At 71.4% G+C, this 46,311-nt stretch carries 42 protein-coding genes and 1 pseudogene; 37 read left to right on the forward strand and 6 right to left on the reverse strand.

Annotated features, from left to right (window positions below):
- The first annotated feature begins 127 nt into the window (after positions 1–127).
- The 6 genes and pseudogenes from ACIQG9_RS28705 to ACIQG9_RS28730 all read left to right on the forward strand — a co-directional run bounded on the left by ACIQG9_RS28705 (position 128) and on the right by ACIQG9_RS28730 (position 4,873).
- Complete coding sequence (locus ACIQG9_RS28705) at positions 128–1,330, forward strand: MFS transporter (RefSeq protein ID WP_400408242.1); 1,203 nt, start codon at positions 128–130, stop codon at positions 1,328–1,330.
- 509 nt (positions 1,331–1,839) lie between these two features.
- Positions 1,840–2,118, forward strand: coding sequence for a hypothetical protein (locus ACIQG9_RS28710; RefSeq protein ID WP_400408243.1), 279 nt, complete (start codon positions 1,840–1,842; stop codon positions 2,116–2,118).
- A 57-nt stretch (positions 2,119–2,175) separates the two neighbouring features.
- Positions 2,176–3,270 (forward strand): DUF4037 domain-containing protein, encoded by a 1,095-nt coding sequence (locus ACIQG9_RS28715; protein WP_400408245.1) that lies wholly within the window; start codon positions 2,176–2,178, stop codon positions 3,268–3,270.
- Between the two features lie 129 nt (positions 3,271–3,399).
- On the forward strand, positions 3,400–3,774 hold the full coding sequence (locus ACIQG9_RS28720; protein ID WP_400408247.1) for a cupin domain-containing protein: 375 nt from the start codon (positions 3,400–3,402) through the stop codon (positions 3,772–3,774).
- Positions 3,775–3,905: 131 nt separating this feature from the next.
- Positions 3,906–4,336 (forward strand): annotated as a pseudogene (locus tag ACIQG9_RS28725) (VOC family protein).
- A gap of 39 nt (positions 4,337–4,375) precedes the next feature.
- On the forward strand, positions 4,376–4,873 hold the full coding sequence (locus ACIQG9_RS28730) for an N-acetyltransferase (RefSeq protein WP_400408249.1): 498 nt from the start codon (positions 4,376–4,378) through the stop codon (positions 4,871–4,873).
- Between the two features lie 54 nt (positions 4,874–4,927).
- Here the strand turns inward: ACIQG9_RS28730 and ACIQG9_RS28735 are convergent, their stop codons facing one another.
- Positions 4,928–5,236, reverse strand: coding sequence for a hypothetical protein (locus ACIQG9_RS28735; RefSeq protein WP_400408250.1), 309 nt, complete (start codon positions 5,234–5,236; stop codon positions 4,928–4,930).
- 284 nt (positions 5,237–5,520) lie between these two features.
- On the opposite strand from ACIQG9_RS28735, the gene ACIQG9_RS28740 reads away from it, so the two are divergent.
- The 4 genes from ACIQG9_RS28740 (at position 5,521) to ACIQG9_RS28755 (ending at position 9,957) form a co-directional block, all read left to right on the forward strand.
- Positions 5,521–5,670: a hypothetical protein gene (locus tag ACIQG9_RS28740; protein WP_400408252.1), complete on the forward strand. Its 150-nt coding sequence runs from the start codon at positions 5,521–5,523 to the stop codon at positions 5,668–5,670.
- 336 nt (positions 5,671–6,006) lie between these two features.
- Complete coding sequence (locus tag ACIQG9_RS28745; protein WP_400408253.1) at positions 6,007–7,668, forward strand: carbamoyltransferase; 1,662 nt, start codon at positions 6,007–6,009, stop codon at positions 7,666–7,668.
- Between the two features lie 26 nt (positions 7,669–7,694).
- Positions 7,695–8,744: an aldo/keto reductase gene (locus ACIQG9_RS28750; protein ID WP_400408255.1), complete on the forward strand. Its 1,050-nt coding sequence runs from the start codon at positions 7,695–7,697 to the stop codon at positions 8,742–8,744.
- 373 nt (positions 8,745–9,117) lie between these two features.
- Positions 9,118–9,957 (forward strand): class I SAM-dependent methyltransferase, encoded by an 840-nt coding sequence (locus tag ACIQG9_RS28755; protein ID WP_400408257.1) that lies wholly within the window; start codon positions 9,118–9,120, stop codon positions 9,955–9,957.
- Positions 9,958–10,016: 59 nt separating this feature from the next.
- Here the strand turns inward: ACIQG9_RS28755 and ACIQG9_RS28760 are convergent, their stop codons facing one another.
- On the reverse strand, positions 10,017–10,895 hold the full coding sequence (locus tag ACIQG9_RS28760) for a metallophosphoesterase family protein (RefSeq protein ID WP_400408258.1): 879 nt from the start codon (positions 10,893–10,895) through the stop codon (positions 10,017–10,019).
- A 232-nt stretch (positions 10,896–11,127) separates the two neighbouring features.
- Here ACIQG9_RS28760 and ACIQG9_RS28765 point away from each other — a divergent pair, with 232 nt between their 5' ends.
- The 13 genes from ACIQG9_RS28765 (at position 11,128) to ACIQG9_RS28825 (ending at position 25,191) form a co-directional block, all read left to right on the forward strand.
- Entirely contained in the window at positions 11,128–11,934 is an 807-nt protein-coding gene (locus ACIQG9_RS28765; protein WP_400408260.1) for a phytanoyl-CoA dioxygenase family protein, read from the forward strand.
- A 409-nt stretch (positions 11,935–12,343) separates the two neighbouring features.
- Entirely contained in the window at positions 12,344–13,984 is a 1,641-nt protein-coding gene (locus ACIQG9_RS28770; RefSeq protein WP_400408262.1) for a B12-binding domain-containing radical SAM protein, read from the forward strand.
- Complete coding sequence (locus ACIQG9_RS28775; RefSeq protein ID WP_400408264.1) at positions 13,981–14,667, forward strand: hypothetical protein; 687 nt, start codon at positions 13,981–13,983, stop codon at positions 14,665–14,667. Before ACIQG9_RS28770 ends, ACIQG9_RS28775 begins: the two co-directional genes overlap by 4 nt.
- 5 nt (positions 14,668–14,672) lie before the next feature.
- Entirely contained in the window at positions 14,673–15,746 is a 1,074-nt protein-coding gene (locus ACIQG9_RS28780; protein WP_400408265.1) for a hypothetical protein, read from the forward strand.
- Complete coding sequence (locus tag ACIQG9_RS28785) at positions 15,743–16,900, forward strand: enolase C-terminal domain-like protein (protein WP_400408266.1); 1,158 nt, start codon at positions 15,743–15,745, stop codon at positions 16,898–16,900. Before ACIQG9_RS28780 ends, ACIQG9_RS28785 begins: the two co-directional genes overlap by 4 nt.
- Positions 16,893–17,930 (forward strand): HAD family hydrolase, encoded by a 1,038-nt coding sequence (locus ACIQG9_RS28790; protein ID WP_400408268.1) that lies wholly within the window; start codon positions 16,893–16,895, stop codon positions 17,928–17,930. The genes ACIQG9_RS28785 and ACIQG9_RS28790 overlap by 8 nt, the downstream gene beginning before the upstream one ends.
- On the forward strand, positions 17,927–18,772 hold the full coding sequence (locus tag ACIQG9_RS28795) for a class I SAM-dependent methyltransferase (protein ID WP_400408269.1): 846 nt from the start codon (positions 17,927–17,929) through the stop codon (positions 18,770–18,772). The genes ACIQG9_RS28790 and ACIQG9_RS28795 overlap by 4 nt, the downstream gene beginning before the upstream one ends.
- The gene (locus ACIQG9_RS28800) at positions 18,769–20,796 is read left to right on the forward strand and encodes a hypothetical protein (RefSeq protein WP_400408270.1); all 2,028 of its coding nucleotides are present in this window, start codon (positions 18,769–18,771) and stop codon (positions 20,794–20,796) included. The genes ACIQG9_RS28795 and ACIQG9_RS28800 overlap by 4 nt, the downstream gene beginning before the upstream one ends.
- A complete protein-coding gene (locus ACIQG9_RS28805) occupies positions 20,793–21,722 on the forward strand; it encodes a TIGR03621 family F420-dependent LLM class oxidoreductase (RefSeq protein ID WP_400408272.1) in 930 nt (309 codons plus the stop codon). Before ACIQG9_RS28800 ends, ACIQG9_RS28805 begins: the two co-directional genes overlap by 4 nt.
- Before the next feature lie 28 nt (positions 21,723–21,750).
- Positions 21,751–22,497, forward strand: a complete 747-nt coding sequence (locus tag ACIQG9_RS28810) for a phytanoyl-CoA dioxygenase family protein (RefSeq protein ID WP_400408273.1) — start codon at positions 21,751–21,753, stop codon at positions 22,495–22,497.
- A 52-nt stretch (positions 22,498–22,549) separates the two neighbouring features.
- Entirely contained in the window at positions 22,550–23,500 is a 951-nt protein-coding gene (locus tag ACIQG9_RS28815) for an SDR family NAD(P)-dependent oxidoreductase (protein WP_400408274.1), read from the forward strand.
- Positions 23,501–23,551: 51 nt separating this feature from the next.
- Positions 23,552–24,424, forward strand: a complete 873-nt coding sequence (locus ACIQG9_RS28820; RefSeq protein ID WP_400408275.1) for a phytanoyl-CoA dioxygenase family protein — start codon at positions 23,552–23,554, stop codon at positions 24,422–24,424.
- Complete coding sequence (locus ACIQG9_RS28825) at positions 24,421–25,191, forward strand: class I SAM-dependent methyltransferase (protein ID WP_400408276.1); 771 nt, start codon at positions 24,421–24,423, stop codon at positions 25,189–25,191. Before ACIQG9_RS28820 ends, ACIQG9_RS28825 begins: the two co-directional genes overlap by 4 nt.
- A 4-nt stretch (positions 25,192–25,195) precedes the next feature.
- On the opposite strand, the gene ACIQG9_RS28830 is transcribed toward ACIQG9_RS28825, so the two are convergent.
- On the reverse strand, positions 25,196–25,855 hold the full coding sequence (locus ACIQG9_RS28830) for an L-threonylcarbamoyladenylate synthase (RefSeq protein WP_400408278.1): 660 nt from the start codon (positions 25,853–25,855) through the stop codon (positions 25,196–25,198).
- A complete protein-coding gene (locus tag ACIQG9_RS28835) occupies positions 25,855–26,739 on the reverse strand; it encodes a PHP domain-containing protein (RefSeq protein ID WP_400408280.1) in 885 nt (294 codons plus the stop codon). Before ACIQG9_RS28835 ends, ACIQG9_RS28830 begins: the two co-directional genes overlap by 1 nt.
- A 312-nt stretch (positions 26,740–27,051) precedes the next feature.
- Here ACIQG9_RS28835 and ACIQG9_RS28840 point away from each other — a divergent pair, with 312 nt between their 5' ends.
- The 7 genes from ACIQG9_RS28840 to ACIQG9_RS28870 all read left to right on the forward strand — a co-directional run bounded on the left by ACIQG9_RS28840 (position 27,052) and on the right by ACIQG9_RS28870 (position 36,481).
- On the forward strand, positions 27,052–28,977 hold the full coding sequence (locus tag ACIQG9_RS28840) for an ABC transporter ATP-binding protein (RefSeq protein WP_400408281.1): 1,926 nt from the start codon (positions 27,052–27,054) through the stop codon (positions 28,975–28,977).
- Positions 28,974–30,758, forward strand: a complete 1,785-nt coding sequence (locus ACIQG9_RS28845; RefSeq protein ID WP_400408282.1) for an ABC transporter ATP-binding protein — start codon at positions 28,974–28,976, stop codon at positions 30,756–30,758. Before ACIQG9_RS28840 ends, ACIQG9_RS28845 begins: the two co-directional genes overlap by 4 nt.
- 252 nt (positions 30,759–31,010) lie before the next feature.
- A complete protein-coding gene (locus tag ACIQG9_RS28850; RefSeq protein WP_400408284.1) occupies positions 31,011–31,964 on the forward strand; it encodes a carbohydrate ABC transporter permease in 954 nt (317 codons plus the stop codon).
- Positions 31,961–32,818 carry a carbohydrate ABC transporter permease gene (locus ACIQG9_RS28855; protein WP_400408285.1) on the forward strand — a complete coding sequence of 286 codons (858 nt, stop codon included), beginning with the start codon at positions 31,961–31,963 and terminating at the stop codon, positions 32,816–32,818. The genes ACIQG9_RS28850 and ACIQG9_RS28855 overlap by 4 nt, the downstream gene beginning before the upstream one ends.
- Positions 32,819–32,838: 20 nt before the next feature.
- On the forward strand, positions 32,839–34,119 hold the full coding sequence (locus tag ACIQG9_RS28860) for an ABC transporter substrate-binding protein (RefSeq protein WP_400408286.1): 1,281 nt from the start codon (positions 32,839–32,841) through the stop codon (positions 34,117–34,119).
- Between the two features lie 41 nt (positions 34,120–34,160).
- Positions 34,161–35,342, forward strand: coding sequence for a hypothetical protein (locus tag ACIQG9_RS28865; RefSeq protein WP_400408288.1), 1,182 nt, complete (start codon positions 34,161–34,163; stop codon positions 35,340–35,342).
- Positions 35,339–36,481: a glycosyltransferase gene (locus tag ACIQG9_RS28870; protein ID WP_400408290.1), complete on the forward strand. Its 1,143-nt coding sequence runs from the start codon at positions 35,339–35,341 to the stop codon at positions 36,479–36,481. The genes ACIQG9_RS28865 and ACIQG9_RS28870 overlap by 4 nt, the downstream gene beginning before the upstream one ends.
- Before the next feature lie 23 nt (positions 36,482–36,504).
- On the opposite strand, the gene ACIQG9_RS28875 is transcribed toward ACIQG9_RS28870, so the two are convergent.
- Positions 36,505–37,401 (reverse strand): TIGR03621 family F420-dependent LLM class oxidoreductase, encoded by an 897-nt coding sequence (locus ACIQG9_RS28875; protein ID WP_400408291.1) that lies wholly within the window; start codon positions 37,399–37,401, stop codon positions 36,505–36,507.
- 28 nt (positions 37,402–37,429) lie between these two features.
- On the reverse strand, positions 37,430–38,347 hold the full coding sequence (locus ACIQG9_RS28880) for a phytanoyl-CoA dioxygenase family protein (protein WP_400408292.1): 918 nt from the start codon (positions 38,345–38,347) through the stop codon (positions 37,430–37,432).
- A 429-nt stretch (positions 38,348–38,776) separates the two neighbouring features.
- Between ACIQG9_RS28880 and ACIQG9_RS28885 the strand changes: the two genes are divergently transcribed.
- The 7 genes from ACIQG9_RS28885 (at position 38,777) to ACIQG9_RS28915 (ending at position 46,184) form a co-directional block, all read left to right on the forward strand.
- Positions 38,777–39,067 (forward strand): hypothetical protein, encoded by a 291-nt coding sequence (locus ACIQG9_RS28885; RefSeq protein ID WP_400408294.1) that lies wholly within the window; start codon positions 38,777–38,779, stop codon positions 39,065–39,067.
- 219 nt (positions 39,068–39,286) lie between these two features.
- Positions 39,287–39,421, forward strand: a complete 135-nt coding sequence (locus tag ACIQG9_RS28890) for a hypothetical protein (protein WP_400408296.1) — start codon at positions 39,287–39,289, stop codon at positions 39,419–39,421.
- Positions 39,422–40,348: 927 nt separating this feature from the next.
- The gene (locus ACIQG9_RS28895) at positions 40,349–41,713 is read left to right on the forward strand and encodes an MATE family efflux transporter (protein WP_400408297.1); all 1,365 of its coding nucleotides are present in this window, start codon (positions 40,349–40,351) and stop codon (positions 41,711–41,713) included.
- Positions 41,710–42,819: a glycosyltransferase gene (locus ACIQG9_RS28900; RefSeq protein WP_400408299.1), complete on the forward strand. Its 1,110-nt coding sequence runs from the start codon at positions 41,710–41,712 to the stop codon at positions 42,817–42,819. Before ACIQG9_RS28895 ends, ACIQG9_RS28900 begins: the two co-directional genes overlap by 4 nt.
- 101 nt (positions 42,820–42,920) lie before the next feature.
- Positions 42,921–44,240 carry a DegT/DnrJ/EryC1/StrS family aminotransferase gene (locus tag ACIQG9_RS28905; protein ID WP_400408301.1) on the forward strand — a complete coding sequence of 440 codons (1,320 nt, stop codon included), beginning with the start codon at positions 42,921–42,923 and terminating at the stop codon, positions 44,238–44,240.
- Positions 44,215–45,069: an HAD-IIB family hydrolase gene (locus ACIQG9_RS28910; protein WP_400408303.1), complete on the forward strand. Its 855-nt coding sequence runs from the start codon at positions 44,215–44,217 to the stop codon at positions 45,067–45,069. The genes ACIQG9_RS28905 and ACIQG9_RS28910 overlap by 26 nt, the downstream gene beginning before the upstream one ends.
- Positions 45,070–45,146: 77 nt before the next feature.
- Positions 45,147–46,184, forward strand: a complete 1,038-nt coding sequence (locus tag ACIQG9_RS28915; RefSeq protein WP_400408305.1) for a Gfo/Idh/MocA family protein — start codon at positions 45,147–45,149, stop codon at positions 46,182–46,184.
- Positions 46,185–46,311: the final 127 nt, after the last annotated feature.

Genomic DNA, 46,311 nt, shown 5'->3' on the forward strand with positions numbered 1-46,311 from the left:
ATCCGTCAACTCATCCAACGCGCCCGCACGCTCTACCGCTGGGACACCCGACCCACTACCCGCAGGCTCAGATAACACCTATTGCCGGTCTCTCTTATGGATGGAGGAGTGAATTACCGTCCCTCAGGTGACCGCGTATCGACAGGTGCTCGCCGTGCCCGGGATGGCACCGCTGCTGGGCGTTTCGCTGCTCGCCCGCACCGCGATAACGGCCGACGTGATGGCCCTGACGCTGTACGTCGTGTTGGGCCTGGAGTTGAGCTATGCGGCGGCGGGCGGCGTCGCGGCGGCCCTGACCGCCGGCGTCGCGTGGGGCGGGCCGCTGCTCGGTCGCATGATCGACTCGCGTGGCCTGCGCAGCGTGCTGCTGGTGACCGTCGTGGCGCAGGTGGTGTTCTGGCTGAGCGTGCCGATCCTGCCGTACTCGATCCTGCTGGTCGCCAGCTTCGTGGCGGGTCTGCTGATGGTGCCGGTCCAGGCGGTCAGCAGGCAGGCGATCGCCGCGATGACGACGGCGGAGCAGCGCCGGGCCGCGTTCGCGCTGGAGTCGGTGCAGGGCGAGTTGTCGTACATCGTGGGGCCGGCGGTGGTGATCCTGGGCGCGGCGACGGTGTCCCCCGAGGTGGTGGCATGGGGGGTTGGTGCCGCGATCCTGGCCGGGGGCGTCGGCATCGCCCTGGTCAACCCGCCGATGCGTGCCGAGGACGAGGCGGGTGCCACGGCGGAACGACCCCCACGCAGGCAGTGGCTGAGCGCGAAGATGATCGCCGCGCTGACGATGGGGTTCGGGACGACGACGCTGCTCGGCGGCGTCGACCTCGCCATCGTCGCCACGCTGCGCGACGTGGGTCAGGTGTCCTGGGCCGCCGTGGTCGTCGTGGTGTTCGGTGGGTCGTCCGTCGTCGGCGGACTGATCTACGGCGCGCTGACCCGGCCGTTGCCCACCTGGCTGCTGCTCGGCCTGCTCGGGCTGGCGACGATTCCCGCCGGGCTCGCCGACGACTGGCCGTGGCTCTGCGTGGCCGTCGTCGGTAGCGGGCTCCTCACCGCGCCGACCCTCGGGACGGTGGCCGACGCGGTGAGCCGGCTGGCGCCGCCCGGCGTGCGGGGCGAGGTCATAGGTCTGCAATCGTCGGCGCAGAGCGCTGGTTTCGCGCTCGGATCCCCGCTCGTCGGCGTGGTGATCGACCTCTCCGTGCCGGCGGGCGGCTTCGCGGCGGCCGGGCTTGCCGGCCTCGCCGCCGCGCTGACCGGATACCTGCTGTCCCGCCGCTCGCCCGCGCGGACGGCGGTGCCCTACCGCCATGGTCCGGCTGATCTCAGATATTGATCCGGCGCCCACCTGACGCTCACCGGCCAACCTCCGTGGTCGAGCCAGGACGGTAGACCATCAGCAAGACGACGATCGCCCACAGCGGGGTGAACACGCCCGTCAGCATCCCGAGTCGGCGCGCGGCGCGGGATGCGCGCGGCGACAACCCTTCCCGGTTCGTCGGGCGCGGCGAGGGCGAGACGCGCGAAGCGGGAACATGCTCGCGGCGATCGTCGCCGCCCGCTGTTCTCGCAGCCCTGCGGGCCGCGGACAACTCCTCGGTGGCACACCGGGCGCGTACGGGAGGGTTTTCCGTCCGCAGCCGAGACAGGCCGGCGCGTAGCTGGGGGACTGGTGGAGGGACGAGTGACGGTCGGCTCTGGCCCGACGACACGGCCGCGACGCGCGTACATGGCGAGCAGCATGAGGGCGGCCAGCGTCAGCAGCCCGCCCGCGAGTGCCAGCGGGCGTGCCCCGAGGTGGGCAGGTAGGCGCCGCCGCGCAGGGATCCGCCGGCGCACCTCGACATGCGGCAGCAACGCTGGCCCGCCACCGCCAATCCGCACCTGTTCCGCACCGAACACACCGGCCGCCGCACCGAGGAATGCAGCAAACGCTGGATCTGGCTGACCATCGGCCCCGACCTGTCGATCGCCGCTATCCGCGAAGACCGAATCCTCGACGAGGCCCACGCCACCGGCGGCGATGTCCGCCGCCTGGCCGACCTGTTCGGCCTGAGCATCCAGGCCGGCACCCGCTACACCAGCGTCTTGGGCCACCCGGACCTCACCAACGATCGGGCTTGACCCGAAACAGCGGAAATCCGTCGCCGACGACCGGCCCGCGCTGCGAGGATGCCGAGCGTGCCCGTGAACTTCATCTCCGGCATCGAACTGTCCCGCCGGCTTTACGACGACGCGGTCCAGCCCCTGCTGTCGCGTTACCTTCCCGACCTCACCTACAGCGCGGCGTTGATCGGCGCCGGGTCCGAGGTCCTCGGGTTCGACACGCAGCGGTCCACCGACCACGACTGGGGTCCCCGGCTGCAACTGTTCCTCACCGCCGACGACCTCGCCCGCCACGGCACCGGGATCGACGACCTGCTCAGCGAGCGGCTGCCCGCCACGATCGCCGGCTATCCCACCAGCCTGGTCCCCACCGAGCACGGCACCCGACACCTGCGGCACACCACCGGACGCGTCCAGCACGGCATCGTGATCGCCGAACCCGACGACTGGCTGACCGCCCACCTCGGCTTCAACCCGCTGACCAACATCAACACCCGAGACTGGCTGGCCACCCCAACCCAAGCACTGGCCGAGATCACCGCCGGCACCGTGCACCACGACGGACTCGGTGTCCTGCACACGGCGCGACAAAATCTGGCCTGGTATCCCAACGACGTGTGGCGCTACGTGCTGGCCTGCCAATGGCAGCGCATCAGCCAGGAGGAACCCTTCGTCGGCCGCTGCGGCGAAGTCGGCGACGAACTCGGCTCGGCGGTCGTGGCCGCCCGCATGGTCCGCGACCTCATCCGGCTGCGCCTGCTGATCAACCGGACCTACCCGCCCTACAGCAAATGGCTCGGCACCGCCTTCGCCCGCCTGCCCGACAGCGACCAGCTCACCGCCACGTTGACCGCCGCGCTGACCGCCGACAACTGGCACGACCGCGAGAATCACCTCGTGAACGCCTACGAGACGGTTGCCGCCCTGCACAACGACCTCTGCCTCACCGCGCCGGTCAATCCGCGTGTCCGGTCCTTCCACGACCGGCCCTTCCGGGTGCTGCACGCGGAACGCTTCACCCAGGCGCTGATCCTCAGCATCGCCGACCCCGCCCTGCGCGGGCTGCCACTGACCGGCGCCATCGACCAGTTCGTCGACAACACCGACGCACTCGGCCACCGAACCCGAAGCCGCGCGATCGCCGCCGCCCTCTATCCGCACGACCAATAGCTGCCGCAGGCCGCCGGGGGATCGGGCTACGGCATCCGTGCCCCCTAATCGTCTGCGGCTACCTATTCTCGACGGGGATGCACCAGTCCGAGTTGTGGCCGTCGGCCCGACGGCGTACAGGAGGCCGTCATGAGCACCACGGACCGACCCGAGGGCATCAGCCCCACTGCGGTCGAGTCAGCGCCAGGGTTGTGGCGGATCGATCTGCAACGGCACGACCTCAGCATTCCCGGGCGGGAGGTCATTCAGACTCGGGTGGAGTTCACGCCGGATTCGCCACCGTTCAAGCATTTCCACCCCGGCGAGGAAATCATCTGCGTTCTGCAGGGAACGCTGGAATATCGGCTTGAGGGGCAGCCGCCCATGGTGTGCAATCCGGGCGACGCGCTTACCGTCCCCTACGGTGTGCATCACCAGGCACGCAATGTTGGCGAGGGTGTCGCTGTCGAACTGGCGACGTACGTCGTCGAGAAGGGGAAACCACTTCTCACCAAGGTGGAGTGAGTGGCTTGATCAACACCGCATCGTTGTGGGACCGGCACGCCGGGCAGAGGGCACACCATGACGAGTGAACGGGTCAAGTCTGTCGGTGGTACGGGGAACGGCGGCAACAGCACGACCCATAAGGTGAACGGATGTCGGTAAAGCAGGCCCACATCACCTTCGACTGCGCCGATCCCGAGCGCGTCGGTCGTTTCTGGTGCGAGGTGTTGGGGTACGTTTCGCCGCCGACACCGGAGGGGTTCGCCACCTGGGACGATTACCTCCGCGCGCAGCCGTCCGAGGAGCGTTCTTCGTGGTTCGGGTGCAGTGACCCCTCCGGTCTGGGCCCGCGACTGTTCTTCCAGCGGGTGCCCGAGGGCAAGGTCGTCATGAACCGGGTGCATCTCGACGTGCGGGTCGGCACCGGGCTCGTGGGCGACGAGCGCCTGGCCGCCCTTGAGGCCGAGTGCGCGCGGCTGCTCCCGCTCGGTGCGGTACGCGGGCAACTGTTGCTCGCCGACGGTGAGAACGAGTCGTGCCTCAACATGCAGGACGTCGAGGCAACGAGTTCTGCCTCGACTGAGTGGGGGGAATCCGCCGGGCGGCGGTAGCCTCGGCCCTTATGACCTGGCTGCCTGATGATTTCGTCCACCCCCTGCACGTGCCGGTGCCCGACACCGGGCTTCATCTGCGGCCGATTCGCGAGGCGGACACCCCGCTCGACTACCCCGCCGTGATGGGCTCCCGAGAGCGCCTGTGGGAGATTTTCGGGCCGGCCTGGGCATGGCCCAGCGAGACGATGACCTACGAAGAGGACCGCGTCGACCTGCTGCGGCACGAGAATGAGATAGCCGCGCACCAGTCGTTCAACTACGCGTTGCTGGACGAGGGGGAGACGGCGATCCTCGGCTGCGTCTACATCGACCCGCCGGAGCGCACCGGATCCGACGGCGAGGTCTCCTGGTGGGTGGTGGACGACCTGGTCGGCAGCGCGGTGGAGGCTGCGGTCGACGCGCTGGTGCCGCAGTGGATAGCCGCGGACTGGCCGTTCCAACAGCCCCGCTACCTGGGCCGCGATATCGCCTGGCAGGACTGGCTCGCGTTGCCGCGCGTCTCCTGAGGGGCGGCCGAACGTGGCAGGGGCCAGGCGGCTCGCCTGGCCCCCACGCTCGGGCTACCTCAGCCCAGGTACTTCTCCCACAGACCAGTGATGGCCAGGGTGAGGCCCGGGTCCTGCATGTTGACGAAGAGCACCTTGCCGTCCTCGCTGAAGGTCGGTCTGGTTCTTGTAGTTGTGGAACCAGACCATGCCGTCGTGCGGCGCCGCGTCCGCCGGCAGGTCACCCTCGTCCCAGGCGGACGAGTTGACCACGTACACGCCCTCGTCGGTGCCCCACACGCCCTCGAACTTGCGCCCGCGGGTGACCTGGACGTCGGCGAACTGCTCGCGTACCGACGTGGTGCGCGCGTCGCGGTCCGGCACCTCGATCCACCGGACCGGGAAGGGCCGGCCCAGCTGGGCGGAGGAGCACTGCCATCCGGCGGGAGATCGCGGCCCTGGACGACGGGGGCCGTCGTCGTGGGCCACTCGGTGGGCGGGACGATCCTCGTGCACGCTCGCCGAACGGCCACCGGAGCGAGCGCTCGGGGCGATCGTGCTGCTCGCCGCCCCGTTCGTCGGCGCCGGGGGCTGGACCGGCGACGAGTTCGAGTTGCCGCACGACCTCGGCGCGAGACTGCCGCACGGCGTATCGGTGCAGGTGTTCCATGGGCTTCAAGACGACACGGCGCCACCGTCCCACGCCGACCGGTACGCCGAGGGTCATTCCGCAGGCGCACCTGCACCGGCTGCCCGGGCGCGATCACCAGCTGAACGATGATCTGAGCGAGGTGGCAAAGGTGATCCGGCGCGACTAGTCCAGTAGGCAGAGATCAGCTGAGCGGGATGACGGCGGTCAGACCCAATCCAAGTTGGGTATAGGTTCGTGTCAATCCTCGGAACCACGCTCCATGATCAGCGTCGGGCGGCGGAACCGCTCCGATTCGCCGCCGGGAGTCATCGCCGCGAAGCACCGATTCACGTCGAGGCCGATCGATGCATATGATGAACGGACGTCGATGGAATCCGGTCGGCGGTCGAGGGGGTGGACATGCCGCCCTGATTGGACCAGGCTTGCGATCGGTTGGTCGTCCTCGGAAACACTGACGCGCGGCGCGACTGAAGCGCCGCTCACCGGACACGGGGGTGTCTCCTTGATAGTTCTCGGTCTTGCCGGAGGTCTCGGCCACGACGCGTCGGCGGCGCTGGTGGTCGACGGGCTGCTCGTCGCGCTCGCCGAGGAGGAACGGTTCGTCCGCACCCGGCACGCGCCCGATCAACTGCCGGTGGAGGCGACCGCGTACTGCCTGGCCGAGGCCGGTATCAGCATGTCCGACGTCGACGTCCTGGCCACCAGTTGGCTCACCGCCGACTTGGCCGACGTGCAGTCCGACATGCAGAACGACCTGCTCGCCCATCCGTACTTCGCCGGCAGCCGGCGACCGCGTTGGGAACAGGTGATGCATCCAGTCGCGCACGCCTGCGCCGCGTACCACACCTCGGGGTTCGACGAGGCCACGATCATCAGTACGGACGGCGTGGGCGACGGCATCGCGACGCTCGTCGGTCACGCCCGCGACGGCGTCATCGAGATCAAGCGCTCTTTTCCGATCAGCGAATCGTTCGGCATGTTCTACCTGGGTGTGACGACCTATCTGGGCTTCCGCTTCGGCCAGGAGGGCAAGGTCATGGGGCTCGCCTCGTACGGGGAACCGGACGAGGGTTGGATGCCGTTCGACCTGCACGACGACGGCGGGTACGACAGTGGCCTGGGCTCGCTCGGCGCGGACCGGCCGAACTACGGTCCCCCGCTGGTGCGCGCGTGGGCGGCCCGGGTGGAGGAGCGGTTCGGCCCGCGGCGGCCCCGTCGATACACCTACGAGCGGCGGACCGCACGGCTGGGAGTCGACGTCGATACCGACCAGCACCAGCAGCACGTCGCGGCCTCCGGGCAGCGCGTGCTGGAACGGGCGCTCCTGCACGTGGTGGAGAACGCGGTGCGCGAGACCGGGTGCCGCGACGTGGTCGTCGCCGGCGGCGTCGGGCTGAACTGCACGGCCAACGGCGCCATCTGGCGCTCCGGGCTGGTGGACCGGCTCGCCGTCTTCCCGGCCAGTGGGGACGCCGGTACCAGCGCCGGCGCGGCACTGGCCGTCGCCGCCGCGGCCGGGGAGCGCCCCCGGGGCGCGCTGCCGACGGCGGGGTTGGGTCCCGGGTTCGGCGACGACGAGATCCGCGGCGTTCTGCGCGCGTACGGGGTGCCGTTCACCAGCGAGGACGACATCGCCGGCACGGTGGCCGACCTGCTGGTCGAAGGCCGGATGGTCGGCTGGTTCCAGGGCCGGGCCGAGTTCGGGCCGCGGGCGCTCGGCCAGCGGTCCATCCTCGCCTCGCCGCTGGACCGGTCGATGCACCATCGGGTCAACGCCATGAAGAACCGGGAGCAGTGGCGGCCGCTGGCCCCGAGCCTGACCCCGGCCGCCGCCGAGAAGTACCTGATCGAGCCAGGGCCGTCCCGGTGGATGCTGACGGCCTGTCAGGTGCGGGACGAGATGCGCACCGAGATACCCGCCGTCGTCCACGTCGACGGATCGTGCCGGCCGCAGATCGTCGACGACGGCGCCCCTTCGGAATACCGGCGGATGCTCGGCCGACTCGCCGAGCGCGGTCACCCGGCGGTCGTGCTGAACACGTCGTTCAACCTCGCCGGGGAGCCGATCGTGCACTCGCCGCAGGACGCGTTGCGCTCGTTCTTCGGCTCCAGCATGGACGTGCTGGCGATCGGTTCGGCGTTGGTCCGGAAGCCGGGCTCGTGAGATACCGCATGCTGGGTGAAACCGGCATGGAGGTGTCCGTGCTCACCTTCGGGGCGATGCTGCTCGGCCGGCCCGGCGGCCTCGACCACAAGGAGAGCGTCGCCCTGGTGCATGCCGCGCTCGATGCCGGCATCAACCTCGTCGACACCGCCGACGAGTACGGCGGCGGCGAGAGCGAGACCATCGTCGGCAAGGCGCTGGCCGGGCGGCGCGACGACGTCATCCTGGCGACCAAGGGACACTATGCGATCGAGCACGGCGCCGGACATCCGAACCCGCCGCCGAACACCTGGGGCAACAGCCGCCGGCACATCGTCAGCGCGTGTGAGGCGAGCCTGCGCCGGTTGGGTACGGACTGGATCGACCTCTACCAGATCCACTACCCGGACGACCGGACCAGCCTCGAGGAGACATTGGCCACGCTGACCGATCTGGTCCGGGCCGGCAAGATCCGCGCGTTCGGCGCCTCGAACTTCCCGGCGCACATGGTCGTGGAGGCCCAGTGGGTCGCCGAACGTCGGGCGCTGTACCGCTTCCAGGTCGAGCAGTTCCCGTATTCGATCTTCGTCCGGTGGACCGAGCGCAGCCTGCTGCCGATGCTGCGCCGGCACCGCCTCGGCGGGCTCGCCTACAGCCCGCTCGACGGCGGCTGGCTGACCGGGGTCTACCGGGCCGGCCAAGAGCCGCGCCGCGCGGGTCAGGCGCTCCGCATTCCGCGCCGCTTCGACCGGAGACTGCCGCACGTCCGGCGTAAGGCCGAGCTGGTGGAGGACCTGCTGCAGTTGGCGGCCGAGCTCGACACCACGCTGGTCCGGCTGGCTGTCCGGTGGTGTCTCGAGCACCCCGCGGTGACCTCCGCCGTGCTCGGCGCCCGCACCGAGCAGCACCTGCGGGAGACTCTCGGCGCGGAGGAACTGCACCTGCCCCTGGCGGTCCTCGACCGCCTCGACGAACTGGTCCCGCCGGGCACCAGCGTCTACACCGAGGAGTCGCGCTGGCGGACCCCCTATCTGGAGGCCGCGAACCGGCGTACCGGTGGCAGCGGTCATCCGGCCGACCGGCGCGGCGGGGCGTGACCCCGGCGTCACCGGCCGGCGCGGCATGTGCGCCGCGACTGCCCGGGGGTCGGGCCGTGCGTCGCGGGTCGCCGGCGGCTCCGGCACGCGGTTCCGGCCCGACCTGGTCGCCGCGCCGGTGACCAGCGACGGTACGCCGACCGGCCGGTGGGCGACCCCGGGTCGCCCCTACGCCAGACGGCAGCGCGGGCCACCCACGTGGGGGAGCGCCCTCGGCGTCACCGAGACGCGGTCGGCGAACGACTCCACTATGGATCAATCGACCAGTGGCGATGGGGAAAGATGGGGTGGGTCGGCGGCCGGTCCGCTGCGGCGGAGTGCGGTAGGGTCCCGATGGCCCGGACAATCAGCCCAAATAACCCAAGGAGCGCCGATGTTGGAAGGCTGGCAGTGGGACCAGACGCTGTTCCGCGGTAGTGCCGCCTACTACGACCAAGGTCGGCTGCCCTACGCGCCCGGGTACGCGGCGCGGTTGGCCGGCGATCTCGGCCAACACGGCCAGGGTCGCCTGCTGGACGTCGGATGCGGGCCCGGCACGGTGGCGCTGGCGCTGGCGCCCTACTTCGCCGAGGTCGTCGGCGTTGACCCGGACCCGGACATGCTCGCCGAGGCGGGCCGACGCGCGCAGCGTCTGGTGGTGGGCAACGCCCGCTGGGCACAGGCCCGCGCGGAGGACCTCCCGGCAGGGCTCGGCGTCTTCGGCGTGGTGCTCTTCGCGCAGTCGTTCCACTGGACCGACCGCGAGCGGGTCGCGGCGACCGCGTTCGAGATGCTGGAGCCCGGTGGCTTCTTCGTGCACGTGAGCGACCTCAAGGAGCCGCCGGCGGACCCGGTCCCGTTGCCGCACCCGGCGCCGCCGTTCCCGCGGATCGCGGCGCTGGTGCGGGCCTACCTAGGTGAGGTCCGCCGCGCCGGTCAGGGCGTGCTGCGGCACGGCACCCCGGGCGGGGAGCGCGCGATCATCGAGGCCGCCGGCTTTCCGGCGGGCCAGCGCTTGGTCGTGCCCTCCGGCGCGGTCGTCGAACGCACCGAGGATGACGTCGTCGCCTGGGTCTTCTCCCGGTCCGACTCGGCACCCCACCTTTTCGCCGAGCGCTTGGACGATTTCGAGCGGGAGCTGCGGGCGCTGCTGCGCGAGGTGTCGCCCGGGGGTCTCTTCGCCGAGCAGCTGCCGGACACCGAGATCTGGCACTGGCAGAAGCCGTATGGCTGAGCCGGCCGCCTGACCGGCCCCGGGGGAGGTTCCGGCGGCGGTCTGGCCGGGGCCGGCGCTTACCCGTCCCGGCGCATCGCGGCCGTTATCTCGCCGCGGACGAGCCTGGATTCCGGGAACCCGCCCACCTCGACCTCCTCCAGCCCCGGCGTGGTCTGGAAGGTGGCCTTGACCTGGTCCCCGGTCACCTCGAACAGCACGACGCCGAGTTGCTCCAGCCCGGCGGGCAGCTTCTCGGTCTCCTCCCGGTGCACGAGGAACGCGGTCGACGGCCCCCAGAGTTCGAACCGCTCGCCGTACCAGACCTTGCGGTAGCGGTGGACGTCACCGGTGGAGACGCCGAGCACCTGGGCCGCATCGAGTGCGGCGAGGATGCGGTCGCGATCGGCCGGGTCGATGGCGCCCTGTCGGCCGTCGCTGCCGCAGTAGCCGGTCCAGAACGACTTGTGCAGGAACAGCAGGACCGGACGGTCCTCGACCGCCGGTGCGACCTCGGCCAGCCAGCGCCACTGCCGCTCCTCGTCGGGCAGGCCGGTGCCGAAGATCTGACTGTTGAGTCCGATGAGGCCCACCTCGCCGAACCAGTGCAGCCACGGGGCCGGGCCGAAGTGGCGATGATATCGGGCCACGCGCTCGGCCGTCGCGGTCCACCAGGTCCGCTCGTAGGGCTCGCCCACGTCGTGATTGCCGGGTATGAAGAGCATCGGCGCGTGGATCAGACGGAACAGCTCCTTCGCGGCGAGATAGTCCTCCTCCGCGTCCGGATTCGACAGCACCAAATCGCCGGCGTGGATCACGAGATCCGGCCGCAGCGTCTCGTTCACGAAGCGGGCGAGGGTCCGGAAGTTTCGGCGCAGCGGACCGTCCCAGCGAGACAGGTGCGTGTCCGAAATCTGCACGAGACGCAGTGGCGTGCCGCCGTCGGCGGATGTTGTCATGGCTCTCCTCGACGATCCCGGCGGGCAGCCCGGTATGCGATGCTAATCGATATTACGGTGAACTTCAACTGACGGATGCCGATGCCGTCGCGCTTCCTGTTGATCATAGGTGTCATTAGAATAGGATGTCGCGTGTGCCGCCGTGAGTGAGCTCTCCGGGTGCATTCGGCGGATGGGGCGCGCAAATGACGCGGTTATCGTGAATGACGACCCTGCTGCGAAGGAATCGCTCATGCCCGACGTCGTCGACCTGGACCTGCTCCGCCGGCGGTATCACGATGACGGGTTCTGCGTGACGCCGTCGGTCATCGCGTCGGGCCTGCTCGACGAGGCTAACGAGGCCGCCGAGGCGGTCGCCGCCGGCCGCACCGACACCGGCCTGGCCCCCAAGCTGCGCGAGCGCGAGCGGGGCGACGGGCCGCAGCGCCTCGTCAAGATCGCCGAACCGCACAACTGCAGCCACGCATTGCGTCGCCTGGTCGCGCACCCGCCGGTCTGGGAGCTGGCCGCCGCGGTGACCGGCGCCCGAGCGTTGCAGGTCTGGGCGGTGGACCTCTTCATCAAGCGCCCCACCGACGAAGCGCCGACCGGCAACATCGGCTGGCACCAGGACGGACCGTTCGCCCCGTACTGGCACGGCGACATCTTCACCGTGTGGGTCGCGCTGTCCGCGGTGTCGGCCGATGCCTCGCCGTTGCGCTACGTCCCCGGCTCCCAGCAGCTCGGCCCGCTGGGCCGCGCGGACCTGTTCCAGACCGACCTGGACCCCGCACGGACCGGGCTGCCGCTGCCCGACGGCTTCCGCTGGAGCGAGGTGACCGCCGAGGTGCCGGCCGGCGGCCTCGCCCTGCACCACCGGGACATGCTGCACGCGAGCGGGCCGAACCGCTCCGACGGGCCCCGTCGGTCGCTGGCGATCCGGGTGCGGACGGAGCGGTGCGTGCTGGATCGGGAGGCGGTCGCCGCCCGCCGCGCGCATCTCGACGACCCGGTCCTGGCGCCCGTGGTCCACGGCGACGCGCGGCTGCTCGAAAAGTGAGACAGCAGTTTTCTTGGTAACGCCGCAATCTTGATGTAATTGACGATCTTCACTCGCTACCCTTGACATCTGTCCTCGTCACCGGGTTTGCTATTGGTGCGGGAGCCGCTGGACTGAAGCGCCGGCGGGCATCACGAACGCGGGGGAGTGAGCTGAATTGCGACGAGGGATCCGGTGATCCGGTTACCCATCTCGAATACCTGACCTGCGCCTGGCGGATCTTTGTGTCCGAGGCGTGCACGCCAACGACGAGGCGCGGCGCGGTGCTTCGGTGGAAGCGGCCCTGGACCGGTGAAATCGCGGTCTCGCGACCACCTGGTCCGCATTCTCGTCGAGGCCAATTTCCGAGCACGAACGCCGGCGCTTGTCCGCGTGGACGGCGAGCCGAGAACCGACGAGGTGGTGAGCTTTGACGACACCGACGCGACGCGCGACGACCACCAAGTCCGTCCTGGTCCTCTCCGGTGAGGGCCCGTACTTCAAGAACAGCTCGTACTACCACCGCACCATGTTCGACCGGCACGCCACCCACCCGCTGGCGGTCGAGTACCCCCAGCACCCCCTCGGCGGCCTGCGCTTGTCCGACCTGCGCCACCACGACGGCGGGCGATGGACCCCGCTGCTGCGGCCCAAGCGCGGCGCCGTGCCGCACCTGACGTCCTACACGCTGGAGTCGATCCTGCTGGCCGCGGAACGGCCGTTCGAGATCTTCGACCTGCTGGACGTCTGGGAGCCCGGATGCGAACCCGCCGGCCGACACGACGTGGTGTTCCTGTCGACCACCTTCATCTGCGACCGGCGGACCCTGGCGCGGGCGCTGGACTGGGTCCGGGACCGCTGCGGCGGCGCGCTGGTGGTGCTCGGCGGGCAGTACAGCAACCTCAAGTACGACCGGATCATGCGGATGCACCCGGACGTGGACATGATCGTCCGTGGGGACGGCGAGGACGCCATCCCGCTGCTGCTCGCCGCGCTCGACGGGCACGGCGAGTTGGACCAGGTGCCGAACCTGGTGCTTCGCACCGGCCCGGAGACCTACCGGCAGACCCCGTTCCACTACATCGACCTGGAGTCGTACCCCTCACCCGGGTTCGGCCGACTGCAACGCCCGGTCGTGCCCTACGAGTCGATGCGCGGGTGCCCGTTCTCCTGTCGCTTCTGCTCCTTCCCGATGGCGTCGCCCAAGTGGCGGTACAAGTCGGCCGACAAGATCGCCGCCGACTGGGCCCGCTACCACGATCTCAACGGCGCCGGGCACATCCGGGCCATGGACTCCACGTTCACCGTCCCGCCCCGACGGATGCGGGAGCTGCTCGACCTGCTCCCCGCGGTGGACGTGACCTGGGAGGCGTACACCCGGGCCAACGTCATCACCGGTCGCGACACGGTCGAGCGCCTCGCCGGGGCGCACTGCGCCACGCTGTCGATCGGCTTCGAGTCGATGAGCCCGAAGTCGCTGGACCTGATGCACAAGCAGGTCCGGGCCGAGCACAACCGGCGGGCGCACGAGGCGCTCTCCGACGGGCCGGTCCGATACCGGTGCTCCTTCATGGTCGGCTACCCGGGGGAGGCCCCGGAGGACTACGAGCTGACGCACGAGTTCCTGGCCGGTGAGTACACCGGGCACTTCATGCTGTCCGTCTTCTCCATGACCGACGAGACCATGCCGGTCTGGCAGGACGCGGAGCGCCTCGGGATCACCATCGACGACTTCGAGGACCCGGACTCCGGCTGGACCCACGTGGGCATGGACCACACCACCGCCCGGAAGCTGCACCGGCGGACGCTGGACGAGGTGCGGATGCGCAACGACCGAGCCGTGCTGCTGCTGTGGCAGACGGACTACCACACCCCGTTGATCCCGGGGCGGTCGGTGAAGGAAAACCTCTGGGCCGAGAAGCTCGTCGAGCGTCTCGGGATGCTGCCGGTGGACGTCCCGGACCCGAGGGCCCGTGTCGACGCCGCGGCCCCGCTCCTCGACGCGCTGGAACGCCTCGGCGTGCGGGCAACCAATCACTCGCCGGACGGACGGTCAGGAGAGATGACGTGACGAACTCGGCCTATCGGACCACCTATCTCCGCGCCGGGGAGACCCCCGACGACGCCGACCGGGACGTGCTCTACTGCGATCCGCTGACCTCGCTCATCGCGTACCCCTCGTTCGAGCAGTACCTCATCCGGATGCTGCCGGTCCTCGCCGCCGGGGAGATGCACATCGCCATCGGTGACGTGGACGGGCTGCGTGACTACGTCATGGAGCGGCGCTCGGTCGACCCGTACAGCTTCGGTCACCTCGCCGGCAACGCGTGCATGCGGACGGTCGGCGCGCTGACCAGCGAGTGGGCGGCGCTGGAGCTGCGCGACGTCGATTTCCACATTTGCGGCACGTTCGGTGGTGACGAGGTCATCGTCGCCGCGGCCGGGCTCAGCCACGAGGCGTTCGCGCAGAAGATCCGCAGCCTGTGCCACGACCTGAAGGTGTCCTCCCCGAGGCCGTGCAGCTTCGCGCTGGCCACCCTGGAGAGCTGCACCCTCGAACCGCAACACGCCAGGAGCGCCTACCGCATCCTGGTGTCGGCCGTCGACGCGCGGTTGTTCTCCATCAAGGAGGACGCCCGGCTCTCCGGCGCCCACCTCGAAGGGACCGTGGCCGACCTCGGCGTCGTCCCACTCGGCGAGACGTCCGGCCAGAACGACATCGAACACCCGGCCCAGATCGGAGGCGGATGGTGACCAGCATGCAGGCGCGACCGGCGGTGGAACAGCTCCGGGACCTGGCCGAGAAGTTCGACGTGCCGCTCCTGGACGTCGTACTCATCGCCGCGAACGCGGAGGGCGCCCGGCCGCTGCGGGACTACCCCCGGGCGCGGATGCAGCTCAGGCCGGTCGGCTCGGACGAGGTCTGGCAGATCATCCTGCCCTTCGACAACGAGCAGTCCCGGTTCGAGGTCGCCGACGGCGCGCTGCGGTTCCAGGGCGAACCGGTCGCCGACGTCGTGGCCCTGGAGAACGACGACGTCGTCCTGACCTACCTGCGCGCCGGTGGCCGGTCCATCACGCTCAACACCCACTCCCGGTCGCGCTGCACCGGCTGCATGTTCTGCCCCAACGTGATCGAGGACGCCTCCGACGACACGCTGACCTCGGACGGCCAACTCGCCGAGCTGCTGGAGTGGTTGCAGGCCGACAACGGCTGGCCGGACCTCAGCCACGCTGAGGTCATCACCGTATGCAGTGGCTGTTTCCACTATCCAGGGATGGCCATCGAGCACATGGCGGCGCTGCGCCGGGCCGCCGACCGGTACGGCTTCAAGGGCCGACTGCACCTGCTCTCGTCGGTGCTGCGCGACCGGGACGACCTGGTGCGGTTGCGCGAGGAGTGTGGCCCGTTCCACCTGACGCTGACGCTGGAGTGCTTCGAGCGCCGGACGCTGCTGCTGAAGGACACCAAGGCCTCGCTCACCCTGGAGCGGTCGGCCGAGATCATGGACGACTGCCGGGAGTTGGACATCACCGCCGACTTCACCTACGTCGCCGGGCTGGACTCCTACGACAAGGCGCTGAGCGGCCTGTCCTACCTCGCGCCGCACGTCGGCACGTTCCCCCGGATCCAGGTCTACCAGGCCCATAACGACTACATGCGGCGGGCTCGGCACCGCGAGGCCGAGAACCTCGGCTACTACCTGCGGCTGCGCGCCGACCTGGAGAAGGTGTTCGCCCCGACCGGGCTCGCGCCGCGCTCCTGGGAGAACTACCGGCCCCTGTGGTACTCGCGGTTCGCCGGCCGGCCCGTCGCGGGACCCCGGGTGTGAGTCCGGCACCCGACCTCGTCGCCACCGACGCCCCTCGGTCCACGCCGGAGCTGGCCGCCGTCGCGGTGGCCCGGGTGGCGTTGCGGGAGCTGGACCTGCCGGCGCCGGCCGCCGCCGTGCACCACCGCGCGGTCCGCACCGACGTGCGCACCGACCGGGTACGCGGCTGGCTGGTCGGCGTCGGCGACGGCACCCGCTGGGGCTGGTGGGGGCCGGTCGACACGGCGGCCGCCCGGCAGGTGCCCGGCCTGGTGGAGGCGGCGCTGCCGCGGCTGCCGGCCGAGGTGGACCCGGTCGGGTTCGGTCGGCTGGTGCGCCGCGCGACCCGCCACGCCCACACCGGCCTGCTGGCCGTCGCCGTCGGCGCGATCGAACTGGCGCTGTGGGACCTGGCGGCCAAGCGGGTCGGAGAACCGGTGTGGCGGTTGCTCGCCCCGGAGGCGGCGGTCGACCGGGTGCCGGCGTACGCCACCTGTTTCGGCGTACGCGGCGGCCCGGCACGGATCGCGTCGGTGATGGACGCGGTGGCCGGGACGTACCCGGTGCAGAAGTGGGACCCGCTCGTGCTCGGTCCGGAGCTGATCGACGTCACCACCGCCTTCGTGCGGCGGCACGGGCCGGGACGGCTCGCCGTCGACTTCCACGGCCGGTGGCATCCGGACCGGGTCCGGGTCGCCTGCGAGCCGCTGGCCGGCGCGCTGGCCTGGGTGGAGGAGCCGTACCACCCCGACGAGGTCGACCGCGCCCGGCCGGGCGAGTTCGGCGTCCCGCATGCCGCCGGCGAGCACTGCTACGGCGCGGCGGACGTGACGCAGTTGCGCGCCGGCGCGGTGGACGTCTGGCAGCCGGACGCCGTGTTCTGCGGCGGCCTGACGAGCATGCTGTCGATCGCGCACGCGGCGCGGCGGTCCGGCGCCCGGTTTGCGCCGCACGGCGGTGGGCTGCTGCCGGCCCTGCACCTGGCCGCCGCCGGCGCGCCGATGGACGTCACCGAGCTGCACCTGGTGCTGGAGCCACGCCGCGCCGCCCACCTCGCGGCGTCCTCGGCGTGGACGGCGCCGGAGACCCCGCAGGGCGGCCTCCCGGTGCCGACCGCCCCGGGGTGGGGCGGTGACCTGCACCCGGACCTCGGAGGGGATCCCGCTGATGCCTGACCAGCCGCCCGTGCTCATCGTGGACGCCGGGGGAACCCTCGTCACCCGGACCCGTCCCGGCCTGGCCGGACGCGTGCTGCACGCGCTGCGGGCCGCGGGTGACGACCGTCCCGGGGCCCTGCTGCGGGCCGCAGTGCTGACCGCGGTCGACGTGGACACCTGCCTGCGGCATCTCGACCCGCTCCCGCCGCCGGCCCGCGCGGCGGTCCTCGCCGAGCTGACCGGCGACCCTGGCGACGCCGTCGTCCTGCCCGGTGCCGAGGACCTGCTGGGAACGGCCGCCGACCTCGGCTGGCGGGTGGTTGTCGCGACAAACGCGGGTCCGGGCACCCCCGCCCTGCCGGACGACCTCGACCGGCACGTCGACACCACCGTCGAGTCGCGCCGCTGCGGCCTGGTCAAGGACGACCCGCGGTTCTGGCAGACACTGCTGGCCGAGCAGGACGTGGACCCCCGTACCGCGCTGGTCGTGGGCGACGACCCGGTGGCCGACCGACGGGTGCCCGAGGCAGCCGGATTGCAGTCCCGGCTGGTCGGCGGGGACGGCACGGCGACCACGGAGCTGGTCGCCCAGCTACGCGCCGCCGGCTCCCGCCCCGACGGGGCCGGCGCGGTGGTAGCCGGCCGGCGCGAGCGCTGGGCCGGCCGCGACGTGACCGTCGCGCCGCACCTGGCCGGGCTGGTCGTGCGCGTCACCCGGGCCCGGGTGCGTCTCACCACCGGCGGCACGGGCGGCGCCGCCTTCGTGGTCCGCCGCCGGGCGCTGCCCCCGGCGGTGGTGGCCGCCGGGGGCGCGCTGCCCGAGTTCGCCTGGCTGCACCTGCCCCGCGACCGCCGCCCCTACCAGGCGCCGGCCGACCTCAAGGCGCTGCTCGACGCGGAGGGACTGAGTCTGGAGGTGCTGCCGCCGTCGGACCGCAGACACGCCTTGGCGATGATCCGGGAAGCCCGTTCCCGCGCGGCCGTGTCCGCGAGAATGGCCGACCTGGTTCTCTTCCTCAGGGATCGCGGGAAAGGCGGAGCGGAATGAGTCGACCCGAAGGCACCACCTACGACCAGGACCTGTTCGCGGGCGCGGCGGCGTACTACGCGAGATACCGGCCGCCCTACCCGACCGAGGCCGTCGACCATCTGGTCGACGCCTTCCGGCTGGCCGCCGGCCCGCCGGTGCTCGATCTCGGGTGCGGCACCGGACAGCTGGCCGTGCCGCTGGCCCGTGCCGGCTGCCGGGTCTGGGCCGTCGACCCGGACCGGGAGATGATCGACGAGGGCGTCCGTACGGCGCCGGCGGATCTCGCCGACCACGTGCGGTGGGTCGTGGCCCGGGCCGAGGACCTCGTCGCGGACGACCTGCCGGCGATGCGTCTGTGCACTATGGGGGCCTCGTTCCACTGGATGGCCCGCGAAAGCGTGCTGGCCTTCCTCGACCGGGTCGTCGAGCCCGACGGCGGCGTCGCGCTGGTGTCCGGTTCGGCGAGCATCTGGTCCCGGGACGGCGCGTTGCAGGGGGACTGGGTGCCGGTCGCGCGGGACGTGATCGTCGAGTTCCTCGGGCCGCGACGGCGGGCCGGCGGCGGCACCTACGACCACCCGCCCCGCACGCACGAGCAGGTACTGGCGGATTCGGCGTTCCACCGGGTGGAGCGCCGACGCTTCACCACCACCCGGCTGCTCACCGTCGACGACGTGATCGGGCAGCAGCTGTCGACGTCGTACGCGTCGCCGAAGCTGCTCGGTGACCGGCTGCCGGACTTCCGGCGGGAGCTGGCGCGGCGACTGCGGGAGGTCGCCCCGGAAGGGGAGTTCCCCACCGTCGAGCACACCGACGTGATCGTCGCGCGTCGCGGCGACCGGACGGGCGGAACCGGATGACCGCCGCCCCCGGCGTCTCCGCCGGGCAGGTCCGCGCGTCGGACCTGCCCGCCGGCAGCACGGCGACCGACTACTGGCGGGCCGCCTGCCTGCTGGCGTTCAGCCACGCCGCCGGCCTGAGCTGGCCGCCGCCCGGCGAGCCGCAGCGCGCCCGCGCGGTCGGCCACTGGGGCTGCAACCCCGGCGTCGCGTGGGCGGCCGGGCACCTCGCCCAGGAATGCGACGACGACGGGTTCCTGCTGGTCGTCGGTACCGGGCACGCCGGCAGCTTCACCTTCGCGCACCGGGTGCTGCGCGCGGGCGGCGCCGCGGCCGACGTCAGCGCCGCCATCCGGCGCTACGGCGCACCCGGCGGCGACCCCTCGGAGTTCCTCGCCGAGCCGCGGGTGCCGTACGTCGGGGGGGAACTGGGCCCGGCGCTGGGCGTGGGGCAGGGCATCGCGGCGGCGCGTCCGGGCCTGCGCGTCGCCGTGGTCGTCGGCGACGGCGAGTGCGAGACCCCGGCGGCGCTGGCCGCGTTCGCCCACCACGACGCGCTGCCGCCCGCCGACGGGTCCTGCTGCCTGCCGGTGGTCAACGTCAACGGGGCCCGGATGGGCTCGCCCGCCCGGTTCTCGCCCGAGCGGCTGCGCGGGCTGCTCGAAGGCATGGGCTACGCGGTGCTGTGCAGCGGCGCTCGCGGTGAGGACGCCGCGCGGGCCGCGCGTCGCGCCTGGGACATGGCGGCGGCGGGGGAGCCGGTCGTCTGGCTGAGCGTGACCGAGAAGGGCTGGCCGGCCCCGGCCGAGCTGGGCGGCAGGCCGTTCCACGGTCACTACGCGCACAAGCCGGCCGGGCTGGACCTCGCGTCCTCCGCGCTGCGCGCCGACCTGCGGGCCTGGCTGTCGGCGCTGAACGACCCGCCGGTGGTCGACCCGCACGGCGACGTGCCGGCCCACGTCCGCCGGCTGGCCACCCGAATCCGCACGGAGTTGGGCGACGGCGGGGTAACCGTGCCGGCGGGTACACCGCCACCCGACGCCCCGGCGTCCACCGCGCCGATGCCGGCGGTCGACCGGGTGCTGGCCCGGCGCGCGGTGCGGGTCATGTCCCCCGACGAGGGATCGTCCAACCGGCTCGACCGTTGCCTCGCCGCCGGGCTGGTCACCGAGGTGCTCGCCGAGGAACTCTGCTCCGCCTGGGCCTGGGGGTCGGTGGAGGCGGGCCGGCCCACGGCCGTGGTCACCTACGAGGCGTTCGCACCGTTGATCGCCACCCAGCTCACCCAGTACCTCAAGCTGCTCACCGCCCGGCCGCCCGCCGGTCGGCCGCCCCTGGCCGTGGTGCTGACCAGCCTCGGCTGGGGCAACGCGCCGACGCACCAGAACACCGACCTCGCCGGGACGCTGCTGGCCCGCGCCGATGACTGCCCGGTCCGGATCGCCTTCCCGATCGGAGCCCGGTCCGCCGCGGCCCGGCTCGACGAACTGCTCGACACCCGCGACGCCGTCGCCGCGATCGTCTGCTCCAAGCAGCCGCTGCTCGACCCGCCCGACCCGGGCGGTCCGGCGGTCGGGATCCGACTGCCCGGTGCCGGGATCGACGACGCCATCGTCCTCGCGGTGGGCGACGTGGCGGTGACCGAGGCCCTTGCCGCCGCCGCGCTGGCCGCGCCGCACGGCGTACGCATCGGTGTGGTGGCGCTGGTCGAGCCCGGACGGCTCGACGCCGCGACGCTGGCCGTGCTGCGGCGGGCCTGCGCGCCCCCGCGCCCCGTCGTCTGCGTGTCCTGGGTGGCTACGCACCACCTCGCCGCGCAGTACGGGGCCGTGCGAGCGGAACCGACCGAGTGGCTGGGCTACCGCGAGCGGTGGGGCGCGACCCCGTGGGACACGTTGGCGGCCAACCGGCTGACCCGCTGGTCGCTGCTCGCCGCGCTGGGCCGGGCCGGCTGCCCGCTGCCGGCGCCGCTGCTGCGGCCCGCCGGGGTGCCACCGGGCCTGCCGCTTCCGGCGGACCTGTCCTACGAGGTGAGGCGGCTATGACACCAGTGACACACCCGTTCCGGTTCGGCGTGCTCACCAAGGGCGCCCCGACGCGCGCGGCCTGGCACGACCTGCTGGCCCGGGTCGAGGGCGGCGGTTTCGACGCGCTCCACGTCCCGCTGCACACGACCCCGCAGTTCGCGCCGTTCGTGGCCCTCGCCGACGCGGCGGCGCGCACCACGCTGAGGCTGGCCACCCTGGTGCACAACAATGACCTGCAGCACCCGGCGTTGCTCGCCCGGGACGCGACGACGCTCGCCCTGCTCTCCGACGGCCGGTTCGAGCTGGGCGTCGGCGCCGGCTGGATGGAACGCGACTATCGGCAGCTCGGCATCCCGATGGATCCCGGACGGCTGCGGGTCGACCGCCTCGCCGAGGCCGTCGAGATCCTGCGCGGCTGCTGGGCCGAGGGGCCGTACACCTTCCACGGCAAGCACTACACGGTCACCGACCTGCAGGGCCTCGACGGGCCGCGGGTGCCGCTGCTCGTCGGCGCCGGCGGTGACCGGATGCTGCGGCTGGCCGCCCGCATCGCCGACATCGTCAGCTTCTCCCGCAGCATCTCGGCCGGCGCCGCGCCCCGGCAGATCGCCGAGGACGCCTCGCTGGAGTCGACCGAGCGCAAGGCCGCCGTCGTACGCGCGCACCTCGGCGACCGCGCCGCCGACGTCGAGCTGCACATCCTGGTCGTCAAGGCCGGTGTCGGCGACGACGCGCGGCGGCAACTCGACGAACACGTCGTCGCCACCGGGGTCAGCGCCACCACCGCCCGGCAGACCCCGGAACACCTGCTCGGCCGGGACGCGCAGGAGCTGGCGGACCTGCTGCGCGAGCGCCGTGAGCGTACCGGGATCAACTACCACGTCTTCCGGGACGTGCACCTGGACGTCGTCCGCCCGGTTGTCGAACAGCTCGCCGGCCGGTGAACAGCGGATCTCACAACGGAGGTTGACCATGACGACGCAGCAGGAGCAGAGCATCCAGCGCGCCGACGTCCACGACGTCCCGGCGATCCTGAACGTGCTGGAGAAGGACGGCGTGGTGCTGGTGCCCGGCTACCTCGACGCCGAGGCGGTCGCCGCGGCCGCGCGCGAGTGCCACGAGCTGTTCGAGCGGACCCCGGCCTGGGCGCACCACGAGGAATACTCCCTCGGCCAGTCGGTCCGGATGGAACGTGCCGACCTCGACCCCTCGGCGTTTCCGGTGCTCAGCGACGCGTTCGGCCGGCCGGAGCTGGAGGCGGTCACCCGCGGCTTCTTCGGCGCGGGATACATCTTCAGCCGGACCGTCTACGCGATCCTCGACGTCGTCGGTAGCAGCACCAAGGTCCAGCAGCTGCACTACGACAAGATGCGGCACCTGAAGTCGTTCGTCTACCTCAGCGACGTCGGACCGGCCAACGGCCCGTTCCACTGCGTGCCCGGTTCACACCTGCTGACCCGGGAACTGCAGCGGGCGAACCGTGAGCGCAACGTCGTGCCCAGCGACGACGACGCGCGGGTGCTGCCGGCCGAGCTGCACGACCAACGGGTGGCCGTGCTCGGCGACGCCGGGACGCTGATCCTCTTCGACAGCGACATCGTCCACCACGCCGGCATCGTGACCGAGGGTCATCGGCTCGCGGCGCGCAGCCTGAGCTTCGGCGCCTACCGCGCGCAGACCTGGTACCGCGCCGACGGCACGGTCCAGAACCCGGCGTAGTCGGGGTGCCCCGTCCGGTGATCCCCTCCAGGAAAGGTCCAGGTGAAGACGGATGAATTTGACGCCGCTGTCCGTACCGATCGATCTCGCGGGACGGGTCGTCCTGATCACCGGTGGCGCCGGTGACATCGGCAGCGCCGCCGCCGTGCAGGCCGCGCGCTGTGGCGCGACGGTGATTGTCGCCGACAACGGCACGACTGTAGACGGCGTCGGCCAGGACTCGGCTGTGGCCGGCGACGTGGCGAAACGGCTCGCGGCCGAGGCGGGGGAGCGCGGCAGCGTGGAAGGCCGCTTCTGCGACGTCACCGACGCCGACCAGGTCGAGGCGTTGATCGACGAGTTGTTCGGCACGCACGGCAACGTCGACGCCGTGATCGCGGCCGCCGGCACGCTGCGCACCAGCCCGGTCTGGGACACCACGATCGACGACTGGCGCAACGTGCTGGAATCCCACGCCACCCACACCTACCTCGTCGCGGCGGCGGCCTGCCGCCGGTGGCGGGCCAACTGTGCCCGGCGGGACGGCTCGCCCAGCGCCCTGGTCACCTTCACGGCCGCGACCGGGCTCGTCGGCCGGCCGGACCTGGGCGTCACCCACGCCGCGGCCAAGGGCGCCGTCGCCGCCATGACGCTGGAGCTGGCGCACGAGATGTACCCGTACGGCGTGACCGTCAACGCGGTCAACGCGGCGAACGTCCGGGGTCGGATGGCGCGCCACGTCGGCGCCAGCACCACCGAGTCCCACGACGCCGGCGACGCCAGCTCGCCGCGACACGCCGCGACGCTGTCGACCTACCTCGCCTCCGCCGACGCCGGCTGGGTCACCGGGCAGGTGTTCCGGGTCATGGGCGGGCTGATCGGCCGGTACCGCCCGTGGGACCTGGCCGAGTCGATCGAGCACCCGGACTTCTGGACGCTGGAGGAGACCCGCTTCGGGCTCCGCCGGTTGTTCGGCGTCTACCCGGAGTACAAGGCACTGCAAGGGCCGCACCGGGAGTTCTGACCGGGTGCGGCCGGACCGACGCCAGAGACGACGACATCCCAGGGGATCGCCATGAGCATTCGACACGCCGAGGAGGCCGGTACGGCGGCGCGGCCGGCCGGTACGGACGTCCCGGGCATCCGTGAGGTCACCCAGGACGAGATCACCCGGTTCTGGGAGAACGGCTGGATCCGCCTGCCTAGACTGATCGACCCGGGGCTGGTGAACTTCCTGTTGGAACGGGCCCAGCGGCTCATGGGGCCGAACGGGGACGCGAACGAGGAGCGCCTCGGCTTCGACTTCGAGACCTCGCCCGCGTCGCAGTCGTTCCGCAGCCCGTCCGAGGTGGACGAGCTGTTCCAGCAGGTGGTGCACTCCCGTCAGCTCGGGCGGAACGCGGCGCTGCTGCTCGGACGGGACCACGCGCAACGGTTCTTCGACGACATCCTGCTGGTCAAGCTGCCGCTGAGCCAGCGGGAGGACCGAGGCCAGGCGCTCGGCTGGCATCAGGACAAGAACCCCACCGACCGGTCGTGGATCTACTTCTGGATCCCGCTCGACCACGTGACGCCGGAGCAGGGCGCGGTGCGTTACCTGAGCGGGTCGCACAAGCTCGGGCCGTTGTGGCGTGGCGGCGCGTGCGTCGACCTCGACGAGGCGTACCGGCTCGCGCCGCGGCTGCGGTCGTGCGAGATGTCCGACGAGTTGTCGTTCGAGCCCGGTGACGTGATGGCCCACTGCAGTTGGGTGGTCCACGGCACCGACGCCAACGTCGGCGACCGGGCCCGGTGGGTGTACCGGCCGTCGTTCCTGCCCGCCGACGCGGTCTACATGGGCGTTCCGTCCCCGACGATCGCCGAACGCGGAATCCACCCGTTCGACGTGCTCGACCACCCCGACTTCCCGGTCGTCTACCAGCCCGCGCCGGCCGGCGGCGCCGGGTGACCGACCGGGCGCGGCTCGACGAGATCACCGACGGCAACCGGCGTACCTGGGACACCTGGAGCGACGGTTACCAACGCAAGCACGGCGACCTGCTGCGCTCGGCCGCCGAGGCGTGGGGGCTGTGGCGCCGTCCCGAGCGGGAGTTGCGGGTGCTGGACGCGGTCGCCGGGCGCGACGTGCTGGAGCTGGGCTGCGGGGCCGCGCACTGGGCGCGGTCCCTGGCCCGGCGCGGCGCCCGCGCGGTCGCCCTGGACATCTCCCTGGCCCAGCTCCGTCACGCCGGCCGGCATGGCGGTGACGACCCGGAGCGCCGGCCGGCGCTCGTGCAGGCCGACGCGCACCGGCTGCCGTTCGGGTCCGCCTCGTTCGACGTCGCCCTCTCCGACTACGGCGGGGTGTCGTGGGCCGACCCGTATCGCACCGTGCCGGAACTGGCCCGGGTACTGCGCCCGGGCGGTCAGCTCGCCTTCTGCACCAACTCGCCGTTCTTCGCCATGTGCTGGGACGAGGAGCGCCGCACCCTCACCGCCGAGCTGCGCCGGGCGTACTTCGGCCTGCACACCCGGCGGGTGTCCCCGGACGCCGTCGATTTCGTGCTCGGCTACGGCGAGTGGGTACGACTGCTGGGCGTGCACGGGTTCGTCGTCGAACGGCTCGTCGAGGAGCCGCCCGCCGAGGGCGCCCACACGACGTTCGGCGACCGGCCGGCGGAGTGGACGAGCCGGTGGCCCATCGACGCCATCTGGAGCGTCCGCAAGCGGGGCTGAGGCGTCAGGGCTCGCCCAAGGCCGCCTCGACCGCCCGCGGGTGCACCGCGCCGACCCGCACGACGGTGGGCTCCGCCGCGCAGTCGACCACCGTCAGGCCGACGCCGAGCGGGCACACACCGCCGTCGACCAGCAGCTCGACCGGCGCGTCGTACGCCTCGGCGAACGCCTGGACGGCCGCCGGGCTCAGCGCCGGTGCCCGTCGCTGCGGCGTCCGCCCGTCGCTGCGGCTGACCACCGAGGTGGCGGGCGGGTTCCGGGTACGGGCGGCGAGGTCCCCGAGGAGCCCGGGGTCCCGGGTAACCATCGCGGCGCCCTCGCCCAGCCATGGGTGTCGCCGGCCGTCCTCCGGGTTCCGCCACGGCAGGAGCAGGGCCAGGTCGCCGGGCCAGAGCCGCTCGGCGAGCCGCGCGGCGGCGGGCGAGAACGTGAACCGGGCCGCGACCGCCGCGGTCGACGGCATGACCAGCGCCAGCGGCTTGCCGGCCGGGCGGCCCTTGGCGTCGAAGATGCGCCGGCACGCGACCGGGTCGGTGGAGTCGGCGCAGAGCATGTACCAGCGGCGGGTCGGCAGCGCGACGACGCTCCCCGCGTCGAGCGCGGCGGCGCACGCGTCCAGCGCGGCTGCCGCGTCGCTGCCCGGCAGCACCCGGATCGCGGGCATCAGCGGCGGGTCCACAGGTCGTCGGGACGCTGGCCGGGCGCGAACCCGGCCGTCGCGGCGAGCGCCGCGGCGTCGGCGAAGCCGCGGGCGACCTGCTCCGGGCGGTGCGCGTCGCTGCCGAACGTGATGGTCTCGCCGCCCTCGTCGCGCCACCACCGTAGGATGTCGAGGCTGAGTGGGACGCGCGAGTTCAGCTCGAGCGCCTTGCCCTTCGCGGCCAGCACGGTCAGGACCGCCCGGTAGTCGTCCTCGAAGTCGCCCACCCGGTGGGCCGGGTGCCCCTGCGGCCAGAACCGCGCGGCGTAGTCGATGTGGGCAAGCACGTGGAACTGGTCGAAGTCGCGGACGAGGTCACCCACCTCGGCGAGGTAGCGGCGGACGACCTCGTGCGGGCTGCCGACCTCCAACGCGCCGTCCACAGTGCGCACGTCCGGCCCCACGGGCAGGGTGTGCACGGAGGCCAGGACACGCGCGAAGTCGCCGCCGCCGAGCAGGTCGGCGGCCTGCCGGCGGTGGCGGTGCGGCTCGCCCAGCTCCACCCCCGACAGTATGCGCAGGCGCGGGAACATCTCCCGGCAGTAGGCGATGGTGCGCAGGTAGCGCGACACGTCCAGCGGCGGGGGCGTGAGCACCTGGTCCTGGATGAAGCCGCGTTTCCACTCCGGCGACGACACCGCGTCGGCGATCCGCCGTGGGGTGAAGTCGGCGTGGTCGGTGAACGCGATCGACGGGAGCCCCAGTTGGGCCGCCCGACGGCAGGCGGCCTCCATCGACGAGTAGGGCGCGTCCCACGAGCACTCGCTGTGCACGTGGTCGTCGGCGGGCGGCGGCGCGCCGTTCGCGGTCCCGGCGGGCGCGGGCGAGTCCTCGTCCGGAGTCGTCATGCGGCCGGCTTCCGCACCGACGTCGAGCCGATGGCCGGGGCGTACCGGCGGTGCGCGTGGCCCGGGCCATCCGCGGGGCCAAGGACGATCATGCTTCCCCCCTGATTCGGCTGCCGGCACGACCACGTCCAAGCTTGGTCCAGAGCGGATGATGTGTCCACCCCTGGTCGCCTGCGGAATTTATTGGTAATGCACTGCGAAATCGGATCGTCGTCTCGAATGGTGGTCATTGCCGGACGTGAGCCCGCACATTTGACACACCAATCGAGTGTCGTCAAAGATTGAGGCGTGCGCGCACTCAGAGGGGGCTAAGTGAGCGATGCCGACGCCACCCGGGTGGCCGTGCCTTCCGCCATTCTGGCCGCAATCCGGCGACGCGAACAGCAGCGACGCCGGGCTGCGGGCCAGCTGATCCTGCTCGCCCGCCAGGCCGGCGCCGGGCTCGTCGGCGGCACGCTCGCGTTGCACGTTCTGTCCGGCCTGACGCCGGTGGCGCTCATGACCGGTATCGGACTCGCTCTCCAACGCCTCGCCGCGGGTGGCGATCTCGACGCCGCCGCCCCCTGGCTCGGCCTCGCGCTCGGCGCGTTCCTCCTGCAGCAGAGCCTGGCGCCGGTGCAACTGCTGGCGTCGAAGGAGATCGCCCGGCGGATCGACCACTACTGCCTGACCCGCTTCCTGACCTTCGCCATGCTGGACACGCCGTTGGCGGTGATGGAGCGCTCCGACGTCGCCGACCGGCTCAGCATGGTCGACGAGATCTTCGAGCAGTGGACCTTCACGCCCGGCGCCGCGACCGAGGGCGGCCTCGCGCTCACCGCGCGATACACGCAGCTCGCCGGCGCGGTCACCGTGCTGGCCGTCACCGCCGGGCCCTGGCCGGCCGTGATCGCCTGCCTGGTGGCGTTGGTGATCCGCCGCGGCCGGTCCGAGGCGTTCTTCCACTGGGGTCGGCTCAACCGCCGCTTCACGCCGCTTCACCGGCGGGCCGGTTACGTGCGCCAGTTGGCCACCGGCACCCACGCCGCGAAGGACATCCGTACCCTCGGGCTCGTCGAGTGGATCGAGGCGCGTTACGCCCGCGAGGCGGGCGACCTGCACCGCCAGTTGTGGTACTGGCGACGCCGCCTCTACGGACTGCCGTTCGTGGCCTACACCGTGCTGGCCGTCGTCGGCGCGGCGGTGGCGCTGCTGCTGGTGACCCGCGCCGGCGAGGGCGCGCCGGACCCCGCCACGGTCGGCGCGACCGCGATGGCGGTGCAGGCGCTGGCGTTGTGCGTGCGCTTCGGCATCGTCTTCCAGGAGTCGGACATCAAGATGGTCTTCGGCCGCGGCGCGTGGGAGGCGCTGCTGGAGGTCGACGAGATCGCCGGGCGGGCCACCGGGGCCGCCCACCCGCGACCGTCGACCCGCGTGGTGGCCCCCCGGGGCGGCCCGGTCCGCGAGGGCGTCCGGTTCACCGGCGTCCGGTTCGGCTACCGCCCGGACGCCCCCGCGATCGACGGGCTCGATCTCGACCTGCCGGTCGGGGCGTCCACGGCCGTGGTGGGGGTCAACGGCGCGGGCAAGACCACGCTGGTGAAGCTGCTGGCCGGCCTCTACCGCCCGGACGCCGGCTCGATCCGCGTCGACGGCGTCGACCTGCGGGACCTCGACGCTGCCTCGTGGGCCCGGTCGGTCGCGGTGACGTTCCAGGACTTCATCCGCTACGAGACGAGCCTGCGCGACAACGTCGCGATGAGCGCGATCGAGCACCGCGCGGACGACGCCGGCATCCTCGCCGACTTGGACCGGGTGGGTCTCGGTGACCTGGCCGCGTGCCTGCCGGCCGGGCTGGAGACCCCGCTGACCCGGGCGCTGCCGGACGGCCACGAGCTCTCCGGCGGCCAGTGGCAGCGCCTTGCCCTGGCGCGGTCGCTGTTCGCCGTGCGGCACGGCGCCTCGGTGCTGGTGCTCGACGAGCCGACCGCGCAGCTCGACGCGCGCGGCGAGGCGGAGTTCTACGACCGCTTCCTCGACCTCACCCGGGGCGTCACCAGCGTCGTCATCTCACACCGGTTCTCCTCGGTGCGCCGCGCCGACCGCATACTGGTGCTCGACCGGGGCCGGGTGATCGAGGCGGGCCGGCACGACGACCTGGTCGCCGAGGGCGGCACGTACGCCCGCATGTTCGACGTGCAGGCCCGACGCTTCGAGCACGCCGCGCCCGACGGCGGGCGAGAGGAGCCGTCCCGGTGAGCGAGGCCCTGTTCTGTCTGCGTCATCTCTTCGTGCTGGGCTGGCGGCTGGACCGGCGGCGGCTCGCCGCCGGCGCCGGCATGCTGATGCTGGCGGCCCTCGCCACCCCGGTCGTCGCGGTGAGCCTCGGCGGCCTGGTCGACGCGGTGGCGGCGGATCGGCCGGAGGCGGCGGTGCGGTGGTCGGTCGTGGCGGCGGTGGCCCTCGGCCTCGAGTTGACCCTGGACAACTTTGCCCACATCTACTACTTCGAACTCTCCGAGCTCACCGACGAGCAGCTCAACCGTGACCTGATCCGCCTGGTCAACGGCAGTGTCCGGATGGACCACCGGGTCGACCCGGCCTTCGCCGACCGGATCGACCTGCTCCGCCAGGACGTACTGCAGATGCGGATGACGGTGCAGTCCGGGCTGCAACTCGCCGCGATCGCCGCACAGGTCGCGTTCACCGCGCTGCTGCTCGCCACGCTGTCGCCGGCGCTGCTGTCGCTGTCGCTCGTCGCGATCGTGCCGGTCCTGCTCGGTCGCTGGGCCGAGCAGGTGTTGCAGGCTACCCGGGAGCGGCTGTCGCCAACCACCCGGTCCATCCGGCACCTGCGGCTGCTCGCCACGAACCCGGCGAGCCACAAGGAGATCCAGATCGCCGGCAGCGCCCCCTACTTCGTCGCCCGGCAGGACCGCCTCCTCGACGCCTACGGCTCGGCGATGCGCCGGGCCCAGGTGCGGCACGCGGCGCTCGTGGCCGCCGGCCAGGTCGTCTTCGCCCTGGTCTACGTCGGCTCCGTGCTCTGGGTCTACACGCTGGCCCGCCGCGGCGAGGCCAGCATCGGCGACGTGGTGCTGGTCGTCTCGCTGGCCACCCAGGTCGGCGCCCAGATGGCCAGCGGGTTGGACCTGCTGGGCGTGGTGCACCGGTCGGCGGCGGGGCTGCGCCGGTTCCTGGAGTTGCGCCGGCAGACCAGCGAGGAGGCCGGTCCGGCGCCCGCCCGGCTGGTGCCGGACACCGTCGGCGACGGCATCCGGCTGGAGTCGCTCGGCTTCACCTACCCCGGGGCGGCGACCGAGACGCTGCGCGGTATCGACCTGCACCTGCCGGCGGGTCGCTCGGTTGCCCTTGTCGGCGAGAACGGCGCCGGCAAGAGCACGCTCATCGCCCTGTTGCTGGGCCTCTACGCACCGACCCGGGGCCGGATGCTCGTCGACGGTGTCGACGTCGCGGGTGTCGACCCGCGCCGGTGGCGGGACCGGGTCGCCGTGCTGTTCCAGGATTTCGCCAAGGTCGAGCTGTCCGTCCAGGACAGCGTCGGCATCGGTCACCTGCCGGACGTGGAGTCGCGCGAGGCGGTGCGGACGGCGGTCGACCGGGCCGACGCGAGCGGGATCGTCGACCGGGTCGGCGGGCCCGAGGCGCTGCTGGGCACGGCGTACGGCGACGGACAGGACCTCTCCGGTGGTCAGTGGCAGCGGATCGGCCTCGCCCGGACCCTGATGCGGACCCGGCCGATGCTGCTCGCGCTGGACGAGCCCGCAGCCGCGTTGGACGCCGAAGCCGAGCAACGCCTGGTCGACGCCTACCAGGAGGTCGCGAAGCAGGTGGCGCTTACCGTCGGCGGGGTGACGCTGTTCGTCACCCACCGGCTGTCCACCGTCCGGCTGGCGGACCTCGTCGTCGTGCTGAAGGACGGTCGGGTGGTCGAGCAGGGTTCGCACGACACGCTCGTCGCTCAAGGTGGCCGGTACGCCGAGCTGTACGCCAGTCAGGCCCGCGCCTATGCCCGTTGATTTTTTTCATTCAATGTAGTCTAAGCTGCGCAATTGTCGCCGCGTGTCCGGCGGTGCGCGTCGCCGGGTGTGATTCGGGTCCCCCGGATCGCCGGTGCGGTGATAGTGTTGCCATCGATGATGATCGCGTGACGACGGTCCGCCGAAACGGCAGCCATCGCGTCGCGGGGAGCTTGGGTAATTCACCAGCGACATTGTCAATCGCACATCCGAAACACCTGCGGTGCTTGTTCATGCGTGACGGGGGGCGTCATGACGAAGCTCGACGTGCGGGTTCGGCCGCTGCCGCCGCGCGTGCCGGGTGACCGCAGGCCGGTCTCCCGGCAACGGCGTCGACGCGAGACGGCGCTCGGTCTCGGCCTGGTCACGCCAGCGTTGCTGCCGCTGCTCGTGTTCTTCGTGGTGCCGAGCCTCTTCGTCGCGGTGATCTCGCTCTACGACTGGAGCCTGCTCGGCGACACGCCCACCTTCGTCGGCGTCGACAACTACCGCGAGCTGGCCGCCGACGAGAAGTTCTGGCAGGCGCTGCGGCAGACGTTCTACTTCGCGCTGCTGACCGTGCCGACAACCACGGTGCTCGGCTTCGTGCTCGGCTGGGCGCTCTACCGGCGCATCCGCACCGGCCACATCCTGGAGTCGGTGATCTTCTCGCCGTACGTGCTGCCGCCGATCGCCACCGTGCTCACCTGGTCGTGGATCTTCCACGGCGACTACGGCGTGCTCAACTCGCTGCTCGGGCGCCTGGGCATCGGTCCGGTGGACTGGCTGGGCGACCCGCACTGGATCGTGCCGGCGATGGCGGTCTACGCGGTCTGGCAGGGCACCGGCTTCAGCCTCGTGCTCTACCTGTCGAGCTTCGGCCGGATCCCCCGCGAGGTCTACGAGGCGGCCGCGGTCGACGGCGCGGGCTCCGGGCGGATGCTGCGCAGCATCGCCTTCCCGCTGGTCAGCCCGACCACCTATCTGCTGGTCGTCTTCAACACCTCGGTGGCGCTCAAGGTGTTCGTCGTCAGCTTCATGTTCACCACCGGCACCGGGGGCACCGGATTGAGCGGTCTGACCGTGAACCTCTACCAGTACCAGCAGGCGTTCGTGAACTTCGACGGTGGCTACGGCGCGGCGGTGGCCACCGCGCTGACCGCCGTCATCATGGCGGTGCTCGCGGTCGGCGCGGCGCTCGGGCAGCGAAGGGTCTTCTATCGGTGACGCCCTGGCTGCGTGGCCCGCGTACCTGGCGCGACCGGCTCGGCAGTGTCCTGCTCTACGCCGTCTGCCTGGTGTTCGCCCTGCCCGTCTACTGGATGCTCGTGCTGTCGATGTCCCGGCCGGACCAGGCGGCGAGCACCTCGCCGCCGCTGGTGCCCACGACACCGCTGCGCAACTTCGACGCGGTGCTGACGGCCCAGGACTGGCCCCGCTACTTCACCAACACGACCTTCGTGGCGCTGTCGATCGCCCTGCTCGCGACGCTCACCTCGTGCCTGGCCGCCTACGCGTTGGTCAACGTGCGACTGCCCGCGAAGCGGATCCTGTTCGGCGTGGTCATCGCCGCGTTCGTGGTGCCGAGCGAGCTGAGCTTCGTGCCCAACTTCGCGGTGATGCGGACGGCCGGGCTGCTCAACACCTACTGGGCGCTGATCGTGCCGTTCATGGCCAGCCCGCTCGGCATCTTCATCATGCGGCAGCGGTTCCTCTCGTTGCCTCGCGAACTGTGGGAGATCGCCCACCTGGAGGGCTGCTCGCACCTGCGCTACCTGTTCACGATCGCTCTGCCCAGCAGCAGGGCGGCGGTCGCGACGACCGCGCTGATCAGCTTCATCGCCGGATGGAACCTGTTCGAGTGGCCGCTGATCTTCACCACCGACGAGTCAGTGCGGCCGGTGCAGGTCGCGCTGTCCTACTTCAACAACGTCGACGCCGGGTCGTCGCCGACCGTCCTGGCGGCGGCCGGGGTGCTGGTCACGGCACCGGTGCTCACGGTCTATCTGCTGGCACGCCGGCAGGTGACGGCGGCGATGACCGGCGACGCGCCGGAGCGGAAGCCGGCGGCCCGACGATGACCGATTTTGGGGGAACGCTTATGACGAAGCCGATACGTCGCAGAGCGCTGGCGGCGCTCACCGCCACGGCGCTGCTCGCCGGGGCGTCGGCCTGTGGCGGGGGTGAGGAGGAGGCCGGCGGGCGGGTCACCGTCACGGTGGGCACGGCCAACCAGGGCGAGGTGCTGAAGTCGCTCACCGACATCGTCGGCTCGTTCAACGCCAGCCAGGACGAGGTCACCGTCGAGCTTCAGCAGTATCCCGACCCAGCGACGCTGCTGCAGAAGACGCTGGTGCAGCTCTCGGCGGGCGAGCCGCCGACGCTGTCGCCGTGCCAGCCGTCGTGGGCGGCGGCCTACGCGAAGGTCAACGGACTGGCCGACGTGAGCACGATGTTCGGCGGATCGGGGGCGATGACCGCCGCCGACCTCGACGACTTCCACCCGGTGCTGCTCAAGTCCACGAAGATCGACGGCAAGCAGCTCACCCTGCCGTTCGACCGCAACATCTCGTTCCTCTACTACAACAAGCAACTGCTGCGCCGCGCCGGCCTCACCGCACCGCCGACCACCTGGGCCCAGTTCGCCGAGTACGCCACCATGCTCAACACGCCCGACACCTGGGCTGCCGACTTCTTCAACTCGCCGTACATGGTCTCGGTGTGGGACGCCATGGTCCACGCCCACGGCGGCACGGTGCTCAACGAGGACCAGACCAAGGCCGAGTTCAACTCTCCGGCCGGTCGTGAGGCGCTGCGCTTCTGGGTCGAACTGGCGCGGAAGAAGCTCATCCGCGTCTCCTCCGAGCCCTCCGCTGGTCAGCTCAACTTCGGCGCAGGCAAGACCGCGCTCTACGTCTCCGACAGCACCGCGCTGTCGTTCATCCAGCAGAGCGTAGGGAACAAGTTCGAGATGGCGGTGGCGCCGATGCCGGCCGGTCCGGCGGGTACCTTCTCCGAACTGGGCGGCGCCAACATCTGCCTGTTCAACAAGGCGCCGAAGAAGGTGCAGGCAGGCGGCTTCCGGTTCATCACCTACCTGCTGAGCACCGAGCAGAACGCGGAGTTCGTCAAGGCCTCCAACTACCTGCCCAACCGCCGCAGCACGTTGGACGTGCTCAAGGGCTTCTACGCCCAGAACCCGGTGCCGCAGACCGCCGTGGCGCAGATGGAGCACGCCATCGACCCCCCGACCGTGCAGTCCTGGCCGCAGATGGCCGGGGCGATCCTGGTCCACCTCCTCGCGGCCGTTCGCGGCGAGGTGACCGTGGAGGACGCGCTCGACAAAGCCGAGAAAGAAGTCAATGACATCCTCGACAAGTGACGGTTCCGGGCGAACGAGCGTAGGGGGACATGGTGCGTGACATGAGAGTTTCGACGGTCGTGATGGCTCATCCCGACCGCAGACACCAGGCCGAGCAGCTGCGGCGGCGCCACCCCGAGCTGGACATCCAGATCGTGCTCGACCCGGAGCCGGGCGGCCGCCCGGCCACGCTGCGCACCGCGAAGCTGGCCTGGGACGCGGTCCGCGAGGACGCCACCCACCACCTGGTGCTGCAGGAGGACGTGCAGCTCTGCGAGGGCTTCACTGCGGCGCTGCACCAGGCGCTGAGCGTCGCGCCGGAGGGCGCGCTCGCGCTGCACGGCAACTGGATCATGGCCACGGCCCAGGCGGTCCGCCTGGCCGCGTTCGTCGGCGCGTCCTGGACCCCGGTGATCGACTCGTGGGCGCCGACGCAGGCACTGGTGATGCCGGCCTCGGCCGCCCGGCAGTTCGCCGGCTACGCGCAGCGCTACGCGCCCGACAAGCCGGACAACCGCGCCATCTTCGAGTTCCTCCAGGACCGGTCCCTCCGGACGTACGTCGCGGTGCCGAACCTGGCCGAACACCGCCCGGCGGGCAGCCTGCTGCTCAACGACCTGTTCTATGGCGTGCGCAACTCGGCGGTGTTCCCGCTCGGGCACGATCTCGGGGCCACGCCGTTCACCGCCATGGTGGCCGAGCCGCCCGCGGTGGCGCACATGGGGCTGGGCGACTTCGAGTCGTTGTGCCACTACGAGCCGCTGGGCCGGGCGGAACGGTCCACCATGAACATCAACGAGGTGCTGTTCCCCGCCGGGATGACGCCTCAGGAGCTGGAGGAGGGCTTTGCCAGCGACCTCGACTACCACCCGGAGGCGGTCCGGACCGGGTTCGGGCCGAGCATGCTGTTCCAGTTCTGGCTGACCAGCTTCACCCAGGGCGTCCTCGCCCGCGGCATGCTGGAGCCGGCCGGCGCGACGTCGTTCGACAAGCAGCTCGACAGCGCGCCCTGGGCGCGGCTCGCGCTGGGCACGTTCGCCGGTGGCGCGCTGCGCAAGACGTGCCCGCGGGACCGGATCCTCGACGTCGCCGCCGAACTCACGCCGCTGTGCGTCACCGCGATGCGGGCCGGGTTCGTCGCGGTCGACTCCTGGCCGGGGCTGCGCGCGCTGTGGGACCCGGACGGCAACGACATGCGGCCGCGCTGGAACGACGGGACGGACAAGGAGGACGAACCGAAGTGACCGACGGTGCCACCGGGGGCGGCCTGCGGATCAGTGTCGTCGTCCCGTCCTACGACTCCGGTCCGCAGGTGCGTCGGCTGCTGCGGTGCCTGGCGCTGTGCGAGCTGGACGCCGGTGACTCGCTGGAGGTCGTGGTGGTCGACGACGGGTCCACCGACGACACCGGCGACCTGCTGGCCGGTCTCGACCTGCCCTATCCGCTGGCCTACCTGTTCCTGCCGCGCACGTCCGCGTCCGGCCGGGCCGCCGCGCGCAACGCGGGTGTCGGCAAGGCGTCCGGCGACGTGGTCGTGCTGGTCGACGCCGACCAGATCGTCGCGCCCGGGTTCGTCGCCGCGCACGCCCGCTACCACCGGCTGCGTACCGATCTGGTGGTGGCCGGTCCGCGTGGTGACCTCGCTCCGGGCGCGATCGACGACGAGCGCCTGGCCCGGGAGTTCTCGCTGGACGCAATGCCGGAGGTGGTCGGCTGGGACGGCCGCGACCGGGTCATGGGCGTCTTCTCGGAGAACTTCAACAACCTCGCGACGTGCTGGCACTACGCGTTCAGCTGCAACCTCTCGGTACGCCGTGAGCACCTGCTCGCGGTGGGCGGTTTCGACGAGAGATTCCTCGGCTGGGGTCTGGAGGACTCCGAGCTCGGCTACCGGCTGCGTCGTCGAGGGCTGGCGTTCGCGTTCCAGCGGGAGGCGTTGGCCTATCAGAGCGGGCGCGAGGTGACCCCGGAGATGTTCGTGCAGTGGCGGGCCAACCTCCGTCACTTCGTCGACCGGCACGACGGCGTGGCCGAGGTCGCGGTGCAGCAGGTCATCTGCCGGGCGTTCGACCCGGCCGACCGGAGCCTCGACTGGCTGGACTGCATGACGCGGATGGAGTTCGCCGCGCGGGCGCTGGCCGGCCGGCTGCCGGAGCCGACCGGCTACGAGTTGGTCGAGGTGGACGAGGCCACCGCCGCCGCCACGCTCGACCGGCTGCCCGCGCTGGCGGCCGAGCGGGACCTGCTCGTCCTCGACGGGACCGAGGGCGCCCTGCTCGCCGGCCCGGTACAGTGCACGACGACACCCCGGGAGCTGCTCTACTTCCACCGCCCGTCGAGCGCTGCCCGACAGCAGATCCTCAACCGCTACCGGCCGGTCTGACCCGGTCGCGCCCGCGGGGCGGGTCAGGTGCCGGCGAGCCGGGCGACGACCGGGGCCATCGCGTCGAGCGCGGTGTCCGGGATCGTCACGCGGGACGCGCCCCACCGCTCCCGCCGCGCCAGCAGCGCCTCGACGACCTGTTCGGGGGTGCCGACGAGCAGGCTCGGGACCGCCCCGACCCGGTCCTCGGGCACCCCGAAGGTCGCGCTGAACTCGGCCAGGACGGGAGCGGGGTCGGCGACCACCCGGCACTCGTGGATGGCGAGGTCGATCTCGGGGCGCGCCGGCCGCCCCGCCGCCTCCGCGGCGACGTACGCCCAGCGCACCCGGTCGTCGATCTCGGTGTCCCAGTACGTCGACCGCCGGCCGTCCGGGTGCCGGCTCGGCGCGATGCTGACCGTGTCGGCCCGGCGGGCCGCCAGTTCGATCAGCCGCCGCCGGGAGCCGCCGATCAGCAGCGGGACGGGCTTCGCCGGCACCGGCAGGTTACTGGCGTCGGCGACCGAGAGGTGACGCCCCCGGTAGGTGACCGGGCCGCCGGCGAGCAGCGCGCCGACGATGTCGACGTACTCGACGAACCGGTCGAAGCGTTCGGGGCGGCTGCCGAACCCGATCCCGGTCCGGGTGTAGTCGCTGCGCCGCCAGCCGGCGCCGAGCCCCATCTCGGCTCGCCCGTCGCTGAGCAGGTCCAGCGTGGCGAACTCCTTGGCCAGGATGACCGGGTTGCGGAGGTCCTGGCACAGGACGTAGGTGCCGAGCCGCAGCGTGGTGGTGACCGCGGCGGCCGTGGCCAGCGCCGTGAACGGGGCCATCGGCTGGTGGATGTGGTCGGTCATGGTCAGCAGGTCGACGCCCGAGCCCTCGACCCGGCGGGCCAGCTCCCGCCACTCCCGCTCGGTCGCGGCACCGCCGCTGGCCACGGCGAAGCGGAAGGGGGCGGGGCCGCGATCACCGGACGGCGGCACGTGGCAGCTCGGCGGGCGTGACGGAGTGCCGGCGGAGGATCTCGACCGCCTCGGGCAGGTAGCTGTCCGGGAACCGGACCTCGCCCATGAGCCGGTGGCGTTCGACGTCGCGGCGGAATTCCTCGGACGGCAGATTCCGCGTGCGCAGGTAGTCCACCCGGTCCTGGAAGTATTCGATGTACCGGTCGCGTTGCCGGCGGTCTTCACGGGAGGCGCTCCAGAAGACCCCGTACTTGCGGTGTGTGGCCGAGCCGTCCTGCGGCGTGCCGCGATGCATGAGCCGGCCGTCGAAGACGATCAGGTCACCCGCCCGGGAATCGAGCGACACGACGTCGGGATAGGTGCGCGTCAGATGGTCGTCCTCCGGGACGTCACCGGTGGCCGCCCATCTGTGGGAACCGGGCCGCACGTCCAGGCCACCTCCGGGCCCGGGCCGGTTGTCCTGCAGATAGACGACGCACTGGACGTGTCGGAACCCCGGGTCGTAGACGTGGCTCGCGTCGGGGAGGAACAGGGGAGAGAAACCGTTGTCGACGTGCCATCCGGTACGGCGGTTCAGCCGGGCGATGTAGTTCGGATAGTAGACGAGGCTGCCGCCCATCCAGGTGCGCAGTGCCCGGACCACCCGCTCGTCGAAGATGAAGTTCATCTCGGGCATCCGCAACAGCGCGTTCGCCTCGATCTCGTTCTCGGCGTCCTCGTCGGCGAGCAGATAACTGTCGCACCGGGCCCGAGCCCGCTCCACCTGCTCGGGGGGGAGAACGTCGCGGACGAGGAGATAGCCGTTCTCCTCCAGCAATGGCAGTGCGCGTTCGGCGTCGTCCAACGTGATGCTTGGCGTGTTCATCGGTGGCCTTTCGGATCGTCGACCTGTCGCCATGCAACGGACATTGACCGTCACCACCACCGTACAGGTTTCAGCCTCGGGCGGCGGGGTCCGACGGCGCCTGGCCGCGGCTTTCGTGAGAGCCATTGACCGAGAGGAATCCGGACGGCAAGGTTGACGCGTCGACGATCGTCATGCGGGGGGAGCCGTGATCGATGCGCGTGGCGGGGCGCGGCCGTCCGCGCCGTTCCCGTTGCCTCACGCGTGCGGACTCCCTGCCGGCCCGACGCGGTGCGGTGCAGCCGATCAGATGGTTGTCGCGGGACGAACGAGTGTCCGTGCCGACACCACAGGCGGGGCGCCACGACTCGCGCCCTCGCCGCCGTTCGGACCGAGAGATTCGCCGGCCGACGTCCGCCACCTTCCGTGGGCGGGCGACGAACTGACGGCAGGGCGGGCGGCGTGGCGGCGGCGGAATCTGCCCGACGGACGACGGGGGTTGGCATGGCAGAACGGATCGACGGACGGGTGACGGTGCCGGACCACCCGTACTGGGTGGCGGCGGTACGCGAGGCCCGGGCCGCGCTGGCGGAGGCGAATGCCCGGATGGTCGAGGCTGAGCACCAGCGACGGGCGGTGACCACGACGCTGGAGACGGCGCTGGCCTGCCTGTACGCCGCCACCACCTCCGCCCGATTCGCGCTGGCCGACGCACGGGATCGTCAACGCCCGGCCAGGTCCGATCCGGGGGAGCGGCCGGTATCACCAGATCGGTACGGAACGGGATGGACGTGACGACGTGGCGGATCGACCGGGCACTCCGTCGAACGGCGGGACACCGTCCTGTGTCGGCTCCGTGACGCCGGGGGTCGTCACCGGCGTCTGCACCGGACGGTCCCGTGACCTGGGGCGGGCTATGTTGGACGCCACCGGCCTCGGGGTCGACGTGGCGGTTGCCCGAGAGGACCGCCCTGGACCTGCACTTCGTCGACGTGGCCGTCGGCGATGCGACGGGTGGCGGTCAAGGTCGGCCACGCGGGCGGTGTCGTGCTCCAGGTGACGCCGGAGTTCGAGGATGTCGCGTCCGCCGCCCGCCGGCCGGACCGGCCCGAGCGGGTCGTGCTGCAGGCGCGGCGGTTGCCGGTCTGACCGTGGGATCCCCCTTCCCGGATACCACTGAGGGCGTCGGCGGGTGAGGTCCGGGGTGCGCGACCAGCGGGCACCGGACGGACGGCCGCTCCCCCTGCCATCCGGCCATCCGGCCATCCGGCCATTCGGTCCGACATGTCGGCGTGGCCACCGCGAGGGAAATGGGGCCGCCGGTGCGGCCACCGCCAACCCAGGTGCGTCCGAGAATGTCGGAATGCGTGACTGAAATGCGCCCCGCCGACTCTGGCGAAACGCTTCCCGGTGGCTACTCATTCCATTGCGCGATGCGACGAGCAACAAGCGCCACACGGACGTCCGCGCCGTCCGGATTCCGGCTTCCGAAGACGTTCTGCGGAACGGATTCCCATTTCCCGAGCGGTTGGGACACGGCGTTGAACCCGGCGCGGACGGGCGGTGTCGGGAGGACGACGCCCGGCCGCAAAGTGGCCTACATCTCTTTCGCCGCATGGGTGAAGATGTGCTGGAAGCGCATGCACCGGCTACCCGAAGTGACGACAGTTCGTGCGCGCGGGTGCGCGGGCCGGCGGACTCCACCGTGGTGATCGACCGTAATCCCTGTTCAGAGTGCTGGTGATGTCGCTCGTGGGCGGTGGATGTCGTGCTCACCTCACGTGAGCCTTGTCGCGAGCCGATGCGGCGACTACCCGCCGCATCGGTTTCCATACTCTCTGACATCTGCGGTGGTGATCAATACACTGCGTGCTCGGACCGGCCCAGGCTGCTATTGACACGCATGTTTTGATGGGACCGATCGACGGGGGATGGACGGCGCTTTTGACAAGCTGCCGGAAATATTGTGGTGCTCTCGCTACCCCCTGCCGACCATGTGGTGGTTCGTGAACGCGGGGGAGCGGTACGGTGAAAGTCGGTCATATCTCCACGGGCTCGGTCCCACGGATGTTCCCGTTGACCTGGCCGCTGTTCCTGCAAATGTTGCTCATGCACCTCATCGGACTGGTCGACATTTTCGTCCTCAGTCGCATCTCCGACGAGGCGTCGGCCGCCGTCGGCGCGGTCAACACGATCATGACGTTCGTCATCATGATGTTCTCGTTCATGGGGCAGGGCGGCAGTCTGGTGTACGCCCAGTGCCTGGGAGCCGGGCGGCGGGCCGACGCGCGGCGCTACTACAGCGCCTCGCTCGTGCTGCACGTGGCGGCCGGGGTGACCGTGAGCCTCCTGCTCTTCGCCTTCGCGCCGGACATCGCACGCCTGCTCGGTCTCGATGGGGTGCACCTCGAGTACGGTGCCACGTACCTGCGGGTGGTCGGCGGCGGCATCGTGCTCTACGCGGTGGTGTCGATGTTCGCGGGAATCATGTCGGCCAACGGTCACACCAGGCAGACGATGACGGTGTCCGTGCTGACCAACGTGGTCAACACCGGACTGCTGTACGTGCTGGTGCTGAGTCCGTCCGGTCCGCAGTGGGGCGTGGCCGGCGCCGCGTGGTCCACCGTCACCGCCTCGTTCGTCGGGCTCGCGTACAACGTGTGGCTGGTGGCGTTCCGGCTGCGCGTCCGCTTCGCCGTGGCCCTGTCGCTTCGCGACCTGGTCCAGGACGGCCGGGTCCTACTGCGGTACACCGTGCCCACCACCTTGGAGCCCATGCTCTGGCAGGCCGCGCAGATCGTCACGACGGCGATCATCACGGCGCTGGGCCCGGTGGCGCTGGCGGCGCGGATCTACACGCTGACCATCACGAACCTGATCGGCATGGTCAGCTCGGCGCTGTCACAGGGCCTTCAGATCATCGTCGGCCACCTCACCGGAGCGGGCGATGCCGCGGCGGTCCGCCGTACCTACCGCTCGGTGGTGTGGATCGGTCTCGGCGCGGCGGTGCTGCTGGCGGCGGCGGCCGCACTGTTCAGCGGTCCGATCATGCGGATCTTCACCGACGACCTTGAGGTGGTCCGGGTCGGCCAGTTGCTGCTCCTGATGGGACTGGTCTACCTGCCGGGCTCCGCAGTGATCATGAACACGGCCGGAGCGCTGCGCGGCGTCGGTCAGGTTCGCTACCCCGCGCTGGTCGGCATCCTCGTGCTCTGGGCGGTCTTCCTCCCGCTGGCCTACACCCTCTCGCTTCCCCTCGGGCTCGGAGTCCTCGGGGTCATGATCGCCATGGGAGTGGACGAGAACCTGCGGGCGGTCCTACTCGTGTTCCGTTGGTGCCGACTGGCCTCCTCACCGGGCGGCACGGCGCTGCTCGACCGAGCCCTCGTCCACCCGTCCACCCGTCCACCCACCGTTCAATCGGAGGTCGCCTCGCAATGAAGGCAAGCCTGGTCATCCCCACCTACAACTCCCGTCACCTGCTGGAGGCCTGTCTGATCTCTCTCAACCATCAGAGCATCGCCGCAGGGGACTCGTTCGAGGTGCTGCTGGTCGACGACGGCTCCACCGACGGCACCGGCGAGATGGTGCAGAAGCTGGAGATCGACTACGACCTGCGGTACCTGTTCAAGCCGCGTACGCCGGAGTCGTGCCGCAGCGCCACCCGCAACCTCGGCATCGGCAAGGCCGAGGGCGAAGTGGTGGTGATGGTCGACGGCGACCAGGTGCTCGCGCCGGACTTCGTGGCCGAGCACCTGCGGGCCCACCGGGACCGCACGGATCTCGTCGTGATCGGTGACCGCGTCTACCTGGAGCCCGGTGTGGTGGACCTGGACGCCCTGCGCCGGGGATTCTCACTCGATGCGGTGCCGCCGGTGGCCGACCGGGACGAGCGGGAGACGATTCTGGAGAAGTTCTCCCACAACCTCCACAACCTGGCCACGCGGTGGCACTTCCTCTACGGCTGCAACGTGTCGGTACGCCGTGAGCACCTGCTCGCCGTCGGCGGCTTCGACGAGGCGTTCAAGCGGTGGAGTTTCGAGGACGTGGAGTTGGGCTACCGGCTGCACCTGCGCGGGCTGGTCTTCGTGCACCACCCCTACGCGATCCTCTACCACCAGCACCACGGCCACTCGGCGGTCCGGCAGCACGCGGACTGGCGGGAGAACTTCGCGCACTTCACCGCCAAGCACCGGCAGCCCGAAGTGGCCTGCCAGTGGATTCTGGACCGTTTCTTCAACCCGGAGGACAACGAGCTGACCTGGACGGAGCTCTACCTGCGCCTCGAGTACGCGGTGCGAGCCCTGCAGGGCCGCCTGCCGATGACCGGCCCCGTCCAGGTCCTCCAGGTCACCGACGATCCGCGCGGGGCGCTGCGCGCCATCACCGAGCGAGCGCAGGAGGGCCACCTGCTCGTGGTCGACCGTACCGACGACCGGGACCTGCCGCTGCTCGTCCAGGCGGTGCCGTCGCCCCACGAGCTCTTCTACTTCAAGGAGGCCGACCCGATCGCCGCAGCCGCGCTAATCGACCAGTACACAGCCTGACCAGGGCCCCGGCGCGTCGCCGGGCTGCCGCACCTTCTCAAAACGGGGGAAACACCTTGCTCTACTCACCTGTCGCTGAACCGGCGTCGTCAATGTCGGGCGTGACCGAACTCGACGGCGACAGCTCGGGGCTGCACCACATCGTGACGGATCTGACCAGGGCCGCGCGACCGCGGTACCGGTTCCGTCCCGGGCCGGCGAACGATCGCCTCGCCGCCACCGTGCTCCGCGAGAGCCGGCTGCGGCCCGCGGCCGACCTGCTGACGGACCTCTTCACCGTTCGCCCCGACGACGGGCGCACCCGATTCCTGCCCAAGGAGAGACTGTTCTCCGACGACGAGAAGGCGCTCGCCGTGGCCGCCTTCGAACGTGCCGTCCGTGCCGGCGACATGACCAGTGGCCCCCAGATCGAGCAGTTCGAAGCCGCGCTCGCCGGCCAACTGGGGCTGCCTGAGGTGATCGCCACCAGCAGCGGCACCAACGCCCTGGTCATCGCGCTCCTGGCGGTCGGTGTCGGCGCCGGCGATGAGGTGATCATCCCGGCGAACAGCTTCGCGGCCACGGAGAACGCGGTCCTCGCGATCAATGCCGTTCCGGTCCTCGCCGACGTCCGGACCGACTTCACCCTCGACCCGGCCGACGTGGCGACCCGAATCACCGGCCGTACCGTGGCGATCCTGCCGGTCCACCTCTACGGCAAGCTGGCCGACATGCCCGCTCTGGCCGACCTGGCCCGCAGCCACGGACTCGCCCTGGTCGAGGACGCCTGCCAGGCCATCGGCGTGACCGGTGTGGCCGCACACTCCGATGCTGCCGCGCTGAGTTTCAACCCGTTCAAGAACGTCGGACTCTGCGGCAAGGCGGGAGCCGTCGTCACCCGCGGCGCGGAGGTCGCCGCCCGGTGCCGGGTCTTCGCCTACCACGGCTTCGCGGTCGGGCGGAAGAACGTCAAGACGGCCGACTTCGGGTTCAACGCTCGGATCGACAACACCCTCGCCGCCATCGGGCTCGACCTGCTGCCGTTGGCAGCCGTCAACGGGCTGCGGCGGACCTGGCTGGCGCAGCGGTACTGCGAGGCGCTGGCGCCGCTGGCCGAGCAGGGCATGCTCGGTCTGCCGGAGTTCGCCGGCGACCACGGCTGGCACCTGTTCCCGATCCAGGTCCTCGACGGGGCGAGCCGCGACGGGCTCCGCGACTGGTTGGCCGAGCACGCGGGGGTCGAGACGGACGTCTACTACCCAATGCTCACCCACCGGCAGCACACACCGCTGCGCGACGCCGCCTTCACCGACGTACGCCTGCCGGTGACCGAGCGACTCCACGAGCGGGTGCTGCACCTGCCGTTGCACCAGCATCTGACGATCGCCGAGCAGGACCGCACCGTGGAGGGGCTCCATGCCGCCTTCCGCCCCCACCGGTGAGCTCCTGCGTCACCTGGTCCGACCGGACACGGTACGCCGGGTGGCGTTCTGCGACTTCGACGAGACCTACCTCGCCCACCAGCCCACCGGGGCGCAGCGCCGGTCCCTGCGCGAGCTGGAGGCATACCTGGTCCACGCCGCGGAGCAGGGGCTGCTCTTCGGGTGGGTGACGGGCAGTTCCCTGACCTCGGTGATGGCCAAGGCCCGTCGCCACGAACTGGCCGTCATGCCGCACTTCGTGGCCGCCGCACTCGGTACCGAGCTGATGTTCTTCACCGACGGCGTGCCGGTGCCCGATCCGATATGGCAGCGGCGGATCGATGCCAGCGGTTTCTCCGCCGACCAGGCGGACCGTGCGGTGAAGGCGTTGGCGGCGCGGGGAATCCGCCTCACCCCCCAACCGGCCAGCGTCGAGAAGGAGTACGTGGCCAGCTACTACTACTACGCGACAGGCGGACCGGAAGCCGACCGGGCAGCGCTGGTCGGCATCCGGAGCGAGGCCCGGCGGCATGGGTTCGGCGTCAACATCAGCCGGTGCAACCCCCTCGCGGGCGACCCGGCGGACGCCTACGACGTGGACCTGCTGCCGGACTGCTGCGGCAAGCGCAACGTGGTGCGCCACGTCTGCCAGCGGTTCAAGGTGGCGCCCGCGGCGGCGTACGCCTTCGGCGACAGCGGCAACGACCTGGAGATGCTCGCCTCGGTCGGCCATGGGCTGCTGGTGGCCAACGCCACGGCGGAGGCACGGTCGGGCCACGAGCGGGTGTCCCCCCACCCGTACGCGGAGGCGGTGCTGCACGCGCTGCGGCACGGCACCGACGAGGGGTGACCGAACGCCGGACGGCGGACGCCCCCGAAGACCTCGCACACCGACGACTCGTCTGAGAACTACCGGGAAGGAAACCCGTGAGAATCGGCATAGTCGGGGCCGGCAACATCGCCCAAGCCCATGTGAACGCGCTCCACCTGCTTCCGCACGCCGAACTGGTCGGCGTGCACGACATCGCGCCGGACCGCGCGACCGCAGCCGCCGCACGCTTCGGCTGCTCGGCCTTCGACCGCTTGGATTCGCTGTACGACCAGATCGACGGGGTGATCATCGCCTCGCCCAACCACACCCACGCCGAACTGGCCACCGAGGCGATCGCGCGCGGGAAGCACGTGCTCTGTGAGAAACCCATGACGGTCACCGTCGGTCAGGCGCGGGAGCTGACCGACATGGCGGAGGCGAGTGGACTGAGCTGCGGCATCGGTTTCAACTACCGGTACCTCGACGTGGTGCACGAGGTCCGAAGGATCGTCGACGACGGGGTGCTCGGACGGCCGCTGTTCGTCGAGGTGTCGTTCCAACGGTGCAGCGCGCTGACCCGGCGCCACTTCACCTGGCGCGACAGCGAGCTTGGCCTGTCCACCAGCGGTGCGTTGGGCGACCTGGGCGTGCACCTGCTGGACCTGCTCCCGTTCATGTTCGGCAGCGCGGTGGAGGCCCGCAACTGTCGTACCAAGCTGCGCACCAACGTGCCGGAGCGTGAGGGTCGCCCGGTGCGGGTCGACGACTACGCCTTTGTCGGGGGGCACCTGGCGAACGGTGTCTACTTCACCATGGTGGCCTCGAAGTCCGCTCTTCCCGAGGACGTGGGGCTGTCCCTACGGATCGTTGGGGAGGGCAGTGAGTTCTCCTACCACTCCCGGGACGGGGAGGCCTACCATCTCCGGTCCGCCGTGCGGTGGGAACGCCGGTTGCTACGGCAGCGTCGGCCGCTGGCCGACCCGGCGGGCGAGGTGACGGGTTGGGGGAGCACCTTCCACCACCAGTTGCGGGAGTGGTCGGATGTGGTGCAGGGTCGCCATCCGCGTACCAGACTGGCGGACTTCGCGGACGGGCTGCGGGCCCAGACGGTCCTGGCGCGCCTTCTGGAGCAGGGGCAGTACGCGCTGGTGTGAGTCCGTGGTGGGGGGGGGGGGGGGGGGGCCGGGGGCGCCCCCCCCCCCCCGGGGCCGCCGGGGGGGGGGGGGGGGGGGGGGTGAGGGGGCGCGGCGCCCGGGGTGGTAAGTTCAAACCGGACCACAC

It is taken from the genome of Micromonospora sp. NPDC092111 (assembly GCF_044755745.1).
In the GTDB taxonomy this organism is placed as follows: Bacteria; Actinomycetota; Actinomycetes; order Mycobacteriales; family Micromonosporaceae; genus Micromonospora.

What these genes read in the sequence shown, in the direction of transcription:
- ACIQG9_RS28710 (WP_400408243.1), top strand. Translation starts at nt 1,840, where the DNA reads ATGCGGCAGCAACGCTGGCCCGCCACCGCCAATCCGCACCTGTTCCGC.
- ACIQG9_RS28720 (WP_400408247.1), top strand. Translation starts at nt 3,400, where the DNA reads ATGAGCACCACGGACCGACCCGAGGGCATCAGCCCCACTGCGGTCGAG.
- ACIQG9_RS28730 (WP_400408249.1), top strand. Translation starts at nt 4,376, where the DNA reads ATGACCTGGCTGCCTGATGATTTCGTCCACCCCCTGCACGTGCCGGTG.
- ACIQG9_RS28740 (WP_400408252.1), top strand. Translation starts at nt 5,521, where the DNA reads ATGGGCTTCAAGACGACACGGCGCCACCGTCCCACGCCGACCGGTACG.
- ACIQG9_RS28750 (WP_400408255.1), top strand. Translation starts at nt 7,695, where the DNA reads ATGGAGGTGTCCGTGCTCACCTTCGGGGCGATGCTGCTCGGCCGGCCC.
- ACIQG9_RS28755 (WP_400408257.1), top strand. Translation starts at nt 9,118, where the DNA reads ATGTTGGAAGGCTGGCAGTGGGACCAGACGCTGTTCCGCGGTAGTGCC.
- ACIQG9_RS28760 (WP_400408258.1), bottom strand. Translation starts at nt 10,895, where the DNA reads ATGACAACATCCGCCGACGGCGGCACGCCACTGCGTCTCGTGCAGATT.
- ACIQG9_RS28765 (WP_400408260.1), top strand. Translation starts at nt 11,128, where the DNA reads ATGCCCGACGTCGTCGACCTGGACCTGCTCCGCCGGCGGTATCACGAT.
- ACIQG9_RS28780 (WP_400408265.1), top strand. Translation starts at nt 14,673, where the DNA reads ATGCAGGCGCGACCGGCGGTGGAACAGCTCCGGGACCTGGCCGAGAAG.
- ACIQG9_RS28790 (WP_400408268.1), top strand. Translation starts at nt 16,893, where the DNA reads ATGCCTGACCAGCCGCCCGTGCTCATCGTGGACGCCGGGGGAACCCTC.
- ACIQG9_RS28795 (WP_400408269.1), top strand. Translation starts at nt 17,927, where the DNA reads ATGAGTCGACCCGAAGGCACCACCTACGACCAGGACCTGTTCGCGGGC.
- ACIQG9_RS28800 (WP_400408270.1), top strand. Translation starts at nt 18,769, where the DNA reads ATGACCGCCGCCCCCGGCGTCTCCGCCGGGCAGGTCCGCGCGTCGGAC.
- ACIQG9_RS28805 (WP_400408272.1), top strand. Translation starts at nt 20,793, where the DNA reads ATGACACCAGTGACACACCCGTTCCGGTTCGGCGTGCTCACCAAGGGC.
- ACIQG9_RS28810 (WP_400408273.1), top strand. Translation starts at nt 21,751, where the DNA reads ATGACGACGCAGCAGGAGCAGAGCATCCAGCGCGCCGACGTCCACGAC.
- ACIQG9_RS28815 (WP_400408274.1), top strand. Translation starts at nt 22,550, where the DNA reads ATGAATTTGACGCCGCTGTCCGTACCGATCGATCTCGCGGGACGGGTC.
- ACIQG9_RS28820 (WP_400408275.1), top strand. Translation starts at nt 23,552, where the DNA reads ATGAGCATTCGACACGCCGAGGAGGCCGGTACGGCGGCGCGGCCGGCC.
- ACIQG9_RS28830 (WP_400408278.1), bottom strand. Translation starts at nt 25,855, where the DNA reads ATGCCCGCGATCCGGGTGCTGCCGGGCAGCGACGCGGCAGCCGCGCTG.
- ACIQG9_RS28835 (WP_400408280.1), bottom strand. Translation starts at nt 26,739, where the DNA reads ATGACGACTCCGGACGAGGACTCGCCCGCGCCCGCCGGGACCGCGAAC.
- ACIQG9_RS28850 (WP_400408284.1), top strand. Translation starts at nt 31,011, where the DNA reads ATGACGAAGCTCGACGTGCGGGTTCGGCCGCTGCCGCCGCGCGTGCCG.
- ACIQG9_RS28860 (WP_400408286.1), top strand. Translation starts at nt 32,839, where the DNA reads ATGACGAAGCCGATACGTCGCAGAGCGCTGGCGGCGCTCACCGCCACG.
- ACIQG9_RS28865 (WP_400408288.1), top strand. Translation starts at nt 34,161, where the DNA reads ATGAGAGTTTCGACGGTCGTGATGGCTCATCCCGACCGCAGACACCAG.
- ACIQG9_RS28885 (WP_400408294.1), top strand. Translation starts at nt 38,777, where the DNA reads ATGGCAGAACGGATCGACGGACGGGTGACGGTGCCGGACCACCCGTAC.
- ACIQG9_RS28900 (WP_400408299.1), top strand. Translation starts at nt 41,710, where the DNA reads ATGAAGGCAAGCCTGGTCATCCCCACCTACAACTCCCGTCACCTGCTG.
- ACIQG9_RS28910 (WP_400408303.1), top strand. Translation starts at nt 44,215, where the DNA reads ATGCCGCCTTCCGCCCCCACCGGTGAGCTCCTGCGTCACCTGGTCCGA.